This window comes from Shewanella sp. Isolate13 (assembly GCF_022398325.1).
GTDB lineage: Bacteria > Pseudomonadota > Gammaproteobacteria > Enterobacterales > Shewanellaceae > Shewanella.
The window spans coordinates 1-41841 of sequence record NZ_JAKEVD010000051.1; the positions used below are offsets into that span (position 1 = coordinate 1).

A 41841-nucleotide genomic window follows, 5' to 3' on the forward strand; every position below is an offset into this window, starting at 1 on the left:
CGTTAGAAGACAGTTTCGAATAACTTAATCTCTGTGAGTGTCCACACAGATTTGCTTGTCATATTGTTAAAGAGCGTTGCCTGCTTGGCGTTCTCAGCGAACCGTTCCAAGTGGCTAGGGCTGCGTATTCTACACTTCCCGTTGTTGGCGTCAAGCGTTTATTTTAAGAAGTTTTTCAAGCGATGATTCTTTATACAAGGCACATCAAATGAAGCTCTTAAACCGCTTGTCACCAGATTCAAATCTCTTTCGATTTTCGAATCCCGCCTCTTACCTAAAAGAGGTACTGATTGCGCTGCAAGTCCCGTGCTATCTAGCGTTTACGACTATTTCTAATCTCTAAACATTAGTCTAGTTGGCCTGCTGTGCCGTGTCAGTGGATGCGCATTATAGGGAGATTTAAGATGAGCGCAAGGGGCTTTCTTAATTAAATGAGAATATTCGAATCAAATGCATAGTTATCAAACGATACGTACAAAAAAGGGGCTGAAAGCCCCATTTTTATCATTATTCGTCTTCTTTTTGCCTAATCAGCTTTGCTTGTCACTTTGCTTTGCTGCTGAGGTTGCTCCAAGAAGCTTTTAATAAGTGTCACCGCTTTATCATCATCCCAATCAACAAAGGTTCGAACGAAAGCGATTAACTCCCCTTCCCTATTCAAGATAAAAGTCGCTGGAATAGTATCTAAAGGAAATACATGACCCAGTTTCTGCTCTTTATCATAATAGGTATTGAAGTCTTCCATACCTAATGACTTTAAGAATGGCTCTACCTGCTTATTACCTTCAAGATCGATAGAAACTGGTAGTACCTCAAAGTCATCCGATCCGATCTTAGCAGAGAAGCGACTAATAGCCGGTAACTCTCTTACACATGGAGGACACCAAGTGGCCCACATGTTTACCATGATAACTTTGCCTTTATACTGGCTAAAGTCGACGGCTTCACCTTTACTATCTTTAAAAGGAACGGCTTCAATTGGAAACGGCTTAGGTAAAACACTGATAAGATCAACGCTTGACTGAACTTGTCTTTCAGCTTGCTTTTCCATTCCAGGATAAGCTTGTGCCCCTGCAGCAACAAACATCGTTGCTGCGACTAAACCCACTATGGTCGATCTCATTTAGCGTCTCGCTTTAATAGACGATCTAACTCTTGCTGTTCTTCGGTAGATAGTTCTGGATTGTTTGCTTCCGCTATACGCTGCTTGCGGATAAAGAAGAAACCAATCAAACCACCAAACAATAGAAGCGCAATAGGTCCTAACCAAAGAACGTAAGTCTTAGCTTCCATTCTCGGCTTATATAGAACGAACTCACCGTAACGACTCGTCATAAACTCAACGATTTCGTCATCGCCCTTGCCTTCATCAACCATCTGGTAGACTTCTAAACGCAAATCTTGAGCTACCGGAGAGTTAGAATCAATCAGATTCTGGTTTTGACACTGTGGACAACGTAATGAATGAGCAAGACTTAATGCACGCTTTTGGTTATCAACAGACTTAAATTCATAAGTATCTACTGGCGTAGCATTAACGATAGATGCCATGCTTAGTAGCAATACTAGAGCCGAAAAGCCTTTCATTAATAATTTAATCACGATGCACCATCCTTCGCCGCTTCAGCTTGTAGCTGTTGAACCATAGGGTAAAGTGTTTCTTTCCATACGCGAGAATCAATTGGTCCTGCATAACGGTAACGAATAATACCTTTATGATCGACGAGGAAGCTTTCTGGCGCACCGTATACACCTAGGTCTAAACCAAGGCGACCGTCATGGTCATAGATATTGATTGCATACGGGTTACCCTCACGGCTCAATTCTCGGATAGCAAGAGGTCGCTCATCACGATAGTTGATACCATAGATAGGCAGAATATTCTTACGCGCTAATGTCATCAGGAAAGGATGCTCATACTTACATGATGGACACCAAGTTGCCCATACGTTAAGTAAGCCTACTTTGCCTTTTAGCGTGTCATTAGTGACGATCTCACCTGACTTTTCCAAAACCTCTAACTGGAAAGCCGGGATCGGCTTTCCTTCTAGAGCAGAGTCGAGTTGCTGCGGGTTAAGGAAGAGTCCCTTATAAAGGAACACTCCCATACCTAAAACTACGACGAGTGGAATAAATAATACTAACTTTTTCATATTCACTCAGTTCCAATTAAGCCGTTGCTAACTTGTCCGCTTCTTTAGCTGCTGTCTTTTCTGCACTCTTAGCTTTTACGCGATAGCGCTTATCAGACGCAGCGAAGAAACCGCCGACCATCATAAAGATAGAGCCAAACCAGATCCAGCGAACGTAAGGCTTGTAGTTGATACGCACTGCGTATTCAGTACGACTAATTGGGTCGCCCATAGTCACGTATAGATCTCGGAATAGACCCCAGTCAATACCGGCTTCAGTCATATCCATAGTACGGACGTTATATTGACGGCGATCAGGTCTTAGTAGAGTAACGTAATCATCACCCTCATAGACTTCGATTTGGCCTTGTTGAGCCGTGTAGTTAGGGCCAACAACATTCTTGGTTTCCACATAGTTAAAGGTATAACCCGCTAGCTCATGAGAAATACCTGGGCCCATACGAACACTCTTCTCTAATGAGTAGTTTGAAACCATAGTGGCACCGACAACTGATACGGCAATACCAAGGTGAGCGATGATCATACCCAGCTGACTGCGTCCAAGGCGGGTTAAATCAATAGAACCATCTTTAGTCTTGACTATGTTGTATGCAGCGCGGAATGTCATCAAGGTGACCCATACAGCCATACCGATACCAAATACAACCCACACGTTAAACTCACCACCTGCTAGGAAAGGTGCAGCTAAGCCAACTACCGCTGCAATCACAGCTGGAACGATTAACTGACGCTTCATTTCACCCGCTTTAGACTTCTTCCAGCGAATGACCGGGCCTACACCCATAAAGCCAAATAGAACTAGAACGATTGGAACGAATACAGCGTTAAAGTATGGAGGTCCTACAGAAATCTTGCCCATACCTAATGCATCGATTAGTAGTGGGTATAGCGTACCAAGTAGTACAGTACCGCAAGCAACTGTCAGCAGTAAGTTACATACTAGCAGCATGGTTTCTTTAGATTTCAATTCGAAACGTGCTGGGCTACGCATCTCACTTGCTCGGAAAGCAAATAGAGTAAGTGAACCACCAACAGCTAAACCAAGTAGTAATAGGATGAACATACCACGGCTTGGATCTGCTGCGAACGAGTGAACCGACGTTAACACGCCAGAACGAACAATAAAGGTACCAAGTAAGCTTAATGAGAAGGCAAAGATTGATAGTAGAACAGTCCAGTTACGGAATGCACCACGCTTCTCTGTTACGATCACCGAGTGAAGTAGCGCTGTACCAATTAACCAAGGCATGAAAGAGGCGTTCTCTACTGGATCCCAGAACCACCAACCACCCCAACCGAGTTCGTAGTATGCCCACCAAGAACCAAGTGAGATACCGCCAGTTAGGAATACCCATGCAGCTAGTGTCCAAGGACGGCTCCAACGAGCCCAAGCAGAGTCAAGACGACCACTCATTAAAGCTGCAATAGCAAAAGCAAAGCTTACCGCAAAACCTACGTAACCGAGATAAAGCATCGGTGGATGGAAGATCAAACCTACGTCTTGCAACATTGGGTTTAGATCGCGCCCTTCCATAGGGATCGGGAATAAACGTTCAAATGGACTTGAAGTTAACAACATGAACAGCGTGAAGCCGATAAGGATCATCGCTAGGATCGACAGTACTCGAGCAGTAAAGACTTCTTCTAAACCTTTACTAAACAGTGCAACTGCAGCGGCCCAAGCCGCTAATGAGAATACCCAGAATAATAATGAACCTTCATGACCACCCCACACGGCAGCAATCTTGAAGAAGATTGGTAACTCTGAATTGGAGTGATGTGCTACATAAGCAACAGAAAAGTCATCGACAGCAAAGCTATAGCCAAGAGCGACAACAGAGAAGAGAATAAAGAAGAACATTCCGTAACTTAGTGGCCACGCATAGCGCACTAGGTATTGGTCTTTACGTGCTACACCTACTAAAGGAACGATGGCTAACAGCATGGCGAATGCCAAGCCGATAATCAGCGAAAAGTGTCCTAATTCTGGGATCATGGGTTTTCCTCAGTCCTAAACCATGCTTGATTAAGCGTTCGCTAAATCATCGCATACGTGTTTACAATTAACACTATTAAAAGGTACAAATTTTAGCTCAGTTTAGTATTTGCTATTGTTAATGTCTGCCTATTTCGTACAAATATGGGTGACCTGTCTCATTCTTCCCCTATCTTATTAACAAACACACATAAACAGTTGCATGTCACACTCCACCGTATACTGAGCGAATTCGGTCGAATGTTAAGGTCTGACAAACAAAGTTCCCCTAAGTTTCGAGAAATTTTACAAATAGAATCAATCTGTGAACAAGCACTCAACTTAGAGTATTTCAGGTTATATTACTGTTCAATGAATAATCTTTCCGTATAATCTTATCCCTAGTTCAGCGGTGAATCCGCTTTTTCGCAAACTAAAGTGAAATAGACATAATGACCACATTCTGGATTTTAATAGCCTCATTTTTGCTGGTTAGCCTAGTGCTGATTTGGTTTCCACACTTCCGTCAGCAGCGCATGCTGAGAACTGAAGATGCCAAAGTGCGTGAAGGCACTAACCTCGAATTATTCAATGAGCGACTCGCAACTTTAGAAAAAGAACTTCAAGAAGAGCTTCTTGATCAGCAAGAGTTCGATGCTCTTAAGAAAGAGCTTGAAATCAGCTTACTTCAAGATATGAAGCAAGGTGATGACGAGTCTTTAGTTAATAAATTAAAGCCAAAAAGCATCATGTGGCCGTCAGTTATGTCTGTCGTTGTTATCGGTGTCTGTGGCTATATGTACTCAACCTTGGGTGCTTATAAGAACCTAGATCAACCAATGACGGCGAACGATCCACACCAAGGCATGACTAATGAGCAGATCATGTCTCAGCGTGTCGAGATGATGGAAGCGCAAGCAAATGCTGAGCCTGAAAATAGCCAGCTATGGTTTAGCCTAGGCCATGCTTACATCTCAGCAAACCGTTATGACGATGCGATCAAAGCATTCGATAAGACAATGGATCTTGTTGGTGTACATGCAGAGCTACTAGGTCCTAAAGCAACCGCGCTTTACTACCGCTCTAATCAAAAGATGACACCTACTGTTCAAGCGCTTGTTGATCAAGCACTAAGCCTTGACCCAGAAGATCCTTCTACACTGTTGTTAGTGGGCATGGATTCATTCTTCACAGCGGATTACAAGAAAGCAATTGACGCATGGCAGCTAATTCTAGATAGCGACCGTACAGATGTTGACCGCGGTGCAATCATGAATGCTATCGATAGTGCAAAAATGAGAATGCAATCTGAAGGTATGATGCCAAATGATGAAGCTCATAAGAGTGTGAAGCCTGACGCCACGGCTAAGACTGTGACGGTTGAAGTTTCTATCTCACCAGAGTTACAAGCAAAAGTGGCCAGCACAGATATGCTATTTATCTTCGCTCGCTCAACTGAAGGTCCAAAAGTTCCTCTCGCAGCGACTAAGATCTCAGCAGAATCTCTCCCAGCAACAATTACCTTAGATGACAGCACTGGTATGGGCGGCAACACTAAGCTAAGCGATGCCAAAGCCGTTGAAATCATCGCGGTACTGTCTAAACATGGTAGTGTAAGAGCGCAAACTGGTGATATCCAAGGCAAGCTTGCTATGATTAAAGTTGGCGACACTGGCCAGCTAGTGCTAGACACACAAGTTCAGTAATAATGAACATCAAAGTTAAAAACCGGCATTAGCCGGTTTTTTTATATGTCGCGAATGGCAATTGCATTGCCCCTATAACAATGACATTATCATTCTGGCCTAGGTGTCGGCCACAAGCCCCTTACAATAGGCCTAACACTGCCTAATCTCTTCATCTAAGCATCTATTGATTTTGGAGCAAATGATAGCCACAAAAAAACCGGCATCAGCCGGTTTTTTGATGTCTAACAAAAATTACTTAGACATATACTCGATTGCATTCTTGTAATCTTCATCAGAGCAATCTGTACACATACCACCTGGTGGCATAGCGTTTAGGCCAGACTTAACTGTAGATACTAAAGCGTCCATACCTTTAGCTAGGCGCGGTTCCCATGCTGCAGCATCGTGTGATTTTGGCGCACCAGCAACACCCATGCTGTGACATACTTGACATGCCTTGTCATATACAGCTTTACCATCTTGAGCAAGTGCGCTTGTAGACAGAGTCATAGCTGCCACTGCAGTCAGTGCTAATAATTTTTTCATCTTATACGTTCCTAATGCAAATTCTAACAAAGCTCACGCTGCCCTCAAATTTTCGGCAGACTTGTTATAACCCGGCTAGGTTACTACAAAGTTCAACAAATGGCATCTTTTTGTGATATTAATCGCGTGAAAGGAGTTTTCACAAGACATAGTTCGCAAAAAGGTTAATATATTAGCAAATGTTTAAAAAGTTCATAGAAAATACACAATATTCGAACTACATCAAATTGCTGACACTTCGCGACAAGCAAGACTAAACGCTTGAAAGCGTATGTGTTAGTATCTCTTGTGTTTTCATACAGCTTGATATAGAGGGCTCAGTGGTAGAACAATCAAAAGCAACAACACTGGTATCAGCTAATAACTTAACCTGCATCAGAGAAGAGCGCATTTTATTTGACGAACTTAGCTTCGAAATATCCGAAGGTGAAATCGTCCAAATCGAAGGCCCGAACGGCGCAGGCAAAACAAGTCTTTTGCGGATTATCGCGGGTTTATCTCGTCCCTATGCCGGACACATCAGCTTCAAGGGTGAAGACATTAATCGTTGTCGTGACGAGTACAATGACGCGTTATTGTATCTTGGTCACCTTGCAGGTGTTAAAAGCGAGTTAACGGCAGAGGAAAATCTTAACTTCAATTTAAGGATCAGTGGGTATGATGACTTCGATGCCCGTGAGATCCTTGCAAAAGTAAATCTCTCAGGTTTCGAAGAAGCGCTAGCAGGACACTTGTCAGCGGGTCAGCATAGACGTACAGCGCTTGCTCGGCTATGGCATACAAACTGTAAAATCTGGCTTCTCGATGAGCCTTTTACTGCGATCGACAAGAAAGGCGTAGAAGAGCTTGAGCACCTATTTTTAGCCCATGCAAAGCGAGGTGGTTGCGTAATATTAACCACACACCAAGACATGGGTGTGATTGGTGATGATATCTTACGTAAAATTCGTCTCGATTATCGCTTCGTATAAGGTTTGGCAATGAAAAAAGGTATCAGTTATACCAAAGCTTTTAGCACGCTATTAAAGCGCGATCTGCAAATTGCTGTGCGTCATCGCGGTGATATTTTTAATCCGCTATTGTTTTTTGTCCTCGTGGTGACTCTATTTCCTCTCGGTATAGGCCCCGAGCCACAAGTATTAACCCGTGTCGCACCAGGTATTATCTGGGTAGCGGCACTTCTGGCATCCATGCTGTCTCTTGAACGTTTGTTTAAGGCTGACTATGCCGATGGTAGCCTTGAGCAAATGTTACTAAGCCCACAACCATTACCCCTAATGGTGTTGGCTAAAGTGTTAGCACATTGGATTTTGACTGGCGTACCACTAATTTTAGTGGCACCTTTATTAGCTGTGCTATTACATTTAGATAGCAATAGCTACGGCGCATTAATCGCAACGCTAACTCTTGGTACTCCGGTACTGAGCCTATTAGGCGCGATTGGTGTAGCTTTAACAGTTGGTTTACGTAAAGGTGGCGTGTTATTAAGCCTACTCATTCTGCCTTTGTATATTCCTGTATTGATTTTCGCTACCAGTGCTATTGATGCCGCTGGTATGAATTTACCCTATGATGGCCAACTCGCTATTATTGGCGCCATGTTGGTCGGTTCATTAACATTAGCACCTTTTGCAATTGGTGCATCCTTACGAGTGAGTACTAACTAAAATGTGGAAATGGTTACATCCATACGCGGATCCTGAACGCGCCTACAAACTCTCAGGCACCCTACTACCTTGGTTTGCCATGCTTGCCATCTCGTTTATTGGTCTTGGTACTGTCTGGGGCTTAGTTTTTGCGCCTACTGATTACCAACAGGGTGACAGCTACCGAATTATCTTTATCCATGTTCCTGCGGCTTCTATGTCAATGGCGGCCTACATGGCGATGGCAACGTCATCTTTCATCGGCCTTGTTTGGCAAATCAAATCTGCTGACTGGGCAGCGGCTGCTATTGCGCCAATTGGTGCAGTAATTACCTTTATCGCATTAATTACTGGTGCGACTTGGGGTAAGCCAATGTGGGGAACTTGGTGGGTTTGGGATGCACGCCTAACTTCTGAGCTAGTGCTTCTATTCTTATACTTAGGCGTTATCTCTTTATATGCATCATTTGAAGATAAAGTCCTTGCCGCTCGCGCAGCAGGTATTTTGGCAATCGTTGGTGTAATTAACATTCCGATTATCAAGTACTCAGTTGATTGGTGGAGTTCATTACACCAGCCATCAACGATTAAGATCACTGAAAAGTCATCAATGCCTACCGAGATGCTATACCCATTACTGATAAACATCATGGGCTTCGGTTTAATGATTGGTGCGATTACATTAGTGAGATTTAGATCAGAAATTTTAGCACGAAATGGCATGCGTCCATGGGTTCGTGAACTTGCGAAGGCAGAGGGGGTCAAATAATGCAGTTCGACTCAATAAGTGAATTTATCAACATGGGCGGCTACGGATTTTATGTATGGCTAGCTTATGGTGTAACCTTTTTTTCGCTAGGAACCTTAGTTGTCCTTAGCGCTAGACAGAAACGTAAGGTGTTAGTAGAGATCGCTAAGAAGATCCAACGTGAAGAACGCCTTAAAGAAACTCGGAGTAACAAATAGTGAACCCAAGACGAAAGAAACGCCTTACCCTTGCTGTAGCCCTCATTGGCGGTGTCGCAGCTATCGCTTCTTTGCTGCTATATGCGTTGAACTCTAACTTAAACTTGTTCTTTACGCCTACAGAGATTGTACAAGGCAAAAAAGATACTGGCGTAATGCCAGAGATTGGCCAGCGTATTCGTGTTGGTGGCATGGTGACTGTCGGTTCAATGATCCGCGATCCTAATAGTCTTCATGTTGAATTTGCTGTACACGATGCTGCGGGCGGCGAGATCATCGTAACTTATGACGACCTATTGCCTGATCTTTTCCGCGAAGGACAAGGTATTGTTGCTCAAGGTGTACTGATTGAGTCAGGCAAATTAGAAGCGACTGAAGTTCTAGCTAAGCATGATGAAAACTACATGCCTCCTGAAGTTGCTGAAGCTATGGGTCAGTCTCACGAAAAACTAGACTATAACGAAGAGCAAAAATCTGGCGGTTACTAAATTGGCCCAGATCTAATCTTCTAAAAAGCCTTCGTTATAGAAGGCTTTTTTGTATCCACTGCTCGCTTACCTTGAATCAAAAGCCACAGCCTAGCTCAGAATACCTTTAGGCTTTTCCATTAAAGCCTCTGCCCAAACAGATAGACACATCAGAAATTGTTTCTGTTACCGATAATAGCCTTATAGCGTTGAATAGTGTGTACTCTAAGGGCTAGAAATGGCCTCTAAGTACATTTTCTTAAACAGCGCCACTAATGTACTCATTTCTCAACTTTTGCCCAATCAGCAGCTTCTAGTGCGTTTAAAGGCGATACGAACAGCGATTCATTACTCTACGATAGCACCAGCTTTATTCACAACCAAACCTGCTGAAGGCTATACCCTCCCCCTTGAGCAATCAACTCAGGCAGATGTAGACCCAAGTAGCACCTCTCCAGAGCCATATAACGGCAACGATCTAGCGCGCCATAGCATAATGAGTTCTAACTCGACTCTTAAAACTAAGCTGCACCCACTTTCATTAGCGTTATTATCTAAATACTCTGTAGCTCTAGCCCAACAGTTACCCAAATCTACTGCCCTTTGCACCTGTTATGTTGATCAATTTAGCAGATTGATAACCCGGCACACGGTTAATCCAGCGAAAGCGAGATGATTTGGACCATAAACGAACCTAGTTGTACCGCTATTAGCTGTATGCATACAACCGAATTACCTAAGCGCAGAAGTGACAGCTAAGGGATAGGGGTAAGCTGTGTGCCTAGTTGGGGCTAACGAGAACGATGATGAACAACTGGAAGCTTGTCTAGCCTCGAACGAACAGCTAGAGAATAATTGCAACTAGTGCAATCGGTGAATTTCAGGCATAAAAAAGGCCGAACAAATGTTCGGCCTTTTAAAACTAAGACTTATTTACTCTGCAGTGTCTTCAACAGCTTCAGCTGCTTCAGGACGACCTACTAGTTCAATATACGCCATTGGCGCTTTGTCACCAGTACGTAGACCGCACTTAAGAATACGGGTATATCCACCAGGACGTTCCTGGAAACGTGGACCCAATTCAGTAAATAACTTACCTACGACTTCAGCGTCGCGAGTACGTGCAAATGCCAAACGGCGGTTTGCTACACTATCACTCTTAGCAAGTGTTATCAGAGGTTCAACTACGCGACGCAGTTCTTTCGCTTTAGCTACAGTAGTTTTGATCACTTCGTGACGAACTATTGAGCAAGCCATGTTACGGAACATAGCTTGACGATGACTGCTGTTACGGTTCAGTTGACGACCACTCTTACGATGGCGCATGACCTAATCCTTATTACCTATATCTGTACTAATCTGGACTTAAAGGTCGTCTGCTAAACTAGCTGGAGGCCAGTTTTCCAGACGCATACCTAACGACAGTCCGCGAGAAGCTAACACGTCCTTAATTTCAGTAAGAGATTTCTTACCTAAGTTAGGAGTCTTAAGCAACTCAACTTCAGTGCGTTGTACCAGATCGCCGATGTAATGAATCGCTTCAGCCTTCAAACAGTTGGCTGAACGTACAGTTAGCTCTAAATCGTCGACAGGACGCAACAGAATCGGATCGAACTCCGGCTTCTCTTCTACTGGTGCAGTCTCAGTCACATCACGTAACTCAACAAACGCATCTAGCTGTTCTGCTAGAATTGTCGCTGAACGACGGATAGCTTCCTCAGGATCGATAGTACCGTTAGTAGTCATATCGATAACGAGTTTGTCTAAGTCTGTACGCTGTTCAACACGAGCGGCTTCTACATTGTATGCAATGCGAGCAACAGGTGAGAACGAAGAGTCAACCAACAAACGACCGATAGGGCGATCATCGTCTTCGGTTTGTGCACGGGCAGAAGCCGGTACATAACCACGACCACGCTCTACGCGGATACGCATGCTGACATCATTGTTACCCGTCAAATGACAGATAACATGGTCAGGATTCATGATAGTAACATCACCATCATGCGTGATATCTGCTGCAGTAACAGGGCCTGCGCCTGACTTACTTAGTGTAAGCATAGCTTCGTCTTTCCCTTCGATAACTACCGCTAGACCTTTAAGGTTTAGTAGTATCTCAAGGATATCTTCTTGCACGCCTTCCTTGCTACTGTATTCATGCAGTACACCATCAATCTCTACTTCGGTAACCGCGCAGCCTGGCATAGACGACAATAGGATACGACGCAACGCGTTACCTAGAGTGTGACCAAAACCACGCTCTAGCGGCTCCAGTGTAACCTTGGCACGTGTTGGATTAACCTGCTCGATATCAACGAGACGCGGTTTAAGAAATTCTGTAACAGAACCCTGCATTGTGTCCTCTCTTTTGTTTTAACCTTACTTAGAGTAAAGTTCGACGATCAGCTGTTCGTTAATATCCGCAGACAAATCACTACGCTCAGGAATACGCTTGAAAGCACCTTCCATCTTAGTGTTGTCAACTTCAACCCATGTTGGCTTTTCGCGTTGAGCCGACACTTCTAAAGCCGCTTTAATACGAGCTTGAGTGCGTGACTTTTCACGAACGCTCACTACATCATTCGCAGACACTTTGAATGATGGAATGTTAACGACGCTACCATTAACCATAATTGACTTATGGCTAACTAGCTGACGTGATTCAGCGCGTGTTGCACCAAAGCCCATGCGATAAACTACGTTATCAAGACGGGTTTCTAAAAGAGTAAGTAGGTTTTCACCAGTGTTACCTTTAGTACGTGCAGCATCTTTGTAGTAGTTACGGAATTGCTTTTCTAGCACACCATAAATACGACGAACTTTTTGTTTCTCGCGTAGCTGAACACCATACTCAGACAAACGGGTCTTACGAGCGCCGTGTTGTCCAGGTGCAGTTTCAAGCTTACACTTCGAATCGATTGCTCTCACTCCGCTCTTTAGGAAAAGGTCAGTACCTTCTCTGCGGGTAAGCTTGAGCTTTGGACCCAAGTATCTTGCCATGTTCTTTCTCCAACTATCCTATTAAAAACGACGAATTAAACGCGACGTTTCTTAGGAGGACGACAACCATTATGAGGGATAGGCGTCACATCGGTAATGTTAGTTATCTTGTAACCAACCGAGTTTAGTGCACGAATCGCTGATTCGCGTCCTGGACCTGGACCCTTCACAAAAACTTCTAGGTTCTTAACACCGTAGTCCTGAGCAGCAACACCTGCACGCTCAGCAGCAACCTGTGCAGCAAATGGGGTAGATTTACGTGAACCACGGAAACCTGAACCACCAGAAGTTGCCCAAGATAGTGCGTTACCTTGACGATCTGTAATGGTAATAATTGTGTTGTTGAAAGACGCATGGATATGCGCCATACCATCAGCAACCTGTTTACGTACACGCTTACGCGGAGAACGTGACGGAACTTTAGCCATTTTGGATTACCCCGTTACTTTCTAATTGGTTTACGTGGACCTTTACGCGTACGCGCATTGGTCTTAGTACGTTGCCCACGAAGGGGAAGGCTACGACGATGGCGAAGGCCACGGTAACAACCAAGGTCCATAAGACGCTTGATGTTCATGGAAACTTCACGACGTAAATCACCTTCTACAATGTAGTTGGCAACTTCTTCGCGTAGACTATCGATTTGAGCTTCGCTCAATTCCTTGATCTTAGCATCTTCAGCAATTGAAGTAGCCGCGCAAATAGCTTGTGCGCGAGTACGACCGATGCCGTAGATAGCAGTCAATGCAATGACTGTATGCTTTTGATCAGGAATGTTAATGCCAGCGATACGGGCCACTATGCACTCCTTAAGTTAAAGGTCATCTGTGAAAAGCCCGGTAGGATACTCGACAGACGACAATTTAGCAAATAATATTTTGACCAGCCCGGACTGGGCTGGTCAATTTTTTTAGCCTTGACGCTGTTTGTGTTTAGGTTCAACACAAATCACACGTACAACGCCACTACGCTTTACGATCTTGCAGTTACGGCAGATCTTCTTCACGGAAGCTCGAACTTTCATTTCAACACTCCGAGATTACTATCTTAGCGGCCAAAGCGATCTAAGTTCGCTTTGTTTACTAAGTTAGCTTTCTTCATTACAGACTCATACTGATGAGACATCATATGGGTCTGAACCTGAGCCATGAAGTCCATGATTACGACTACCATAATTAGTAGTGAAGTACCGCCAAAATAGAACTGTACTTTCCACGCAATTAACATGAACTCCGGAATTAAGCAGATAAAGGTAATATATAACGCACCAGCTAGTGTCAGGCGAGTCATAACTTTATCAATGTAACGCGAAGTCTGTTCTCCAGGACGAATCCCGGGAATGAACGCACCACTCTTCTTCAGGTTGTCTGCTGTTTCGCGAGGGTTAAACACCAACGCAGTATAGAAGAAACAGAAGAAAATAATCGCTGTTGCATATAGCAATGAGTACAGCGGTTGTCCTGGTGACACAGCTAGTGAAAAATCACTTAACCATGACATGGACTCATTTTGACCAAACCACTGAGCCAGTGTGCCTGGGAACAAAATGATGCTGGACGCAAAAATAGGCGGGATAACACCGGCCATATTCAGCTTTAGTGGTAAATGAGTGCTCTGCGCTGCAAACACCTTACGGCCTTGCTGACGCTTTGCATAGTTAACAACGATACGACGTTGTCCACGCTCAACGAATACCACAAAATAAGTGACAGCGAAAACAATCACTGCCAGCAACAACAATACTAGTACATTCAAGTCGCCTTGACGCGCCTGCTCGGCCGTTTGACCGATAGCAGATGGCAGACCAGCAACAATACCTGCGAAAATAAGAATCGAGATACCGTTACCTATGCCTCTTTCGGTAATTTGCTCACCTAGCCACATTAGGAACATTGTTCCCGTCACTAAGCTCACTACAGCAACAAAGTAGAAACTGAATCCTAGGTTAACAACTAACCCTGGAACCAAGTTTGGTAAACCTGTTGCGATACCGATTGCCTGGAATGTACCCAGGACCAATGTGCCGTATCGAGTATATTGACTGATCTTCTTACGTCCCGACTCGCCTTCTTTCTTCAATTCAGCAAGTGCAGGATGTACCACAGTCAACAACTGCATAATGATCGATGCCGAAATATACGGCATGATACCTAATGCAAAGATAGAGGCACGTTCAAGGGCACCACCAGAGAACATGTTAAACATGCCTAGGATGGTCCCCTTTTGCTGATTAAACAGCTCTGCTAGTACAGCAGCGTCAATACCAGGAATTGGTACAAACGAACCGGCTCTAAAGACGATAATTGCACCAATCACGAACAGGAGGCGGGTTTTCAATTCTGATAAACCGCCCTTCGCGCTTTTTAAATCAAGTCCTGGTTTTGCCATCGACGTATTATTCCTCGATCTTGCCACCGGCAGCTTCAATAGCTGCACGTGCACCTTTGGTTACCTTAAGACCTTTTACGGTCACTGGGCGCTCAATGGTACCTGAAAGAACGATTTTAGCAAACTGTATGTTGCGAGTAACTAGATTCGCATCTTTCAGCGCATTTAGGTCGATAACATCACCGTTAACTTTAGCTAATTCGCCAACGCGAATTTCAGCTGATACCAACGCAGTGCGTGAAGTAAAACCGAACTTAGGTAGACGGATCTTAAGTGGCATTTGACCACCCTCGAAACCTACGCGAACACCACCGCCAGAACGAGACTTCTGACCTTTGTGACCACGACCTGCAGTTTTACCTAGGCCTGAACCGATACCGCGACCTACACGCTTAGCTGCTGATTTTGCACCTGCAGCTGGTGATAGAGTATTCAATTTCATTGATTAATCCTCCACCTTTACCATGTAGTAAACCTTGTTAATCATACCGCGAACTGAAGGAGTATCTTCTAGTTCAACAGTGTGATTAATGCGGCGTAGACCTAGACCAGTCAAAGTCGCACGGTGCTTTGGTAAGCGACCGATTGAACTCTTGGTCTGAGTTACTTTAAGTGTTTTAGTAGCCATGGTGCATTAACCTCGAATTTCATCAACATTCAGGCCACGCTTAGCTGCGATTTGTGATGGTGACTTCATGTTCACCAACGCATCTACAGTTGCGCGTACGATGTTGATCGGGTTAGTAGAACCGTATGCTTTTGACAGAACGTTATGAACGCCTGCTACTTCCAATACGGCACGCATTGCGCCACCGGCAATAATACCGGTACCGTCAGAGGCTGGCTGCATGTATACACGAGAACCAGTGTGACGACCCTTTACAGGGTGGTGCAAAGTACCATTGCTCAATTCTACAGAAACAATGTTACGGCGAGCCTTTTCCATTGCTTTCTGAATTGCTGCTGGTACTTCACGCGCTTTACCATAGCCATAGCCAACTTTACCATTACCATCACCCACTACTGTTAGTGCAGTGAAGCTAAAGATACGTCCGCCTTTAACTACTTTAGAAACACGATTTACTGCAACTAATTTCTCTTGCAGATCGTCTTTTTGCTGTTGAGCTTCAAATTTAGCCATTTTTCATCATTCCTTAGAACTTGAGGCCAGCTTCACGAGCAGCGTCTGCTAATGCAGCAACGCGTCCGTGATACTTGAAGCCGGAACGATCGAATGCAACTACAGCTACGCCTTTTTCGATAGCGCGCTCAGCAACGGTTTTACCCACTACTTTAGCTGCATCTACGTTACCTGTGTACTTTAGCTGCTCTGATACCGCTTTTTCAGCAGTAGAAGCTGCCGCCAACACTACGTTTTCAGGACTAATTACCTGAGCGTAAGTGTGACGTGGTGTACGATGTACAACCAGACGGTTAACGCCCAGCTCTTGGATCTTCTTACGGGCGCGTAGTGCGCGGCGTAAGCGAGATGTTTTCTTATCCATATCGCGTTACCTACTTCTTCTTAGCCTCTTTACGGCGTACTTGTTCATCAGCATAGCGAACACCTTTACCTTTGTAAGGCTCTGGTGGACGGTAGCCACGAATCTCAGCAGCAACCTGACCAATTAACTGCTTATCGGTACCCTTAAGTACGATTTCAGTTTGGCTAGGACATTCTGCTGTTACGCCAGCGGGTAGTTCGTGTACTAAAGGATGTGAGAAACCTAAAGTCAAATCAACGCCGTTACCAGCAACTTTTGCACGGTAACCAACACCAATTAACTGAAGCTTCTTCTCAAAGCCTTCTGATACACCGATAACCATATTGTTTACTAGTGCGCGAGCTGTACCAGCTTGAGCCCAAGCGTTAACAACGCCTTCAACTGGACCAAACTTGATTTCGCTGCCTTCAACAACAAGACTAACCGCATTGTTAATAACTCGAGTCAAACTACCTTTAGCACCTTTTACGGTGATAGTTTGTTCGTTTAAAGTCACTTCTACGCCTGCAGGGATAGCGACTGGTGCTTTTGCGACACGAGACATTGCTAGCTCCTTATGCTACGTAGCAGATAACTTCCCCACCCATGCCATTTTGGCGGGCAGTACGATCAGTCATCAAACCTTTAGAAGTGGACACAATTGCGATACCCAGACCGCCCATAACCTTAGGAAGTTCGTTTTTACCTTTGTAAATACGAAGACCTGGACGGCTAACGCGCTGGATAGTCTCAACGACTGGTTGCCCTTGGAAATACTTAAGAGTAATTTCCAACTCAGGCTTGGCTTCATCTGCTACGGCGTAGTCAGTGATATAACCTTCTTCTTTAAGCATTTTCGCGATAGCGATTTTTAGCTTAGCAGACGGCATCTTCACAGATACGTGTTTAGCAGCTTGGCCGTTACGAATACGTGTTAACATATCCGCAATAGGATCTTGCATGCTCATATTAGCTTACTCCGTGACAAGTGCTTACCAGCTGGCCTTGCGAAGACCAGGAACTTCACCGCGCATAGTTGCTTCACGTAACTTGATACGGCTAAGGCCGAACTTACGTAGGAAACCATGTGGGCGACCAGTTTGACTACAACGATTACGCTGACGCGCTGCGCTAGAGTCACGTGGTAGAGCTTGTAACTTAAGTACTGCATCCCAACGGTCTTCGTCAGAAGAAGCTGGACTGCTAATGATAGCTTTAAGTGCAGCGCGCTTTTCAGCGAACTTAGCCACGAGCTGTGCACGTTTTGCTTCACGTGCTTTCATTGAACTTTTTGCCATTACGCTACCCTTATTTCTTGAATGGGAAGTTAAAGCCTTCGAGCAGAGCTCGGCCTTCTTCGTCATTCTTCGCAGTAGTAGTGATTACGATATCCATACCACGGATCTTATCGATTTTATCGTATTGGATCTCTGGGAAGATAATCTGCTCACGTACGCCCATCGCATAGTTACCACGGCCGTCGAACGACTTAGCGCTCAAACCACGGAAGTCACGAATACGAGGGATCGCGATATCAACTAAACGCTCTAAGAATTCCCACATACGCTCACCGCGCAGTGTAACCTTACAGCCGATTGGGTAGCCTTCACGGATTTTGAAACCAGCAACTGACTTACGAGCTACAGTCACTACTGGCTTTTGACCAGCGATAGCAGTCATGTCACGAAGCGCGTGCTCCATAACTTTCTTATCTGCTACTGCTTCGCCAACACCCATATTAAGGGTGATCTTTTCAATCCGAGGGACTTGCATGACACTGGTAAAACCGAACTTTTTAGCAAGTTCAGGACTAACAGTCTCTTTGTATTTATCATGCAGTTTCGCCATCGTTTACTCCAAATTACTTAACGAGTTCACTGTTCGACTTAAAGAAACGGACTTTTTTACCGTCTTCAAATCGGAAACCAACGCGATCAGCTTTGCCAGTGGCAGAGTTGAAAATCGCTACGTTTGATGCTTGTAAAGGTGCTTCTTGCTCAACAATACCGCCAGCTACGCCCAATTGTGGGTTTGGCTTTTGGTGCTTCTTAACAAGGTTGATACCTTCAACAATTAATTTACCAGTTGGTAGAACTTGAGAAACCTTACCGCGTTTACCCTTGTCTTTACCTGCTAGTACAATTACTTCGTCTTGACGACGTATTTTAGCTGCCATTTTGAAGCTCCTTACAGTACTTCTGGTGCCAATGAGACAATCTTCATAAACTGCTCTGTACGCAATTCACGTGTCACTGGTCCAAAGATACGAGTACCAATCGGTGCAAGGTTTGCGTTTAGCAATACCGCTGCATTCCGATCGAAGCGAATGACAGAACCGTCTGGACGACGTACGCCTTTCTTAGTACGGACTACCACCGCGTTATATACATCACCTTTCTTCGCTTTACCGCGAGGAATTGCTTCTTTAACAGAAACCTTGATGATGTCGCCGATACCGGCATAACGACGATGAGAGCCACCCAAGACCTTAATACACTGAACTCTACGAGCGCCACTGTTACAGGCGACTTCTAGAGTCGATTGCATTTGGATCATTTTAAGTGCTCCGCTATCGTTACTTCACATTCCCACTATGGGGCTACATTTTACCCTATTTCCGACTTTAATTTAGTCAAAAATGGCGCGCAAGTGTAACACCTAAAAACAGGAATAGATAGTACTAAAAATATAAACGGCTCCAATTTCTGGAGCCGCTTAACTAAATACCTAAAAAACTTAGGCTTTTGTTACTACTTCAACCAGAGTCCAAGACTTAGTCTTAGACAGCGGACGGCATTCGCGAATAGTCACGATATCGCCAGCATTACACTGATTTTGTTCGTCATGAGCATGGATCTTAGTAGTACGCTTGATAAACTTACCGTATAAAGGGTGTTTTACCTTACGTTCAATAGCTACAGTGATAGACTTGTCCATCTTGTCGCTAAGTACTCGACCTTGCAAAGTACGGATATTATCAGACATTATGCACCCGCCTTAGAAGTAATAATGGTCTTAACGCGCGCAATGTTGCGACGCACGATTTTAAGCTGATGAGTCTGAGTCAACTGACCAGTGGCGTGTTGCATACGCAGATTAAACTGCTCACGCAGCAGACCAAGCAGTTCAGCGTTCAATTCTTCAACGCTCTTTTCTGTTAGTTCGCTCGCTTTCATTACATCACCGTCTTAGTTACGAAGGTAGTCTTTAGAGGTAGTTTAGCTGCAGCTAGGGCGAAAGCTTCACGAGCTAACTCCTCAGATACACCGTTCATCTCATAAAGAACCTTACCTGGTTGAATCTGGCAAACCCAGTATTCAACGTTACCCTTACCTTTACCCATACGCACTTCAAGAGGCTTAGAAGTAATTGGCTTGTCAGGGAATACGCGGATCCAGATCTGACCTTGACGTTTAATGTGACGTGTCATAGCACGACGCGCAGCTTCGATTTGACGAGCAGTTAGACGACCACGTCCAACAGCTTTCAAACCGAATTCACCGAAGCTAACTTCAGTGCCGTTCGCTAGACCGCGGTTGCGGCCCTTGAACATTTTGCGAAACTTCATTCTTTTTGGTTGCAGCATTGCCAGCTCTCCTATTTACCGCGAGGCTTACGCTTCGGCTGCTGTTTCGGCTCTTCGTGCTGAGGTAGAACGCCGTCTAGAACTTCGCCTTTGAAGACCCAAACTTTAACGCCAATCACACCGTATTGAGTGTGACTCTCAGAAGTAGAATAGTCGATATCAGCACGCAGTGTATGCAAAGGTACACGACCTTCACGATACCACTCTGAACGCGCAATCTCAGCGCCGCCTAGACGGCCGCTCACTTCAACTTTGATACCCTTAGCACCAAGACGCATTGCGTTTTGAACTGCGCGCTTCATAGCACGACGGAACATAACACGACGCTCTAGTTGCGAAGCGATGCCATCGGCAACAAGCTTAGCATCTAGCTCTGGCTTACGGATTTCAGCGATGTTGATTTGAGCTGGAATACCAGTCAGCTTTGCAACTGCGTTGCGTAGCTTTTCAACGTCTTCACCTTTCTTACCAATCACAACACCTGGACGGGCAGTGTGAATAGTAACGCGAACACTCTTAGCTGGACGCTCGATAACAATCTTAGAAACTGATGCTTGCTTAAGTTTCTGTTCTAGAAACTTACGCACTTCCCAGTCACTGCTCAAGTTATTGGCATAGTCTGACTTGTCAGCGTACCAGGTCGAGATCCAAGGCTTAGTGATACCCAGACGGATACCATTAGGATGTACTTTCTGTCCCATTGCTAACTCCTAGCGATCTGATACAACCACAGTAATGTGGCTGGTACGCTTGATTATGCGATCAGCACGGCCTTTAGCACGTGGCATGATACGCTTCATAGTTGGACCTTCATCGATCATAATCGCTCCAACTCTTAGTTCGTCAATGTCAGCACCTTCGTTGTGCTCAGCATTAGCGATTGCAGAGTCCAGTACTTTCTTAACAAGTACTGCAGCCTTTTTAGGGCTGAAAGTTAGAATTTCGAGAGCCTTAGCAACAGGCAGTCCACGGATTTGATCTGCAACCAAACGGCACTTTTGAGGCGACGTACGGGCAAAACGATGTTTAGCTAAAACTTCCATCTTATGTCTCCCGTATTAACGCTTCTTCGCTTTCTTATCTGCAGCATGGCCGCGATAAGTGCGAGTTGGTGAAAATTCACCAAGCTTGTGGCCGATCATTTCGTCAGTTACGAACACAGGTACGTGCTGACGACCATTATGGACAGCGATGGTCATTCCAATCATGTTAGGAATGATCATAGAGCGGCGAGACCAAGTCTTGATAGGCTTCTTGTCTCCAGCTTCCATCGCTTTCTCTACCTTCTTCAGCAAGTGTAGGTCAATGAATGGACCTTTCTTGAGAGAACGTGGCATGGCGAATCCTCTTACTTTTTATTGCGACGACGTACAATGTACTTGTCGGTGCGTTTGTTACTACGAGTCTTATAACCCTTAGTTGGCATACCCCAAGGTGATACAGGATGACGGCCACCAGAAGTACGGCCTTCACCACCACCATGTGGGTGATCTACTGGGTTCATTGCAACACCACGAACTGTTGGGCGTACGCCTCTCCAGCGCTTAGCACCTGCTTTACCTAACTGGCGTAGCATATGCTCGGCATTACCAACTTCACCCAATGTCGCGCGGCAATCAACCGGCACTTTACGCATTTCGCCAGAGCGAAGACGTAGAGTGGCGTATTCGCCGTCACGAGCAATAACTTGTACATAAGCACCAGCTGAACGCGCGATCTGAGCACCTTTACCAGGCTTCATTTCGACTGCGTGCACTACGCTACCCACAGGGATGTTGCGTAGAGGCAATGCGTTACCGCTCTTGATCTCTGCATCGATACCAGACTGGATCTTATCACCAGCTTGCATGCCTTTAGCAGCAAGGATATAACGACGCTCACCGTCAGCGTATAGTACCAATGCGATGTTAGCAGTACGGTTTGGATCATATTCCAAACGCTCAACCTTCGCAGGGATACCGTCTTTGTTACGCTTAAAGTCGATTAGACGATAATGTTGCTTATGACCACCACCAACGTGGCGGACAGTGATACGACCAGTATTGTTACGGCCACCACTTTTTGATTTTTTCGCCAACAGGCCTGCAAAAGGTTTACCTTTATGCAAATCGCTGTTCACCACTTTAACTACGTGGCGACGACCTGGAGAGGTTGGCTTACACTTAATAACTGCCATGATAATTCTCCTAATGCTTACTCAGCGCCGCCGACGAAATCGATGTCAGCACCAGCAGCTAAGGTAACGTAAGCTTTTTTCCAATCGCTACGACGGCCAGTACGGGCACCGTGACGCTTAGTTTTGCCTTTGTTAACCAAAGTACGAACTGTATCAACTTCAACTTCAAATAGCTGTGCTACTGCAGCTTTAATTTCAGCTTTAGTTGCATCGATAGCTACACGGAAAACTACCGTGTTGTTATTCTCTGCATTCACAGTGCTCTTTTCAGAGATGTGTGGTGCAAGAATAACTTTTAGCAAACGTTCTTGGCTTATCATCCCAGCATCTCCTCGATTTGCTTAATAGCTTCAGCAGTAACAAGTACTTTGTTGAAAGCGATTAGACTTACTGGGTCGATACCAGCAACGTCACGTACGTCAACTTTGTACAGGTTGCGAGCAGCTAAGAACAAGTTCTCGTCAACTTCTGGAGTAACAATCAATACGTCTTCTAGTTGCATTTCATTTAGTTTAGCTTTCAGCTCTTTAGTTTTAGGAGCTTCAACACCAAATGATTCAACAACAACAAGACGGTCTTGACGTACCAATTCAGAGAAAATGCTTTTCAGCGCTCCGCGGTACATCTTCTTGTTAACTTTTTGGCTGTGATCTTGTGTTTTAGCAGCGAATGTTACGCCACCGCCACGCCAGATTGGGCCTTTAACAGTACCAGCACGTGCACGGCCAGTACCTTTTTGGCGCCATGGCTTCTTGCCAGAGCCAGTTACTTCTGCGCGAGTCTTTTGAGCACGAGTGCCCTGACGCGCGTTTGCAGCGTAAGCTACAACTACCTGATGAACCAGTGCTTCATTAAAGTCACGGCCAAAGGTAGCTTCGGAAACTTCAAGAGCACTCTGTGCGTCTTTCAATACCAATTCCATTACTATCTCCTCAGACCTTAAGCTTTAACAGCTGGTTTGATGATCAGGTCGCCATTAGTAGCGCCTGGAACTGCACCCTTAACCAATAGCAGGTTACGTTCAGCATCTACACGTACAACGTCTAGATTTTGAGTAGTAACGCGCTCTGCACCCATGTGGCCAGACATTTTCTTACCTTTGAAAACGCGACCAGGTGTTTGGTTTTGACCAATAGAACCGTTAGCTCTATGTGCCAGTGAGTTACCGTGTGTTGCATCTTGAGTACGGAAGTTCCAACGCTTAATACCGCCTTGGAAGCCCTTACCTTTTGATTGACCAGTAACATCAACTTTCGCTACGTCAGCGAAGATATCTACATTAAGCTCAGCACCAACTTCGATGCCCTCGCCTTCACCATCTGCCAAACGCATTTCCCACAAACCGCGACCAGCTTCAACGCCAGCCTTAGCAAAGTGACCTGCTTCTGGTTTAGTGATGCGATTAGCTTTTTTGGTACCAGTAGTAACTTGAAGTGCACGGTAACCATCTGTATCCAAAGTTCTCACTTGGGTTACGCGGTTAGCAGCAATTTCAATTACTGTTACAGGTACCGACGCGCCATCTTCATTGAAGATGCGAGTCATACCTACTTTACGACCGATAAGACCGATAGCCATCTCTCAAACCTCTTCTAAGGATCTCAATTAACCCAAGCTAATCTGAACGTCAACACCAGCCGCAAGATCTAAACGCATAAGTGCGTCTACAGTCTTCTCAGTCGGCTCTACGATGTCAACAAGACGCTTGTGAGTACGTAGTTCGTACTGATCACGTGCATCTTTATTAACGTGTGGAGAAGTCAAAATGGTATAACGTTCTTTACGCGTTGGTAGTGGAATTGGACCACGAACCTGCGCGCCGGTACGCTTAGCAGTTTCAACGATTTCCGCAGTAGACTGATCAATCAAACGATGATCAAATCCTTTCAAGCGGATACGGATTCTTTGGTTCTGCATTGACCAGAGCTCCTAAAATGTACACAAAAAAATCACCCTCTAGCTGTTTTCCTATAGAAAATAGCAGAGTGAAATGATTTAGCCGTTCGACTCACAATCGGAGTCGCTGTTTTTTTTACGTCAAACCCGAAGGCAGACCAATTAAATCGCCTAATGGTTAAGGCGAGGGGTTATTATACTGATTTCAACTCTGAGATCAACCCCATTGTTTGAAATACCGTCAAATTGACTGGCTTTCACAAAGTGGCGTCATTATACACAGTCCGATCGGGATTGCTAGCCCCCACCCCACTTTTGTTTAGGCAATAAAAAAGGCAGCCTAAGCTGCCCTTTTCAATATTGAGTTAAGACTCGTTGCTATTAAGCAATGATCTTAGCTACAACACCAGCACCAACTGTACGGCCACCTTCACGGATAGCGAAACGTAGACCTTCGTCCATCGCGATTGGGCAGATTAGAGTAACAACCATCTTGATGTTGTCACCAGGCATAACCATTTCTACGCCTTCTGGTAGTTCGATAGTACCAGTTACGTCAGTTGTACGGAAGTAGAACNAAAAAAGGCAGCCTAAGCTGCCCTTTTCAATATTGAGTTAAGACTCGTTGCTATTAAGCAATGATCTTAGCTACAACACCAGCACCAACTGTACGGCCACCTTCACGGATAGCGAAACGTAGACCTTCGTCCATCGCGATTGGGCAGATTAGAGTAACAACCATCTTGATGTTGTCACCAGGCATAACCATTTCTACGCCTTCTGGTAGTTCGATAGTACCAGTTACGTCAGTTGTACGGAAGTAGAACTGTGGACGGTAGCCTTTGAAGAATGGAGTGTGACGTCCACCTTCTTCTTTTGAAAGAACGTATACTTCTGATTCAAAAGTAGTGTGTGGGTTGATTGAACCTGGAGCAGCAAGTACTTGACCACGCTCAACTTCATCACGCTTAGTACCACGTAGTAGTACACCACAGTTCTCACCTGCACGACCTTCGTCAAGCAGCTTACGGAACATTTCAACACCAGTACAAGTAGTCTTAGTAGTATCTTTKATACCAACGATTTCTACTTCTTCACCAACTTTGATGATACCGCGCTCAACACGACCAGTTACTACTGTACCACGGCCTGARATTGAGAATACGTCTTCRATTGGTAGAATGAAAGCACCATCGATAGCACGCTCTGGCTCTGGAATGTAWGTGTCTAGAGCTTCAGCTAGTTCTAGGATCTTAGCTTCCCACTCTGGCTCGCCTTCAAGAGCTTTAAGAGCAGAACCTTGGATAACTGGTAGGTCATCACCTGGGAATTCATACTCAGATAGAAGTTCACGAACTTCCATTTCTACTAGTTCTAGTAGTTCTTCATCGTCAACCATGTCACATTTGTTCATGAATACGATGATGAATGGAACACCAACCTGACGTGAAAGTAGGATGTGCTCACGAGTTTGTGGCATTGGGCCGTCAGTAGAAGCAACTACTAGGATCGCGCCGTCCATCTGTGCAGCACCAGTGATCATGTTNACCTTGGATAACTGGTAGGTCATCACCTGGGAATTCATACTCAGATAGAAGTTCACGAACTTCCATTTCTACTAGTTCTAGTAGTTCTTCATCGTCAACCATGTCACATTTGTTCATGAATACGATGATGAATGGAACACCAACCTGACGTGAAAGTAGGATGTGCTCACGAGTTTGTGGCATTGGGCCGTCAGTAGAAGCAACTACTAGGATCGCGCCGTCCATCTGTGCAGCACCAGTGATCATGTTTTTAACATAATCCGCGTGACCTGGACAGTCTACGTGTGCGTAGTGACGAGTTGGAGTGTCATATTCGATGTGAGAAGTATTAATTGTAATACCGCGCTCACGCTCTTCTGGAGCGTTATCGATCTGTGCGAAATCACGCTTAGTACCACCGTATGCCTTCGTTAACACAGAAGAGATAGCAGCAGTTAGAGTAGTTTTACCATGGTCAACGTGTCCGATAGTACCAACGTTAACGTGCGGTTTTACGCGTTCAAATTTTTCTTTAGCCACGATATATTCCTTTCTTTTCAGAAAATGCTCGGCTTAAAACCGAGCAATAGCAATTAAGTATATCAACAATAGAGCGAAACTGTTTAGCCTCTAGCCTCTATTATTGCTTTAGTAACATTTTGCGGTGCATCAGCATACTTCAAAAACTCCATTGAGTATGAAGCACGGCCTTGGGTTGCACTACGCAAATCGGTTGCATAACCGAACATTTCAGACAAAGGAACTGTTGCATGAACAAGTTTAATACCTGCGATACCGTCATCCATACCTTCAATTAGGCCGCGACGACGGTTCAAGTCCCCGACAACATCTCCCATATAATCTTCAGGAGTTGTCACTTCGACTTTCATACATGGTTCAAGCAACGAAGGATCCGCTTCTAGTGCGCCCTTCTTAAAGCCGATAGAACCAGCCACTTTAAAGGCCATTTCGTTCGAGTCCACATCATGATATGAACCATCGTACAAAGTGACTTTTACGTCAAGAACTGGGAAGCCAGCTAATACGCCGTTCTTCATCTGCTCTTGAATACCCTTATCAACTGCTGGAATGTATTCCTTTGGAACCACACCACCAACAATTTCGTTGACGAATTCGTAACCAAAACCTTCTTCTTGAGGCTCCAGCTTTAACCAAACATGACCGAATTGACCTCGACCACCAGATTGGCGTACGAACTTACCTTCGACTTCCACAGTTTTGCGGATAGTCTCACGATATGCAACTTGTGGTTTACCTACATTACACTCAACACCAAACTCGCGACGCATACGGTCAACGATGATGTCTAAGTGTAGCTCACCCATACCAGAAATCAGTGTTTGACCCGACTCTTCATCAGTTTCAACACGGAATGACGGATCTTCCGCTGCAAGCTTTTGCAACGCTATCCCCATCTTATCTTGGTCAGCCTTTGTTCTTGGCTCAACGGCGATAGTAATTACAGGCTCAGGGAATTCCATGCGCTCTAGAATTACTTTATGGTCTGAATCACACAGAGTATCGCCAGTAGTCACGTCTTTAAGACCAATTAGAGCAGCGATGTCGCCAGCGCGTACTTCCTTAATCTCTTGACGGTCATTAGCGTGCATCTGCACCATACGACCAATACGTTCACGTTTTTGCTTAACAGAGTTATAAACGCCTGCACCTGTCTCCAATACACCTGAATAAACACGTATAAAGGTCAAGGTACCTACGAATGGATCTGTTGCAATCTTAAATGCCAATGCAGCGAATGGAGCATTGTCGTCAGCGTGACGCTCTGTCTCTTCTTCGTTTTCATCGATGCCCTTAATTGCAGGAACTTCGACTGGTGATGGTAGAAAATCTACCACAGCATCGAGAACCGCTTGTACACCCTTGTTCTTAAATGCAGAACCACAGGTTGCCAATACGATTTCGTTATTTAAGGTACGCTGACGTAGTGCCTTCTTGATCTCGTCCTCTGAAAGTTCCCCATCTTCTAGGTACTTTTCCATCAGCTCTTCTGTAGCTTCAGCAGCACTCTCTACCAAATATTCACGCATTTCTGCGGCTTTATCTGTTAGGTGCTCTGGAATGGCTTCATAAGTGAAAGTCATGCCCTGATCATCTTCAGACCAGTTAATTGCTTTCATCTTGATCAAATCGACGACGCCCTTGAAGTCTTCTTCTGCACCAATATTCATTTGAATCGGTACACAAGTAGCGCCAAGGCGGTTGCGGATCTGTTCAACGACACGATCAAAGTTTGCACCTGCGCGGTCCATCTTATTGACGAACACTAAGCGCGGCACACGATACTTATCAGCCTGACGCCAAACAGTCTCAGATTGAGGTTCTACCCCAGATGAGCCACAGAAAACAACGACTGCACCATCTAGTACTCGCAAAGAACGTTCTACTTCAATAGTGAAGTCAACGTGGCCTGGAGTATCGATGATGTTAATGCGGTGTTCAGTGAACTGCGCATCCATTCCGCGCCAGAAAGTAGTCGTTGCGGCTGAGGTGATGGTAATCCCACGCTCCTGCTCCTGCTCCATCCAGTCCATGGTAGCAGCGCCATCATGAACTTCACCGATCTTATGAGACATACCGGTATAGAACAGAACACGTTCAGTAGTAGTGGTTTTACCAGCGTCAACATGAGCACAGATACCGATATTACGGTAGCGCTCAATTGGAGTTGTACGAGCCACGATTTATACCCTCTTAGCTAAAACCTGAGTGTTAGCAATGCAAGTAAGGCGTGGGCAAAAGCCCACGCCAAGATATTACCAGCGGTAATGAGCAAACGCTTTGTTTGCTTCTGCCATACGATGCACGTCTTCGCGCTTCTTAACAGCAGTACCTTTGTTTTCAGATGCGTCTAACATTTCACCTGCTAGACGTAGAGCCATAGATTTTTCACCACGCTTACGTGCAGCTTCAACTAACCAGCGCATCGCTAGTGCGTTACGACGCACAGGACGAACTTCACATGGTACCTGGTAAGTAGAACCACCAACACGACGAGACTTAACCTCGACTGATGGACGTACGTTGTCCAGGGCTGCTTCAAGGATTACTAGTTGATCTTCGCCTTTCTTTTCAGCTGCAGTATCTAGTGCCTTGTAAATAATTTTTTCAGCAGTCGACTTTTTGCCGTCCTGCATAATGACGTTGATGAACTTAGCCAGCAACTCACTGTTGAACTTTGGATCTGGTAGGATTTTACGTTGTCCTACAACGCGACGTCTTGGCATAACAATTTCTCCGTATGCTTCAGGGACCCCAAAACTGGAATCTCGATTATCTCTAGCTTGGCCTTACTTAACGGAAAACGTTAAGACTTAGGACGCTTAGCACCGTACTTAGAACGACCTTGACGACGTTCGCTAACGCCAGCACAGTCTAATGCGCCGCGTACAGTGTGGTAACGCACACCCGGTAAGTCTTTTACACGACCGCCACGGATTAGAATTACGCTGTGTTCCTGCAGGTTGTGGCCTTCACCGCCGATGTACGAAGTTACTTCGAAACCGTTAGTTAGACGCACACGAGCTACTTTACGTAGTGCAGAGTTTGGTTTTTTTGGTGTGGTTGTGTATACGCGAGTACAAACACCACGCTTTTGTGGACACGCATTCAACGCAGGCACATTAGTCTTATCGACTTTTGGCGCGCGAGGCTTACGTACCAACTGGTTTACAGTTGCCATGTATAGCTCCGAATCAGTTGACTAAATCAACAGTAAGGTGTGAAAAATCTATATCCCACAGGTGTGGGACGCGAAATTTTAGAAGTGTATGAGGTTTCTGTCAAGAAATAGACAACTTTATAACCGATTTAAAGTAAAAAAAGGCGCCAAAAGCGCCTTTTTTACAATCTATTTACTTTTTCAGCAACGATTAATCATTGCTTCCAGCTAGATTTAGTAGATCCGCAAGGTTCTGCTCAGCTTCGCTTGCACTAATCGCTGGTGCTTCTTCAGTTGCCGCACTTGGCACTGCTGTAGCACGCTTCTGATGGTAAGAATAACCTGTACCAGCAGGGATTAGACGACCAACGATTACGTTTTCTTTCAGACCACGTAACTTGTCGCTCTTACCGCCAACAGCTGCTTCAGTAAGAACACGAGTGGTCTCCTGGAACGATGCTGCAGAGATGAACGATTCAGTCGCAAGTGACGCCTTAGTGATACCAAGAAGTTCACGTTCGAATGTTGCAGGCTGCTTACCTTGTGCTTCTAGTTCGCGGTTAGCGATCTTCACACGAGACACTTCAGCTTGTTCACCCGGTAGGAATTCACTGTCACCTGCGTCAATGATCTCACACTTACGCAGCATCTGGCGAATGATCACCTCAATGTGCTTATCGTTGATCTTAACGCCCTGTAGACGGTAAACGTCCTGTACTTCATTCACGATGTAGTTAGCCACATTGTGGATACCACGTAGACGTAGAATGTCGTGTGCCGCTTCTGGACCATCGGCAATAACTTCACCACGTTCGACTTTTTCACCTTCGAACACGTTCAGGTTACGCCACTTAGGAATCATCTCTTCATACTGCTCACCACCATCAGCTGGGGTGATCACTAGACGACGCTTACCTTTGGTTTCTTTACCGAACGAGATAGTTCCCGATACTTCAGCAAGAATTGCAGGCTCTTTTGGCTTACGCGCTTCGAACAAGTCAGCTACGCGTGGTAGACCACCGGTAATATCGCGAGTCTTAGAAGATTCTTGAGGAATACGTGCTAATGCATCACCAACGTTAATTGGTGCGTTATCGTCAAGGTTTACAATCGCGTGACCTGGTAAGAAGTATTGCGCAGGTACTTCAGTACCTGGGATCATCAAGTCGCTACCATCAGCAGCAACAAGACGGATCATAGGACGCATCTCTTTACCTGCAGTTGGACGTTGACCAACTTCTAGTACGACGATTGAAGAAAGACCCGTTAATTCGTCTGTTTGACGTGTCATAGTGACACCTTCAATCATATCTACGAACTTAATACTACCCGCCACTTCAGTGATAATTGGGTGAGTATGTGGATCCCACTTAGCGATAATTTCGCCAGCAGCTACGCCGTCATCTTCCAACTTCTCAAGTACAGTACCGTAAGGAACCTTATAACGCTCTTTCTCACGGCCTAGCTCATCGATAATTGCTAATTCAGAAGAACGAGAAACAATTACCAGCTTACCGTTGCTGTTAGTTACATACTTAGCGTTGTGTAACTTAAGCGTACCTGAGTTCTTAACTTGAACGTTGTTCTCAGCTGAAGCTCGAGATGCCGCACCACCGATGTGGAAAGTACGCATCGTAAGCTGTGTTCCTGGCTCACCAATTGACTGAGCAGCAACAACACCAATCGCTTCACCTTGGTTGATGATATGGCCACGAGCCAAATCACGACCATAACAAGCAGCACACACACCGAAGTCTGTATCACAGCTAATTACTGAACGAACGATCATTTCGTCGATAGAGTTATCTTCAACGATGTCACACCAAGCTTCGTCAAGAAGCGTGTTACGTGGCACAAGTACTTCTTCAGTACCTGGCTTGAACACATCTTGTGCAACAACACGACCAAGAACACGTTCACGTAACGGTTCAACTACATCACCACCTTCAATCAGCGGCTTCATAGTTAGACCTTCGTAAGTTCCACAGTCGTCTTCGATAACAACTAAGTCTTGTGCAACGTCTACTAGACGACGAGTCAGGTAACCAGAGTTAGCTGTCTTCAATGCCGTATCCGCAAGACCCTTACGCGCACCGTGAGTAGAAATAAAGTACTGAGATACGTTTAGACCTTCACGGAAGTTAGCCACAATTGGGGTTTCGATGATTGAGCCATCAGGCTTAGCCATCAGACCACGCATACCGGCCAACTGACGAATCTGTGCAGCACTACCACGAGCGCCTGAGTCGGCCATCATGTAGATACTGTTGAACGATTCTTGCTGCTCTTCTTCGCCATCACGGTTAATCACTGTCTCTTTAGACAGGTTTTCCATCATCGCTTTAGAAACTTTTTCGTTCGCGCTTGCCCAGATATCGATTACTTTGTTGTAACGCTCACCAGCTGTTACTAGACCAGATTGGAACTGCTCTTGAATTTCAAGAACTTCCGCTTCAGCATCCGCTACTAGCGTGTACTTAAGATCTGGAATAACCATATCGTTGATACCTACAGAGGCACCCGAGATAGTTGCAAAGTGGAAACCTGTGTACATCAATTGGTCAGCAAAGATAACGGTATCTTTAAGACCTAGTTGACGGTAACAAGTGTTCAATAGCTTAGAGATCTGCTTCTTACCCATGTTTTGGTTAACCAAATCATAAGAAAGACCTTTTGGCAGGATCTGTGAAAGCAATGCACGACCAACGGTTGTATCAACAACACGACGTGTCTTAACTTTTTCACCGGCTTCGTTCGTCGTCGTTTCGGTAATACGAACCTTAACGCGAGCGTGTAGCTCAGCAACACCTGTGCGGTAAGCTTTTTCAGCTTCAGCCACATCAGCGAATGCCATGCCTTCACCCTTGCCGTTAATACGCTCACGGCTAGTGTAGTAAAGACCCAATACAACGTCCTGTGACGGTGTAATCACCGGCTCACCGTTTGCAGGTGAAAGGATGTTGTTGGTAGACATCATTAGTGAACGTGCTTCTAACTGCGCTTCTAGCGTTAGTGGCACGTGAACAGCCATTTGGTCACCGTCGAAGTCGGCGTTGTATGCCGCACAAACCAACGGGTGAAGCTGAATCGCTTTACCTTCGATTAGTACTGGCTCAAATGCCTGGATACCTAGTCTGTGCAGTGTTGGTGCACGGTTAAGCATCACTGGATGTTCGCGGATCACGTCATCTAGAACGTCCCAAACTTCTGGAACTTCGCGTTCTACCATCTTCTTAGCAGCTTTAATGGTTGTAGCTAAGCCACGACCTTCTAGCTTGCCATAGATAAATGGCTTAAATAGCTCAAGTGCCATCTTCTTAGGAAGACCACACTGGTGTAGACGTAAAGTAGGACCTACGGTAATTACCGAACGACCAGAGTAGTCAACACGCTTACCTAGCAAGTTCTGACGGAAACGACCTTGCTTACCTTTGATCATATCAGCCAAAGATTTAAGCGGACGCTTGTTAGAACCGGTAATAGCACGACCACGACGACCGTTGTCTAATAGTGCATCAACAGATTCTTGCAACATACGCTTTTCGTTACGTACGATGATATCTGGAGCAGCTAGGTCTAATAGACGCTTTAGACGGTTGTTACGGTTGATTACACGACGGTAAAGGTCGTTCAAATCAGACGTAGCAAAACGTCCGCCATCTAGTGGAACTAGAGGACGTAGATCTGGTGGCAGAACCGGTAGCACTTTAAGGATCATCCACTCAGGCTTGTTACCTGAAGTGAAGAATGCCTCAATTAGCTTAAGACGCTTAGTGATCTTCTTACGACGAGTCTCAGAATTGATTGATGGCAATTCTTCGCGCATCATTTCAATTTCTTTCTCAAGATCGATAGCACGTAGCAATTCTAAAACTGCTTCAGCACCCATCTTGGCATCGAATTCATCACCGTACTCTTCCAATGCATCCAGATAGTTTTCTTCTGTCAGCATTTGGCCGCGTTCAAGGCTGGTCATGCCAGGCTCGATTACTACGAAAGATTCGAAGTAAAGTACACGTTCGATATCACGAAGAGTCATGTCTAGCATCAAACCGATACGAGATGGCAGAGACTTCAAGAACCAAATGTGCGCAACTGGGCTAGCTAGATCGATGTGACCCATACGCTCACGACGTACTTTAGTCTGTGTAACTTCTACGCCACACTTTTCACAGATCACACCACGGTGCTTTAGACGCTTATACTTACCGCATAAACATTCATAATCTTTTACTGGACCAAAAATACGCGCACAGAACAAACCTTCACGCTCAGGCTTGAAAGTACGGTAGTTAATGGTTTCTGGCTTCTTAACTTCACCAAAAGACCAAGAGCGGATCAAGTCAGGCGACGCTAGGCCGATCTTGATACCTTCAAATTCTTCAGTCTTGCTTTGCTGTTTCAGAAACTTTAATAAGTCTTTCACGTTTCTCTCCTGAAGGAGTTAAACCGGGTGCCCTGCCAATGCAGAGCACCAATTTCTTTTGCCATAGAGGCAGTAACCAAGTGTTACTGTTGATCCAACTCGATGTTAATACCGAGCGAACGGATCTCTTTCAACAATACGTTGAACGATTCAGGCATACCTGGTTGCATCTGATGGTTACCGTCGACGATGTTCTTATACATCTGAGTACGACCGTTCACATCGTCCGATTTAACGGTTAGCATTTCTTGAAGTGTATATGCAGCACCGTAAGCTTCAAGTGCCCATACTTCCATCTCACCGAAACGCTGACCACCGAACTGTGCTTTACCACCCAATGGTTGCTGAGTAACAAGACTGTACGAACCGGTAGAACGGGCGTGCATCTTATCGTCAACCAAGTGGTTCAGTTTGAGCATGTACATGTAACCAACGGTTACTTGACGCTCAAATTGGTTACCAGTACGACCATCACACAGCGTTAGCTGACCTGATGTCGGTAGACCTGCAAGTTCAAGCATCTGCTTGATCTCTTTCTCTTTGGCACCATCAAACGCAGGTGTAGCTGTTGGCACACCGCCTTTTAGGTTTTTAGCAAGACGCAAGATTTCATCATCTGTAAATGAATCGATGTCAACGCGCTGCTGCACTTCGTCACCTAAGTCATAAACTTGCTTGATGTATCCGCGAAGTTCTGCCAATTCGCGCTGCTCTTCTAGCATCTCGGTAATACGGTTACCGATGCCTTTCGCTGCAGCACCCATATGAACTTCAAGTACCTGACCGATGTTCATACGTGAAGGTACACCTAGTGGGTTCAATACGATATCCACTGGATCGCCTTTTTCGTCGTATGGCATGTCTTCAATAGGACAAATCTTAGAGATTACACCCTTGTTACCATGACGACCCGCCATCTTATCACCAGGCTGGATAGTACGCTTAACCGCTAGGTAAACCTTAACGATCTTAAGTACACCAGGTGCTAAGTCATCACCTTGAGTGATCTTACGGCGCTTGATTTCGAACTTCTTATCGAAATCGGCTTTTAGCTCTTCCGCTTGCTCAGCTAGCTGTTCTAGCTCAGTTTGCTTCGTTTCATCATCGATGGTTTGAACCAACAATTGTGAACGAGGAATTGCATCAAGTTGGGCTTCATCGAAACCTGCACCTAGTAATAGGTTGCGAGCACGACCAAGAACACCATCTTCAAGAATTTGGAACTCTTCAGTCAAATCCTTACGAGCCTGAGCGATATGCATCTCTTCGATTTCAACAGCACGCTTGTCTTTCTCAACGCCGTCACGAGTAAATACTTGTACGTCGATGATAGTACCTTTAACAGAGTTAGGTACGCGTAGAGAGCTGTCTTTAACGTCAGACGCTTTTTCGCCGAAGATTGCACGTAGAAGTTTCTCTTCTGGAGTCAGCTGAGTTTCACCCTTAGGTGTTACTTTACCAACTAGGATGTCGCCACCCTTAACTTCTGCACCGATATAAACGATACCTGATTCGTCAAGCTTAGAAAGCGCAGACTCACCGACGTTTGGAATATCAGCAGTGATCTCTTCGCTACCCAACTTAGTATCACGAGCGATACATGAAAGCTCTTGAATGTGGATAGTTGTGAAACGGTCTTCTTGAGCTACACGCTCAGAGATCAAGATCGAGTCTTCGAAGTTGTAACCGTTCCAAGGCATGAACGCGATACGCATGTTCTGACCAAGAGCCAAATCACCTAAGTCGGTAGATGGGCCATCGGCTAGTACGTCGCCACGAACAACTGGGTCACCAACAGAACAACAAGGACGCTGGTTAATACAAGTGTTCTGGTTAGAACGCGTGTACTTAGTCAAGTTGTAAATATCGATACCAGCTTCACCTGGAGTCAATTCAGATTCGTTAACCTTAACAACGATACGGCTAGCATCAACGTAGTCAACATAACCACCACGCTTAGCAGCAACAACCACGCCTGAGTCGACAGCAAGTGTACGTTCAATACCTGTACCAACTAGCGGCTTATCAGCCTTCAGTGTTGGAACAGCCTGACGTTGCATGTTCGCACCCATCAATGCACGGTTCGCGTCATCGTGTTCTAGGAACGGAATTAGTGATGCCGCAACAGAAATAATCTGCTGTGGTGATACGTCCATATACTGGATGTCAGATGCACCCATAAATGTTGAATCACCTTTGTGACGACAAGCAATTAGCTCATCCATCATGCGGTTGTTTGCATCTAATTCTACGTTTGCCTGAGCGATAACGTAACGGCCTTCTTCGATTGCTGACAAGTAATCAACTTCTTCAGTAACCACGCCATCGATTACCTTACGGTAAGGCGTTTCTAGGAAGCCATAGTTGTTAGTACGCGCAAAGGTTGACAACGAGTTGATCAAACCAATGTTTGGACCTTCAGGCGTTTCGATTGGACATAGACGACCGTAGTGAGTCGGGTGTACGTCTCGAACTTCGAAACCAGCACGTTCACGTGTTAGACCACCTGGACCTAGAGCAGAAATACGACGCTTATGCGTTACTTCTGACAATGGGTTGTTTTGGTCCATGAACTGTGAAAGCTGTGAAGAGCCAAAGAATTCTTTAACAGCTGCAGAAATAGGCTTAGCGTTGATCAGATCTTGAGGCATTAGCTCATTTAGATCACCAAGGCTTAGACGCTCACGTACGGCACGTTCAACACGAACTAGACCAACACGGAACTGGTTTTCAGCCATTTCACCTACACTACGGATACGACGGTTACCTAGGTGATCGATATCATCAACTTCGTCCAAGCCGTTACGGATGGCGATGATGTTCTTCATCACGGCAACGATATCTTCTTTAGTTAAGATACCCGTACCTTCGTCGTCATCAATACCTAGACGACGGTTGAACTTCATACGACCTACTTTAGATAGATCATAACGTTCTTCACTGAAGAACAAGTTCTGGAATAGTGCTTCAGCAGCATCTTTGGTTGGTGGCTCACCAGGACGCATCATACGGTAGATTTCAACTAATGCTTCTAGGCGGTTAGTTGTAGAATCGATACGTATGGTGTCAGAGATATAAGCACCGTTATCAAGTTCGTTGATATACAGAGTGCTGATCTCTTTGATGCCAGCCATAGATAGCTTAGCTAGATCTTCTAGGCTGATCTCTGCGTTTGCAGAAACCAATACTTCGCCTGTATCTGGATCGATATAGTCTTGACCAGAGATCTTACCAGCGATGTACTCAACTGGTACTTCAAGCTCAGTAGTATTTGACTTTTCAAGCTGACGAATATGACGTGCAGTGATGCGACGTCCCTTCTCAACAAGAACAGTGCCTTCAGCGTCTTTAATGTCATAGCTTGCAGTTTCGCCACGAAGACGGTCTGCAACAAGATCCATTACTAATGAATCTTTCTTGATCTTAAAGTTTACGCGATCGAAGAACAGGTCAAGAATATCTTGAGTAGAGTAATCTAGAGCACGCAGAATGATCGAAGCCGCTAACTTACGACGACGGTCAATACGTACAAATAGTGCATCTTTAGGATCGAATTCAAAGTCTAACCAAGAACCACGGTAAGGAATAATACGTGCGTTATATAGCACCTTACCTGAAGAGTGGGTTTTACCACGGTCATGATCAAAGAATACGCCTGGGCTACGGTGTAGCTGAGACACGATTACACGTTCAGTACCATTGATAACAAAGGTACCGTTGTCAGTCATAAGAGGGATATCCCCCATATAGACTTCTTGTTCTTTAATGTCTTTTACTGTGCCAGGTGCAGCTTCACGGTCATACAGAACCATACGCAGTTTAACGCGTAGAGGTGCAGAGTATGTAACACCGCGGATTTGACACTCTTTCACATCAAAAACTGGCTCGCCTAGTTTGTAGCTGACATATTGCAGCTCAGAATTACCAGAAAAGCTCTTGATGGGAAAAACGCTACGGAAAGCAGCTTCAAAACCACGCTCACCTGTAGGATCTTGATCGGTGAACTTCTTAAAAGAGTCCAACTGGATTGACAAAAGGTAAGGGATGTCTAAAACACGTTGACGTTTACCAAAGTCTTTGCGAATACGCTTCTTTTCAGAATAGGAGTAAACCATGGGTTTCCTCTGATTGCGAGATGTGACCAAGACTGAATCAACCTAAATGTTGAAACAGCGCGTTTGCCCATCACCGTTGAAAGCAAGAACCCAACCAGTAATCTCTGCTAGGAACTGCGAAATCTGGCGATAAACGGTGAAAAAAAAATCGCCTGCGCTTACAGCGCAAAAAAGGCCGACGGTTAAAAAACCGCCAGCCTCCGCCCGATTACTCGGGAGGTTGTAAGTTATAGTATAACTTACTTGATCTCTACTGCAGCACCAGCTGCTTCAAGTTCAGTCTTAAGAGCTTCAGCTTCTTCTTTAGAGATAGCTTCTTTAACTGCTACTGGAGCAGATTCAGCCATGCCTTTAGCTTCTTTCAGGCCTAGACCTGTAGCGCCACGAAGAGCTTTAATTACTGCAACTTTGTTGTCGCCGTGAGAAGTAAGAATTACGTCGAATTCTGTTTTCTCTTCAGCAGCAGCAGCTTCGCCACCACCTGAAACAACAGCAGCAGCTGCAGATACGCCGAACTTCTCTTCCATAGCTTCGATTAGTTCAACAACTTCCATTACAGACATTGCTGCAAGGGCTTCTAAGATTTGGTCTTTAGTGATAGACATAACAAAAAATTCCTAATTGTACTGAATTCAATTTAATTAAGCGGCTTGTAAAATTAAGCAGCTTCTTTCTGATCGCGTAGAGCGGCCAATGTACGAACGAACTTGCCAGCAGATGCTTCTTTTAGAGTCATCATGAACTGAGCTAGTGCTTCTTCGTAAGTTGGTAGTTTTGCTAAACGATCAATGTTGTCTGCAGGGATTAATTCCCCTTCAAAGGCTGCTGCTTTGATTTCAAACTTCTCTTGCGCTTTAGCGAAATCTTTAAGAAGACGCGCAGCTGCACCTGGGTGCTCGTTAGAGAATGCAATCAAAGTAGGACCAGTGAACGTATCGCTTAGGCACTCAAAATCAGTACCTTCAACAGCGCGCTTAACTAGAGTGTTACGTACAACTTTAACGTACACACCAGCTTCACGAGCAGCTTTACGAAGACCGGTCATATCACCTACAGTTACACCGCGTGAATCGGCTACAACTGCAGATAAAGCACCTTTGGCAGCTTCGTTGACTTCAGCAACAATCGCTTTTTTGTCTTCGAGTCTTAATGCCATTGGCTATACTCCTGGATTCGATCTAGGGAAAGTTCCCTAGCAATTACCATGCTAAGCATCTAATGATACCTAGCGACTTACGGCGCGAATATATCCAGCAGAATAAAATCTATCTGGGGTCCGACACCGTCTACGCAGGAAATTAAGTCAATTACTTGAACCGACACCTACGGTCTTGGACGGAGGCTAGTCTTTAACCTAAAAGGATAAATCACAGCCCCAACCCTACAAAGTGCGCGCATTATAGACTAATGCGCGAGCTTTGTAAATTTACTTAACGTCTTCCAGAGTACTCTGGTCAACAGCAACACCTGCACCCATAGTGGTAGAGATGCTTACTTTCTTAACGAAAACGCCTTTAGCAGCTGCTGGCTTGGCTTTTTTAAGTGCGCCAATTAGAGCTTCTAAGTTTTCCTTAAGTTGAGCTGGTTCAAAGTCCACTTTACCGATAGTAGTGTGGATGATACCGTTCTTATCGTTACGGTAACGGATTTGACCCGCTTTAGCGTTCTTAACTGCTTCAGCAACGTTTGGCGTTACAGTACCAGTCTTAGGGTTAGGCATTAGACCACGTGGGCCTAGGATTTGACCTAACATACCAACAACGCGCATTGCATCTGGAGATGCGATAACTACGTCGAAGTTCATTTCGCCAGCTTTGATTTGTGCGGCAAGGTCATCCATACCAACAAGTTCAGCACCAGCTGCAGTAGCAGCTTCAGCGTTAGCACCTTGAGTGAACACAGCAACACGTACTTCACGACCAGTACCGTGTGGTAGCACAGTAGCGCCACGAACGTTTTGGTCAGATTTACGTGGGTCAACACCTAGGTTAACGGCAACGTCAACACTTTCAACGAACTTAGCAGTAGCTAGTTCTTTTAGAAGTGCAACAGCTTCATTGATGTCGTAGCTCTTAGTAGCTTCAACTTTCTCGCGGATTAGACGAGCGCGTTTAGTTAGCTTTGCCATTATATTAGTCCTCTACTACCAAACCCATTGAACGCGCAGTACCTTCAATTGAGCGAGTCATCGCTTCAATATCAGCACCAGTCATATCAGCGGCTTTAGTCTCAGCGATTTCCTGGACAGCGCTACGCTTGATAGTTCCCACTTTTTCAGTGTTAGGACGGCCAGAACCTGATTTCAGACCAGCTGCTTTAAGCAGTAGGAAAGACGCAGGTGGAGTCTTAGTTTCGAAAGTGAAAGAGCGATCAGTGTAAACAGTGATAACTACAGGAATTGGCATACCTTTCTCGAACTTTTCAGTACGAGCGTTGAATGCTTTACAGAATTCCATGATGTTAACACCTTTCTGACCCAATGCTGGGCCTACTGGTGGCGACGGGTTTGCAGCACCGGCTGCGACTTGCAGTTTGATGTAACCATCAACTTTCTTTGCCATGAGACATTTCCTCAAGTTTGGGTTCAAACGCCATCAACACTATGTTGAAAGGCTCCCCGAAAAATATGGGTGCGAATTATATATAAATTCGCACCCATTTCCAAATAGTATTTGCGCTTTATTTAATCAGCTTTTTTCAATCTGACTAAAATCAAGTTCTACTGGTGTCGAGCGGCCGAAGATCATCACAGAAACCTTAACGCGGTTCTTCTCATAATCCACTTCTTCAACGGTACCGTTGAAGTCAGCAAAAGGTCCGTCAGTAACACGAACGACTTCACCTGGCTCGAACATAACGCGATGCGTTGGAGACTCAGTAGTTTCTTGAAGACGCTGAAGGATTGCATCAGCCTCTTTATTCGAAATTGGTGCAGGACGATCAGATGTGCCACCGATGAAGCCCATTACACGTGGAATGCTCTTCACTAGGTGCCAGCTTTCATCGTTCATTTCCATCTGAACTAACACGTAGCCAGGGAAAAACTTGCGCTCGCTCTTACGACGTTGGCCTGCACGCATTTCAACGACTTCTTCAGTAGGTACCAAAACCTCACCAAAGTAATCTTCCATGCCATGCATTTTGATATGTTCAAGCAGAGTTTTACAAACACGGCCTTCATAGCCGGAAAACGCTTGAATTACATACCATCTTTTTTTAGCTTCAGTAGCTTCAGTCATACTTAATGCCTATACGCCTGTAATAAAATTAACAATTCTAAGCAATACTGCATCTAAGCCCCAAAGGACTAAACCTAAAACGGCTGTTGCAGCTAATACAATGAAAGTTGTATTGAGTGCTTCTTGACGCGTAGGCCAAACCACTTTACGAACTTCAATCTGTGATTCACGAGCAAAAGTTAAAGCTTGCTTGCCTTTTTCTGTTTGCAACGCAATGAAACCAGCGATAGCAAAAGTCACGACTACACCTAGGGCGCGTACAACGACACTTGCTTCATTAAAATATTGATTGCCAATAATTGCAGCAGCCAACAAGATTACGACTAGGCCCCACTTTACGATATCCAGAGAGTTACCCTGGCTTTCAGTATTTGTTGTCATCGGTTAATTCCGTTACTCACTACGTTCTGAGGCAAGGAACGCTATAAAATAGCATTTTGCTCAGTGAAAAATTCAGTCAGACTCGCTATCCGAACTGGCGACTGCCGAATATACTCTTAATAAAGTATAAGCGACGAGTCAAAAATCGGTCATAGATTGTATTCTTATTCCACTTATTTGGCAAGAATACAAAGCCCAGCTTCACTAACAAATTAAACGTAAATGCAATAAAACAAAAAAGGCAGCCTAAGCTGCCCTTTTCAATATTGAGTTAAGACTCGTTGCTATTAAGCAATGATCTTAGCTACAACACCAGCACCAACTGTACGGCCACCTTCACGGATAGCGAAACGTAGACCTTCGTCCATCGCGATTGGGCAGATTAGAGTAACAACCATCTTGATGTTGTCACCAGGCATAACCATTTCTACGCCTTCTGGTAGTTCGATAGTACCAGTTACGTCAGTTGTACGGAAGTAGAAC

At 45.1% G+C, this 41841-nt stretch carries 50 protein-coding genes and 4 pseudogenes; 6 read left to right on the top strand and 48 right to left on the bottom strand.

Annotated elements, in window-relative coordinates:
* Positions 1–526: 526 nt before the first annotated feature.
* The 4 genes from L1D44_RS20250 to L1D44_RS20265 are packed head-to-tail and all read right to left on the bottom strand — an operon-like array spanning position 527 to position 4149.
* Positions 527–1123 (bottom strand): TlpA disulfide reductase family protein, encoded by a 597-nt coding sequence (locus L1D44_RS20250; RefSeq protein ID WP_239893073.1) that lies wholly within the window; start codon positions 1121–1123, stop codon positions 527–529.
* On the bottom strand, positions 1120–1587 hold the full coding sequence (nrfF, locus tag L1D44_RS20255; protein ID WP_239893082.1) for a heme lyase NrfEFG subunit NrfF: 468 nt from the start codon (positions 1585–1587) through the stop codon (positions 1120–1122). Before nrfF ends, L1D44_RS20250 begins: the two co-directional genes overlap by 4 nt.
* Before the next feature lie 11 nt (positions 1588–1598).
* Complete coding sequence (locus tag L1D44_RS20260) at positions 1599–2153, bottom strand: DsbE family thiol:disulfide interchange protein (RefSeq protein ID WP_239893074.1); 555 nt, start codon at positions 2151–2153, stop codon at positions 1599–1601.
* Positions 2154–2169: 16 nt separating this feature from the next.
* Positions 2170–4149, bottom strand: coding sequence for a heme lyase CcmF/NrfE family subunit (locus tag L1D44_RS20265; protein ID WP_239893075.1), 1980 nt, complete (start codon positions 4147–4149; stop codon positions 2170–2172).
* Between the two features lie 431 nt (positions 4150–4580).
* Here L1D44_RS20265 and ccmI point away from each other — a divergent pair, with 431 nt between their 5' ends.
* Complete coding sequence (gene ccmI, locus L1D44_RS20270; RefSeq protein ID WP_239893076.1) at positions 4581–5834, top strand: c-type cytochrome biogenesis protein CcmI; 1254 nt, start codon at positions 4581–4583, stop codon at positions 5832–5834.
* A 234-nt stretch (positions 5835–6068) separates the two neighbouring features.
* On the opposite strand, the gene L1D44_RS20275 is transcribed toward ccmI, so the two are convergent.
* Positions 6069–6362, bottom strand: coding sequence for a c-type cytochrome (locus L1D44_RS20275; RefSeq protein WP_239893077.1), 294 nt, complete (start codon positions 6360–6362; stop codon positions 6069–6071).
* 320 nt (positions 6363–6682) lie between these two features.
* On the opposite strand from L1D44_RS20275, the gene ccmA reads away from it, so the two are divergent.
* Genes ccmA through ccmE form a run of 5 tightly spaced genes read left to right on the top strand, consistent with a single transcriptional unit; the run spans position 6683 to position 9462 of the window.
* On the top strand, positions 6683–7333 hold the full coding sequence (gene ccmA, locus L1D44_RS20280; RefSeq protein ID WP_239893078.1) for a cytochrome c biogenesis heme-transporting ATPase CcmA: 651 nt from the start codon (positions 6683–6685) through the stop codon (positions 7331–7333).
* 9 nt (positions 7334–7342) lie between these two features.
* The gene (gene ccmB, locus L1D44_RS20285; RefSeq protein ID WP_220770225.1) at positions 7343–8029 is read left to right on the top strand and encodes a heme exporter protein CcmB; all 687 of its coding nucleotides are present in this window, start codon (positions 7343–7345) and stop codon (positions 8027–8029) included.
* A gap of 1 nt (position 8030) precedes the next feature.
* Positions 8031–8777: a heme ABC transporter permease CcmC gene (gene ccmC / locus L1D44_RS20290; RefSeq protein ID WP_220770224.1), complete on the top strand. Its 747-nt coding sequence runs from the start codon at positions 8031–8033 to the stop codon at positions 8775–8777.
* Positions 8777–8974, top strand: coding sequence for a heme exporter protein CcmD (gene ccmD / locus L1D44_RS20295; protein ID WP_220770223.1), 198 nt, complete (start codon positions 8777–8779; stop codon positions 8972–8974). Before ccmC ends, ccmD begins: the two co-directional genes overlap by 1 nt.
* On the top strand, positions 8974–9462 hold the full coding sequence (gene ccmE / locus L1D44_RS20300) for a cytochrome c maturation protein CcmE (protein WP_239893079.1): 489 nt from the start codon (positions 8974–8976) through the stop codon (positions 9460–9462). Before ccmD ends, ccmE begins: the two co-directional genes overlap by 1 nt.
* A 912-nt stretch (positions 9463–10374) precedes the next feature.
* On the opposite strand, the gene rplQ is transcribed toward ccmE, so the two are convergent.
* The 43 genes and pseudogenes from rplQ to tuf (L1D44_RS20515) form a co-directional block, all read right to left on the bottom strand.
* Entirely contained in the window at positions 10375–10767 is a 393-nt protein-coding gene (gene rplQ, locus L1D44_RS20305) for a 50S ribosomal protein L17 (RefSeq protein WP_012153479.1), read from the bottom strand.
* A gap of 39 nt (positions 10768–10806) precedes the next feature.
* Entirely contained in the window at positions 10807–11796 is a 990-nt protein-coding gene (rpoA, locus tag L1D44_RS20310) for a DNA-directed RNA polymerase subunit alpha (RefSeq protein ID WP_028767958.1), read from the bottom strand.
* 24 nt (positions 11797–11820) lie between these two features.
* Positions 11821–12441: a 30S ribosomal protein S4 gene (rpsD, locus tag L1D44_RS20315; protein ID WP_220770221.1), complete on the bottom strand. Its 621-nt coding sequence runs from the start codon at positions 12439–12441 to the stop codon at positions 11821–11823.
* A gap of 35 nt (positions 12442–12476) precedes the next feature.
* A complete protein-coding gene (gene rpsK / locus L1D44_RS20320; RefSeq protein ID WP_012144629.1) occupies positions 12477–12869 on the bottom strand; it encodes a 30S ribosomal protein S11 in 393 nt (130 codons plus the stop codon).
* Positions 12870–12883: 14 nt separating this feature from the next.
* Entirely contained in the window at positions 12884–13240 is a 357-nt protein-coding gene (gene rpsM, locus L1D44_RS20325) for a 30S ribosomal protein S13 (protein ID WP_028767960.1), read from the bottom strand.
* Between the two features lie 111 nt (positions 13241–13351).
* Entirely contained in the window at positions 13352–13465 is a 114-nt protein-coding gene (rpmJ, locus tag L1D44_RS20330) for a 50S ribosomal protein L36 (RefSeq protein WP_006083579.1), read from the bottom strand.
* Between the two features lie 23 nt (positions 13466–13488).
* Positions 13489–14829 carry a preprotein translocase subunit SecY gene (gene secY / locus L1D44_RS20335; protein WP_012279168.1) on the bottom strand — a complete coding sequence of 447 codons (1341 nt, stop codon included), beginning with the start codon at positions 14827–14829 and terminating at the stop codon, positions 13489–13491.
* A 7-nt stretch (positions 14830–14836) separates the two neighbouring features.
* Positions 14837–15271 carry a 50S ribosomal protein L15 gene (rplO, locus tag L1D44_RS20340; RefSeq protein WP_028767961.1) on the bottom strand — a complete coding sequence of 145 codons (435 nt, stop codon included), beginning with the start codon at positions 15269–15271 and terminating at the stop codon, positions 14837–14839.
* Between the two features lie 3 nt (positions 15272–15274).
* Positions 15275–15457 (bottom strand): 50S ribosomal protein L30, encoded by a 183-nt coding sequence (gene rpmD, locus L1D44_RS20345; RefSeq protein ID WP_220770220.1) that lies wholly within the window; start codon positions 15455–15457, stop codon positions 15275–15277.
* Between the two features lie 6 nt (positions 15458–15463).
* Positions 15464–15970 carry a 30S ribosomal protein S5 gene (gene rpsE / locus L1D44_RS20350; RefSeq protein ID WP_220770219.1) on the bottom strand — a complete coding sequence of 169 codons (507 nt, stop codon included), beginning with the start codon at positions 15968–15970 and terminating at the stop codon, positions 15464–15466.
* A 13-nt stretch (positions 15971–15983) separates the two neighbouring features.
* Positions 15984–16334 (bottom strand): 50S ribosomal protein L18, encoded by a 351-nt coding sequence (rplR, locus tag L1D44_RS20355; protein WP_202287025.1) that lies wholly within the window; start codon positions 16332–16334, stop codon positions 15984–15986.
* Between the two features lie 10 nt (positions 16335–16344).
* Positions 16345–16878, bottom strand: a complete 534-nt coding sequence (gene rplF / locus L1D44_RS20360; protein WP_220770218.1) for a 50S ribosomal protein L6 — start codon at positions 16876–16878, stop codon at positions 16345–16347.
* Positions 16879–16888: 10 nt separating this feature from the next.
* Entirely contained in the window at positions 16889–17281 is a 393-nt protein-coding gene (gene rpsH / locus L1D44_RS20365) for a 30S ribosomal protein S8 (RefSeq protein ID WP_220770217.1), read from the bottom strand.
* Positions 17282–17305: 24 nt separating this feature from the next.
* Entirely contained in the window at positions 17306–17611 is a 306-nt protein-coding gene (gene rpsN, locus L1D44_RS20370) for a 30S ribosomal protein S14 (protein ID WP_202723797.1), read from the bottom strand.
* A gap of 10 nt (positions 17612–17621) precedes the next feature.
* Positions 17622–18161, bottom strand: coding sequence for a 50S ribosomal protein L5 (gene rplE, locus L1D44_RS20375; protein ID WP_202723798.1), 540 nt, complete (start codon positions 18159–18161; stop codon positions 17622–17624).
* Positions 18162–18174: 13 nt separating this feature from the next.
* Entirely contained in the window at positions 18175–18489 is a 315-nt protein-coding gene (gene rplX, locus L1D44_RS20380) for a 50S ribosomal protein L24 (RefSeq protein ID WP_028767968.1), read from the bottom strand.
* 11 nt (positions 18490–18500) lie between these two features.
* The gene (rplN, locus tag L1D44_RS20385; protein WP_025823474.1) at positions 18501–18869 is read right to left on the bottom strand and encodes a 50S ribosomal protein L14; all 369 of its coding nucleotides are present in this window, start codon (positions 18867–18869) and stop codon (positions 18501–18503) included.
* A 180-nt stretch (positions 18870–19049) separates the two neighbouring features.
* Positions 19050–19298, bottom strand: a complete 249-nt coding sequence (gene rpsQ / locus L1D44_RS20390) for a 30S ribosomal protein S17 (RefSeq protein WP_220770216.1) — start codon at positions 19296–19298, stop codon at positions 19050–19052.
* Positions 19298–19489, bottom strand: a complete 192-nt coding sequence (rpmC, locus tag L1D44_RS20395) for a 50S ribosomal protein L29 (protein ID WP_012144642.1) — start codon at positions 19487–19489, stop codon at positions 19298–19300. Before rpmC ends, rpsQ begins: the two co-directional genes overlap by 1 nt.
* Positions 19489–19899 carry a 50S ribosomal protein L16 gene (gene rplP / locus L1D44_RS20400; protein WP_220739654.1) on the bottom strand — a complete coding sequence of 137 codons (411 nt, stop codon included), beginning with the start codon at positions 19897–19899 and terminating at the stop codon, positions 19489–19491. The genes rpmC and rplP overlap by 1 nt, the downstream gene beginning before the upstream one ends.
* An 11-nt stretch (positions 19900–19910) precedes the next feature.
* Positions 19911–20600, bottom strand: coding sequence for a 30S ribosomal protein S3 (gene rpsC, locus L1D44_RS20405; RefSeq protein WP_202723800.1), 690 nt, complete (start codon positions 20598–20600; stop codon positions 19911–19913).
* A gap of 9 nt (positions 20601–20609) precedes the next feature.
* Positions 20610–20942, bottom strand: coding sequence for a 50S ribosomal protein L22 (gene rplV, locus L1D44_RS20410; protein ID WP_012144645.1), 333 nt, complete (start codon positions 20940–20942; stop codon positions 20610–20612).
* A gap of 15 nt (positions 20943–20957) precedes the next feature.
* Positions 20958–21236, bottom strand: coding sequence for a 30S ribosomal protein S19 (gene rpsS, locus L1D44_RS20415; RefSeq protein WP_011863970.1), 279 nt, complete (start codon positions 21234–21236; stop codon positions 20958–20960).
* A gap of 11 nt (positions 21237–21247) precedes the next feature.
* The gene (rplB, locus tag L1D44_RS20420) at positions 21248–22075 is read right to left on the bottom strand and encodes a 50S ribosomal protein L2 (RefSeq protein ID WP_220770215.1); all 828 of its coding nucleotides are present in this window, start codon (positions 22073–22075) and stop codon (positions 21248–21250) included.
* 17 nt (positions 22076–22092) lie between these two features.
* On the bottom strand, positions 22093–22395 hold the full coding sequence (gene rplW, locus L1D44_RS20425; protein ID WP_220770214.1) for a 50S ribosomal protein L23: 303 nt from the start codon (positions 22393–22395) through the stop codon (positions 22093–22095).
* Positions 22392–22997, bottom strand: coding sequence for a 50S ribosomal protein L4 (gene rplD, locus L1D44_RS20430; RefSeq protein ID WP_028767974.1), 606 nt, complete (start codon positions 22995–22997; stop codon positions 22392–22394). Before rplD ends, rplW begins: the two co-directional genes overlap by 4 nt.
* A 17-nt stretch (positions 22998–23014) precedes the next feature.
* A complete protein-coding gene (gene rplC / locus L1D44_RS20435) occupies positions 23015–23653 on the bottom strand; it encodes a 50S ribosomal protein L3 (RefSeq protein WP_220770213.1) in 639 nt (212 codons plus the stop codon).
* 27 nt (positions 23654–23680) lie between these two features.
* On the bottom strand, positions 23681–23992 hold the full coding sequence (rpsJ, locus tag L1D44_RS20440) for a 30S ribosomal protein S10 (RefSeq protein WP_005503530.1): 312 nt from the start codon (positions 23990–23992) through the stop codon (positions 23681–23683).
* A gap of 360 nt (positions 23993–24352) precedes the next feature.
* Positions 24353–24547: pseudogene (gene tuf, locus L1D44_RS20445) on the bottom strand (elongation factor Tu); the annotation flags it as partial.
* Positions 24548–24602: 55 nt separating this feature from the next.
* A pseudogene (gene tuf, locus L1D44_RS20450) lies at positions 24603–25517 on the bottom strand (elongation factor Tu); the annotation flags it as partial.
* 1 nt (position 25518) lies between these two features.
* Positions 25519–26037, bottom strand: a pseudogene (locus L1D44_RS20455) (GTP-binding protein); the annotation flags it as partial.
* A gap of 83 nt (positions 26038–26120) precedes the next feature.
* Positions 26121–28217 carry an elongation factor G gene (fusA, locus tag L1D44_RS20460; protein ID WP_239893080.1) on the bottom strand — a complete coding sequence of 699 codons (2097 nt, stop codon included), beginning with the start codon at positions 28215–28217 and terminating at the stop codon, positions 26121–26123.
* A 75-nt stretch (positions 28218–28292) separates the two neighbouring features.
* Entirely contained in the window at positions 28293–28763 is a 471-nt protein-coding gene (gene rpsG, locus L1D44_RS20465) for a 30S ribosomal protein S7 (protein ID WP_202723806.1), read from the bottom strand.
* A gap of 80 nt (positions 28764–28843) precedes the next feature.
* Positions 28844–29218, bottom strand: coding sequence for a 30S ribosomal protein S12 (rpsL, locus tag L1D44_RS20470; RefSeq protein WP_012327264.1), 375 nt, complete (start codon positions 29216–29218; stop codon positions 28844–28846).
* Between the two features lie 190 nt (positions 29219–29408).
* Positions 29409–33623, bottom strand: coding sequence for a DNA-directed RNA polymerase subunit beta' (gene rpoC / locus L1D44_RS20475; RefSeq protein WP_220770211.1), 4215 nt, complete (start codon positions 33621–33623; stop codon positions 29409–29411).
* Between the two features lie 83 nt (positions 33624–33706).
* Positions 33707–37738, bottom strand: coding sequence for a DNA-directed RNA polymerase subunit beta (gene rpoB, locus L1D44_RS20480; RefSeq protein WP_239893081.1), 4032 nt, complete (start codon positions 37736–37738; stop codon positions 33707–33709).
* Positions 37739–37977: 239 nt separating this feature from the next.
* On the bottom strand, positions 37978–38343 hold the full coding sequence (gene rplL, locus L1D44_RS20485; RefSeq protein ID WP_028767981.1) for a 50S ribosomal protein L7/L12: 366 nt from the start codon (positions 38341–38343) through the stop codon (positions 37978–37980).
* A 53-nt stretch (positions 38344–38396) separates the two neighbouring features.
* Entirely contained in the window at positions 38397–38894 is a 498-nt protein-coding gene (rplJ, locus tag L1D44_RS20490; protein ID WP_220770209.1) for a 50S ribosomal protein L10, read from the bottom strand.
* Between the two features lie 270 nt (positions 38895–39164).
* On the bottom strand, positions 39165–39866 hold the full coding sequence (gene rplA / locus L1D44_RS20495) for a 50S ribosomal protein L1 (RefSeq protein ID WP_220770208.1): 702 nt from the start codon (positions 39864–39866) through the stop codon (positions 39165–39167).
* Between the two features lie 4 nt (positions 39867–39870).
* Entirely contained in the window at positions 39871–40299 is a 429-nt protein-coding gene (gene rplK / locus L1D44_RS20500) for a 50S ribosomal protein L11 (protein ID WP_011863956.1), read from the bottom strand.
* Positions 40300–40425: 126 nt separating this feature from the next.
* Positions 40426–40977 (bottom strand): transcription termination/antitermination protein NusG, encoded by a 552-nt coding sequence (gene nusG, locus L1D44_RS20505; RefSeq protein ID WP_220770207.1) that lies wholly within the window; start codon positions 40975–40977, stop codon positions 40426–40428.
* A gap of 9 nt (positions 40978–40986) precedes the next feature.
* Positions 40987–41358, bottom strand: a complete 372-nt coding sequence (gene secE / locus L1D44_RS20510) for a preprotein translocase subunit SecE (protein ID WP_220770206.1) — start codon at positions 41356–41358, stop codon at positions 40987–40989.
* A 287-nt stretch (positions 41359–41645) separates the two neighbouring features.
* A pseudogene (gene tuf / locus L1D44_RS20515) lies at positions 41646–41841 on the bottom strand (elongation factor Tu); the annotation flags it as partial.

What these genes read in the sequence shown, in the direction of transcription:
- rplP (WP_220739654.1), bottom strand. Translation starts at nt 19,899, where the DNA reads ATGCTGCAACCAAAAAGAATGAAGTTTCGCAAAATGTTCAAGGGCCGC.
- rpsS (WP_011863970.1), bottom strand. Translation starts at nt 21,236, where the DNA reads ATGCCACGTTCTCTCAAGAAAGGTCCATTCATTGACCTACACTTGCTG.
- secE (WP_220770206.1), bottom strand. Translation starts at nt 41,358, where the DNA reads ATGACAACAAATACTGAAAGCCAGGGTAACTCTCTGGATATCGTAAAG.
- rpsE (WP_220770219.1), bottom strand. Translation starts at nt 15,970, where the DNA reads ATGGCTAAATTTGAAGCTCAACAGCAAAAAGACGATCTGCAAGAGAAA.
- rplX (WP_028767968.1), bottom strand. Translation starts at nt 18,489, where the DNA reads ATGGCAGCTAAAATACGTCGTCAAGACGAAGTAATTGTACTAGCAGGT.
- rplF (WP_220770218.1), bottom strand. Translation starts at nt 16,878, where the DNA reads ATGTCTCGTGTCGCAAAAGCACCAGTCGCTATCCCTGCAGGCGTAGAA.
- rpsC (WP_202723800.1), bottom strand. Translation starts at nt 20,600, where the DNA reads ATGGGACAGAAAGTACATCCTAATGGTATCCGTCTGGGTATCACTAAG.
- L1D44_RS20265 (WP_239893075.1), bottom strand. Translation starts at nt 4,149, where the DNA reads ATGATCCCAGAATTAGGACACTTTTCGCTGATTATCGGCTTGGCATTC.
- rplE (WP_202723798.1), bottom strand. Translation starts at nt 18,161, where the DNA reads ATGGCGAAACTGCATGATAAATACAAAGAGACTGTTAGTCCTGAACTT.
- rplO (WP_028767961.1), bottom strand. Translation starts at nt 15,271, where the DNA reads ATGAAATTGAATACTCTATCACCAGCTGCAGGTGCAAAATCAGCAGCT.
- rpoB (WP_239893081.1), bottom strand. Translation starts at nt 37,738, where the DNA reads ATGGTTTACTCCTATTCTGAAAAGAAGCGTATTCGCAAAGACTTTGGT.
- secY (WP_012279168.1), bottom strand. Translation starts at nt 14,829, where the DNA reads ATGGCAAAACCAGGACTTGATTTAAAAAGCGCGAAGGGCGGTTTATCA.
- L1D44_RS20275 (WP_239893077.1), bottom strand. Translation starts at nt 6,362, where the DNA reads ATGAAAAAATTATTAGCACTGACTGCAGTGGCAGCTATGACTCTGTCT.
- nusG (WP_220770207.1), bottom strand. Translation starts at nt 40,977, where the DNA reads ATGACTGAAGCTACTGAAGCTAAAAAAAGATGGTATGTAATTCAAGCG.
- rpsN (WP_202723797.1), bottom strand. Translation starts at nt 17,611, where the DNA reads ATGGCAAAAAGTTCAATGAAAGCACGTGAAGCAAAACGTGCACAGCTC.
- nrfF (WP_239893082.1), bottom strand. Translation starts at nt 1,587, where the DNA reads ATGAAAGGCTTTTCGGCTCTAGTATTGCTACTAAGCATGGCATCTATC.
- rpoA (WP_028767958.1), bottom strand. Translation starts at nt 11,796, where the DNA reads ATGCAGGGTTCTGTTACAGAATTTCTTAAACCGCGTCTCGTTGATATC.
- rplN (WP_025823474.1), bottom strand. Translation starts at nt 18,869, where the DNA reads ATGATCCAAATGCAATCGACTCTAGAAGTCGCCTGTAACAGTGGCGCT.
- rplL (WP_028767981.1), bottom strand. Translation starts at nt 38,343, where the DNA reads ATGTCTATCACTAAAGACCAAATCTTAGAAGCCCTTGCAGCAATGTCT.
- rpsG (WP_202723806.1), bottom strand. Translation starts at nt 28,763, where the DNA reads ATGCCAAGACGTCGCGTTGTAGGACAACGTAAAATCCTACCAGATCCA.
- L1D44_RS20260 (WP_239893074.1), bottom strand. Translation starts at nt 2,153, where the DNA reads ATGAAAAAGTTAGTATTATTTATTCCACTCGTCGTAGTTTTAGGTATG.
- ccmI (WP_239893076.1), top strand. Translation starts at nt 4,581, where the DNA reads ATGACCACATTCTGGATTTTAATAGCCTCATTTTTGCTGGTTAGCCTA.
- ccmC (WP_220770224.1), top strand. Translation starts at nt 8,031, where the DNA reads ATGTGGAAATGGTTACATCCATACGCGGATCCTGAACGCGCCTACAAA.
- rplD (WP_028767974.1), bottom strand. Translation starts at nt 22,997, where the DNA reads ATGGAATTGGTATTGAAAGACGCACAGAGTGCTCTTGAAGTTTCCGAA.
- rplW (WP_220770214.1), bottom strand. Translation starts at nt 22,395, where the DNA reads ATGATAAGCCAAGAACGTTTGCTAAAAGTTATTCTTGCACCACACATC.
- L1D44_RS20250 (WP_239893073.1), bottom strand. Translation starts at nt 1,123, where the DNA reads ATGAGATCGACCATAGTGGGTTTAGTCGCAGCAACGATGTTTGTTGCT.
- rpsH (WP_220770217.1), bottom strand. Translation starts at nt 17,281, where the DNA reads ATGAGCATGCAAGATCCTATTGCGGATATGTTAACACGTATTCGTAAC.
- rplR (WP_202287025.1), bottom strand. Translation starts at nt 16,334, where the DNA reads ATGGATAAGAAAACATCTCGCTTACGCCGCGCACTACGCGCCCGTAAG.
- rplB (WP_220770215.1), bottom strand. Translation starts at nt 22,075, where the DNA reads ATGGCAGTTATTAAGTGTAAGCCAACCTCTCCAGGTCGTCGCCACGTA.
- rpsL (WP_012327264.1), bottom strand. Translation starts at nt 29,218, where the DNA reads ATGGCAACTGTAAACCAGTTGGTACGTAAGCCTCGCGCGCCAAAAGTC.
- ccmB (WP_220770225.1), top strand. Translation starts at nt 7,343, where the DNA reads ATGAAAAAAGGTATCAGTTATACCAAAGCTTTTAGCACGCTATTAAAG.
- rpsQ (WP_220770216.1), bottom strand. Translation starts at nt 19,298, where the DNA reads ATGTCTGATAATATCCGTACTTTGCAAGGTCGAGTACTTAGCGACAAG.
- rplV (WP_012144645.1), bottom strand. Translation starts at nt 20,942, where the DNA reads ATGGAAGTTTTAGCTAAACATCGTTTTGCCCGTACGTCGCCTCAAAAG.
- rpsD (WP_220770221.1), bottom strand. Translation starts at nt 12,441, where the DNA reads ATGGCAAGATACTTGGGTCCAAAGCTCAAGCTTACCCGCAGAGAAGGT.
- rplQ (WP_012153479.1), bottom strand. Translation starts at nt 10,767, where the DNA reads ATGCGCCATCGTAAGAGTGGTCGTCAACTGAACCGTAACAGCAGTCAT.
- ccmD (WP_220770223.1), top strand. Translation starts at nt 8,777, where the DNA reads ATGCAGTTCGACTCAATAAGTGAATTTATCAACATGGGCGGCTACGGA.
- rpmD (WP_220770220.1), bottom strand. Translation starts at nt 15,457, where the DNA reads ATGGCTACTAAAACACTTAAAGTAACTCAGACCAAGAGTTCAATCGGT.
- rplJ (WP_220770209.1), bottom strand. Translation starts at nt 38,894, where the DNA reads ATGGCATTAAGACTCGAAGACAAAAAAGCGATTGTTGCTGAAGTCAAC.
- rpsK (WP_012144629.1), bottom strand. Translation starts at nt 12,869, where the DNA reads ATGGCTAAAGTTCCGTCACGTTCTCCGCGTAAGCGTGTACGTAAACAG.
- rpmC (WP_012144642.1), bottom strand. Translation starts at nt 19,489, where the DNA reads ATGAAAGCGAGCGAACTAACAGAAAAGAGCGTTGAAGAATTGAACGCT.
- rpmJ (WP_006083579.1), bottom strand. Translation starts at nt 13,465, where the DNA reads ATGAAAGTTCGAGCTTCCGTGAAGAAGATCTGCCGTAACTGCAAGATC.
- rplA (WP_220770208.1), bottom strand. Translation starts at nt 39,866, where the DNA reads ATGGCAAAGCTAACTAAACGCGCTCGTCTAATCCGCGAGAAAGTTGAA.
- rplC (WP_220770213.1), bottom strand. Translation starts at nt 23,653, where the DNA reads ATGGCTATCGGTCTTATCGGTCGTAAAGTAGGTATGACTCGCATCTTC.
- rplK (WP_011863956.1), bottom strand. Translation starts at nt 40,299, where the DNA reads ATGGCAAAGAAAGTTGATGGTTACATCAAACTGCAAGTCGCAGCCGGT.
- rpsJ (WP_005503530.1), bottom strand. Translation starts at nt 23,992, where the DNA reads ATGCAGAACCAAAGAATCCGTATCCGCTTGAAAGGATTTGATCATCGT.